At 70.4% G+C, this 57,671-nt stretch carries 35 protein-coding genes and 1 pseudogene (1 of these 36 running past the window's edge); 13 read left to right on the forward strand and 23 right to left on the reverse strand.

The window, feature by feature from the left end; all coding sequences use genetic code 11:
- Nucleotides 1–80 precede the first annotated feature (80 nt).
- On the forward strand, nucleotides 81–611 hold the full coding sequence (locus HNR73_RS36290; RefSeq protein ID WP_260337669.1) for an NUDIX hydrolase: 531 nt from the start codon (nucleotides 81–83) through the stop codon (nucleotides 609–611).
- Nucleotides 612–645: 34 nt separating this feature from the next.
- On the opposite strand, the gene HNR73_RS36295 is transcribed toward HNR73_RS36290, so the two are convergent.
- Entirely contained in the window at nucleotides 646–1,752 is a 1,107-nt protein-coding gene (locus tag HNR73_RS36295; protein WP_239122354.1) for a helix-turn-helix domain-containing protein, read from the reverse strand.
- Nucleotides 1,753–1,883: 131 nt separating this feature from the next.
- The gene (locus tag HNR73_RS36300; RefSeq protein ID WP_239122355.1) at nucleotides 1,884–2,306 is read right to left on the reverse strand and encodes an NUDIX hydrolase; all 423 of its coding nucleotides are present in this window, start codon (nucleotides 2,304–2,306) and stop codon (nucleotides 1,884–1,886) included.
- Between the two features lie 250 nt (nucleotides 2,307–2,556).
- Between HNR73_RS36300 and HNR73_RS36305 the strand changes: the two genes are divergently transcribed.
- From HNR73_RS36305 to HNR73_RS36320, 4 genes are all read left to right on the forward strand, one after another.
- Complete coding sequence (locus HNR73_RS36305; protein WP_184792603.1) at nucleotides 2,557–3,330, forward strand: TauD/TfdA family dioxygenase; 774 nt, start codon at nucleotides 2,557–2,559, stop codon at nucleotides 3,328–3,330.
- Nucleotides 3,331–3,428: 98 nt separating this feature from the next.
- Nucleotides 3,429–3,686 carry a hypothetical protein gene (locus tag HNR73_RS36310; protein WP_184792604.1) on the forward strand — a complete coding sequence of 86 codons (258 nt, stop codon included), beginning with the start codon at nucleotides 3,429–3,431 and terminating at the stop codon, nucleotides 3,684–3,686.
- 13 nt (nucleotides 3,687–3,699) lie between these two features.
- The gene (locus tag HNR73_RS36315) at nucleotides 3,700–3,966 is read left to right on the forward strand and encodes a hypothetical protein (RefSeq protein WP_184792605.1); all 267 of its coding nucleotides are present in this window, start codon (nucleotides 3,700–3,702) and stop codon (nucleotides 3,964–3,966) included.
- 42 nt (nucleotides 3,967–4,008) lie between these two features.
- Complete coding sequence (locus HNR73_RS36320; protein ID WP_184792606.1) at nucleotides 4,009–4,449, forward strand: hypothetical protein; 441 nt, start codon at nucleotides 4,009–4,011, stop codon at nucleotides 4,447–4,449.
- A gap of 168 nt (nucleotides 4,450–4,617) precedes the next feature.
- On the opposite strand, the gene HNR73_RS41300 is transcribed toward HNR73_RS36320, so the two are convergent.
- The gene (locus HNR73_RS41300) at nucleotides 4,618–4,986 is read right to left on the reverse strand and encodes an IS3 family transposase (RefSeq protein ID WP_373316648.1); all 369 of its coding nucleotides are present in this window, start codon (nucleotides 4,984–4,986) and stop codon (nucleotides 4,618–4,620) included.
- Nucleotides 4,987–5,497: 511 nt separating this feature from the next.
- Here HNR73_RS41300 and HNR73_RS39280 point away from each other — a divergent pair.
- The gene (locus HNR73_RS39280; protein WP_203686881.1) at nucleotides 5,498–6,352 is read left to right on the forward strand and encodes a DUF6892 domain-containing protein; all 855 of its coding nucleotides are present in this window, start codon (nucleotides 5,498–5,500) and stop codon (nucleotides 6,350–6,352) included.
- Nucleotides 6,353–6,608: 256 nt separating this feature from the next.
- On the opposite strand, the gene HNR73_RS36335 is transcribed toward HNR73_RS39280, so the two are convergent.
- The gene (locus HNR73_RS36335; RefSeq protein ID WP_184792608.1) at nucleotides 6,609–7,913 is read right to left on the reverse strand and encodes a DUF6973 domain-containing protein; all 1,305 of its coding nucleotides are present in this window, start codon (nucleotides 7,911–7,913) and stop codon (nucleotides 6,609–6,611) included.
- 141 nt (nucleotides 7,914–8,054) lie between these two features.
- Between HNR73_RS36335 and HNR73_RS36340 the strand changes: the two genes are divergently transcribed.
- Together HNR73_RS36340 and HNR73_RS41075 are read left to right on the forward strand one after the other, a co-directional pair.
- Nucleotides 8,055–9,086 carry a hypothetical protein gene (locus HNR73_RS36340; protein ID WP_184792609.1) on the forward strand — a complete coding sequence of 344 codons (1,032 nt, stop codon included), beginning with the start codon at nucleotides 8,055–8,057 and terminating at the stop codon, nucleotides 9,084–9,086.
- A 488-nt stretch (nucleotides 9,087–9,574) separates the two neighbouring features.
- Nucleotides 9,575–10,366 carry a type II toxin-antitoxin system PemK/MazF family toxin gene (locus HNR73_RS41075; RefSeq protein ID WP_239122356.1) on the forward strand — a complete coding sequence of 264 codons (792 nt, stop codon included), beginning with the start codon at nucleotides 9,575–9,577 and terminating at the stop codon, nucleotides 10,364–10,366.
- A 91-nt stretch (nucleotides 10,367–10,457) separates the two neighbouring features.
- Here HNR73_RS41075 and HNR73_RS36350 read toward each other — a convergent pair whose 3' ends face one another.
- A complete protein-coding gene (locus tag HNR73_RS36350; RefSeq protein ID WP_184792610.1) occupies nucleotides 10,458–10,646 on the reverse strand; it encodes a DUF397 domain-containing protein in 189 nt (62 codons plus the stop codon).
- Nucleotides 10,643–11,458 (reverse strand): helix-turn-helix domain-containing protein, encoded by an 816-nt coding sequence (locus HNR73_RS36355; RefSeq protein ID WP_184792611.1) that lies wholly within the window; start codon nucleotides 11,456–11,458, stop codon nucleotides 10,643–10,645. Before HNR73_RS36355 ends, HNR73_RS36350 begins: the two co-directional genes overlap by 4 nt.
- A 266-nt stretch (nucleotides 11,459–11,724) precedes the next feature.
- On the opposite strand from HNR73_RS36355, the gene HNR73_RS36360 reads away from it, so the two are divergent.
- From HNR73_RS36360 to HNR73_RS40445, 4 genes and pseudogenes are all read left to right on the forward strand, one after another.
- A complete protein-coding gene (locus HNR73_RS36360; protein ID WP_184792612.1) occupies nucleotides 11,725–12,000 on the forward strand; it encodes a hypothetical protein in 276 nt (91 codons plus the stop codon).
- Entirely contained in the window at nucleotides 11,997–12,302 is a 306-nt protein-coding gene (locus HNR73_RS36365; RefSeq protein ID WP_184792613.1) for a hypothetical protein, read from the forward strand. Before HNR73_RS36360 ends, HNR73_RS36365 begins: the two co-directional genes overlap by 4 nt.
- Nucleotides 12,286–12,540, forward strand: coding sequence for a hypothetical protein (locus HNR73_RS36370; RefSeq protein ID WP_184792614.1), 255 nt, complete (start codon nucleotides 12,286–12,288; stop codon nucleotides 12,538–12,540). Before HNR73_RS36365 ends, HNR73_RS36370 begins: the two co-directional genes overlap by 17 nt.
- 236 nt (nucleotides 12,541–12,776) lie before the next feature.
- Nucleotides 12,777–12,983: pseudogene (locus HNR73_RS40445) on the forward strand (response regulator transcription factor); the annotation flags it as partial.
- Nucleotides 12,984–13,113: 130 nt separating this feature from the next.
- Here the strand turns inward: HNR73_RS40445 and HNR73_RS36380 are convergent.
- The 17 genes from HNR73_RS36380 to fabD all read right to left on the reverse strand — a co-directional run bounded on the left by HNR73_RS36380 (nucleotide 13,114) and on the right by fabD (nucleotide 53,914).
- A complete protein-coding gene (locus HNR73_RS36380; protein ID WP_184792615.1) occupies nucleotides 13,114–14,376 on the reverse strand; it encodes a sialidase family protein in 1,263 nt (420 codons plus the stop codon).
- 224 nt (nucleotides 14,377–14,600) lie between these two features.
- Complete coding sequence (locus tag HNR73_RS36385) at nucleotides 14,601–15,374, reverse strand: maleylpyruvate isomerase family mycothiol-dependent enzyme (RefSeq protein ID WP_184792616.1); 774 nt, start codon at nucleotides 15,372–15,374, stop codon at nucleotides 14,601–14,603.
- A 59-nt stretch (nucleotides 15,375–15,433) separates the two neighbouring features.
- Nucleotides 15,434–16,411, reverse strand: coding sequence for a phosphotransferase family protein (locus HNR73_RS40450; RefSeq protein WP_184792617.1), 978 nt, complete (start codon nucleotides 16,409–16,411; stop codon nucleotides 15,434–15,436).
- A gap of 85 nt (nucleotides 16,412–16,496) precedes the next feature.
- Complete coding sequence (locus HNR73_RS36395; RefSeq protein ID WP_184792618.1) at nucleotides 16,497–16,661, reverse strand: hypothetical protein; 165 nt, start codon at nucleotides 16,659–16,661, stop codon at nucleotides 16,497–16,499.
- 140 nt (nucleotides 16,662–16,801) lie between these two features.
- Nucleotides 16,802–17,029 (reverse strand): hypothetical protein, encoded by a 228-nt coding sequence (locus HNR73_RS36400; protein ID WP_184792619.1) that lies wholly within the window; start codon nucleotides 17,027–17,029, stop codon nucleotides 16,802–16,804.
- Nucleotides 17,030–17,148: 119 nt separating this feature from the next.
- The gene (locus tag HNR73_RS36405) at nucleotides 17,149–28,809 is read right to left on the reverse strand and encodes a non-ribosomal peptide synthetase (RefSeq protein WP_184792620.1); all 11,661 of its coding nucleotides are present in this window, start codon (nucleotides 28,807–28,809) and stop codon (nucleotides 17,149–17,151) included.
- A gap of 22 nt (nucleotides 28,810–28,831) precedes the next feature.
- The gene (locus HNR73_RS36410; protein WP_184792621.1) at nucleotides 28,832–35,401 is read right to left on the reverse strand and encodes a non-ribosomal peptide synthetase; all 6,570 of its coding nucleotides are present in this window, start codon (nucleotides 35,399–35,401) and stop codon (nucleotides 28,832–28,834) included.
- Entirely contained in the window at nucleotides 35,398–36,234 is an 837-nt protein-coding gene (locus HNR73_RS36415; protein ID WP_184792622.1) for a CPBP family glutamic-type intramembrane protease, read from the reverse strand. The genes HNR73_RS36410 and HNR73_RS36415 overlap by 4 nt, the downstream gene beginning before the upstream one ends.
- 14 nt (nucleotides 36,235–36,248) lie before the next feature.
- Nucleotides 36,249–37,367, reverse strand: coding sequence for an ABC transporter permease (locus HNR73_RS36420; RefSeq protein WP_184792623.1), 1,119 nt, complete (start codon nucleotides 37,365–37,367; stop codon nucleotides 36,249–36,251).
- Complete coding sequence (locus HNR73_RS36425; protein WP_184792624.1) at nucleotides 37,364–38,494, reverse strand: ABC transporter permease; 1,131 nt, start codon at nucleotides 38,492–38,494, stop codon at nucleotides 37,364–37,366. Before HNR73_RS36425 ends, HNR73_RS36420 begins: the two co-directional genes overlap by 4 nt.
- Nucleotides 38,495–38,498: 4 nt before the next feature.
- Complete coding sequence (locus tag HNR73_RS36430) at nucleotides 38,499–39,440, reverse strand: ABC transporter ATP-binding protein (protein WP_184792625.1); 942 nt, start codon at nucleotides 39,438–39,440, stop codon at nucleotides 38,499–38,501.
- Complete coding sequence (locus tag HNR73_RS36435) at nucleotides 39,430–40,179, reverse strand: thioesterase II family protein (protein WP_184792626.1); 750 nt, start codon at nucleotides 40,177–40,179, stop codon at nucleotides 39,430–39,432. Before HNR73_RS36435 ends, HNR73_RS36430 begins: the two co-directional genes overlap by 11 nt.
- Nucleotides 40,176–42,134 carry a beta-ketoacyl synthase N-terminal-like domain-containing protein gene (locus HNR73_RS36440; RefSeq protein WP_184792627.1) on the reverse strand — a complete coding sequence of 653 codons (1,959 nt, stop codon included), beginning with the start codon at nucleotides 42,132–42,134 and terminating at the stop codon, nucleotides 40,176–40,178. Before HNR73_RS36440 ends, HNR73_RS36435 begins: the two co-directional genes overlap by 4 nt.
- On the reverse strand, nucleotides 42,124–43,152 hold the full coding sequence (locus tag HNR73_RS36445; protein WP_184792628.1) for a hypothetical protein: 1,029 nt from the start codon (nucleotides 43,150–43,152) through the stop codon (nucleotides 42,124–42,126). The genes HNR73_RS36440 and HNR73_RS36445 overlap by 11 nt, the downstream gene beginning before the upstream one ends.
- 25 nt (nucleotides 43,153–43,177) lie before the next feature.
- Nucleotides 43,178–48,028, reverse strand: coding sequence for an SDR family NAD(P)-dependent oxidoreductase (locus HNR73_RS36450; RefSeq protein WP_184792629.1), 4,851 nt, complete (start codon nucleotides 48,026–48,028; stop codon nucleotides 43,178–43,180).
- Nucleotides 48,029–48,084: 56 nt separating this feature from the next.
- Nucleotides 48,085–52,653, reverse strand: a complete 4,569-nt coding sequence (locus tag HNR73_RS36455) for an SDR family NAD(P)-dependent oxidoreductase (protein WP_184792630.1) — start codon at nucleotides 52,651–52,653, stop codon at nucleotides 48,085–48,087.
- A gap of 7 nt (nucleotides 52,654–52,660) precedes the next feature.
- Nucleotides 52,661–53,914, reverse strand: a complete 1,254-nt coding sequence (gene fabD, locus HNR73_RS36460; RefSeq protein ID WP_184792631.1) for an ACP S-malonyltransferase — start codon at nucleotides 53,912–53,914, stop codon at nucleotides 52,661–52,663.
- A 483-nt stretch (nucleotides 53,915–54,397) separates the two neighbouring features.
- Between fabD and HNR73_RS36465 the strand changes: the two genes are divergently transcribed.
- Nucleotides 54,398–57,671 carry the 5' end (the start) of a non-ribosomal peptide synthetase gene (locus HNR73_RS36465; RefSeq protein WP_184792632.1) on the forward strand. The gene runs 4,823 nt beyond the window's last position, so the window shows 3,274 of its 8,097 coding nt (coding positions 1–3,274); its start codon is at nucleotides 54,398–54,400; the stop codon falls past the right edge of the window.

Genomic DNA, 57,671 nt, shown 5'->3' on the forward strand with positions numbered 1-57,671 from the left:
CGAGGTTGCCGGGGATGCCACGCCTGATGGGATGCAGCGCTTGTTGAACCAGGCGGCGTGGGATGTCGATGGGGTGCGCGATGACCTGCGTGCCTGGCGAACGCGAGGTCGACGGTTCCCGTCGGGCGAAGTGGAGTATCGCGCACGCCCGGCTGCCGGATGGGGTCGAGTTTGAGCAATACGTGCTGCGCGCGCCGGCCTCGGCGATGGCCCTCCTGATCGACGCCGAGGAGCGGGTGCTGTTGATGCACAGGCACCGGTGGGTAATCGACCAGTGGGTGTGGGAACTGCCCGGCGGGTACTGCGATCCGGATGAGGATCCGGTGGCGTGCGCAGCGCGAGAGGTTGAGGACGAGACGGGGTGGCGACCGACCGCGTTGAAGCCGCTGCTGGCTTTCCAGCCGTGGGTAGCGACGGCTGATTCCGCTCAGCACTTGTTCGTCTCCTACGAAGCGACGTTCACCGGAGCGCCCGTAGACGTCAACGAGGCCGAAGAGGTCGCCTGGATCCCGTTGGCGGAAGTTCCGGCGCGGATTGCCTCGGGCGAGATCGTGGGTTCGGCGTCGGTGCTCGGTTTGCAGGCAGTACTACTCGATCGCCAACGTGGCTGACCATTCGCCGGTATCGGGCGATGCGATCGCCCAATCATCGAAGGCGTGCCAGCGCCCCAGCCGCGGCGTCGGCGAGTTGCTCGTGTGTCCCTTCCACCAGGCGAGCGATTCGTTGGATCTGTTGGGGCAGGCGATGGACCTCGGCCGAACTGAGCGCTGCTTTGAGCACATGGACGGCATGACTCGCATCTCCTGCTGCGAGCAACACTTCGCCCGTCGTGATGCGTTCGATGATCCGCCACTGCGGGGCTACCAGGTGCGCGCTGGCCGCCTCGGTGCTGACGAGGTTGATCGCCTCGATGGTGCGGTCGGTTCGCATCAGTCCACGCAGCTGAACCTCGGTCAGCACAGTGGGGTTGAACAACGGGGTTGGGGCCAGGACGTCGCAGAGCCGGTGGGCGTTGATGAGGGTGTCGACGAAGAGTTGGGCGTGTCCGACTTCGGCTGCGGCTCGGGCGAGTTGGACGAGTGCGGCTGGGCGTTCGTCGTCGGATGCGATGGCGGCGGCGTGTTGGAGTCGTGTGAGGGCTGCGGTCTCGTTGCCGGCTTTGCGGAGTTCGTTGCCGTGGACGCGGAGTGCGTAGGCGTGCAGGTTCTGGTCGTCGAGGCGGCTGGTGATGTGGAGGGCGCGGCCGGTCCAGCGGGTGGCGGTGGCGAGGCGTTCTTTGGGGAGGACGTCGCCGAGGAAGACTCCGAGTTGGGCGCGGGCTCGGGCGAGGAGATCTAGGACGGCGTGTTCGGCTTGGCCTTCGGCGAGGCGGGCTTCGAGGAGGACGATGAGTGGCCACAGTTCGTTGATGGCTTCGGCTGGTTTGCCTGCGCCGCGGGCGATGATCGCCAGGCGGAGGGTGGATTCGCCGAACTGAAGCATGGCTTGATAGTCGGCATCGTGGGGGTCGGTGATGCCGAGGATGTGGCGGGGTAGGCCGAGGTGATCGGCGATGCGGCGGAGATCGGAGACGCTGGTGATGTGGCGGCGTTCGTTTTCCAGGGCGGAGATGTATGTGACGTCGTAGCCGAGGGCGTCGGCAAGCGCCTTCTGGGTAACGCCGGACAGGGTGCGGTAGGTGCGCAGAATGGCGGCGAGATTGCCGGTGGCGATGGCAGCCTTCGCAGCCACTGATGTCCACAGCCACAGCACTGAGCGGGTCGGCGCGGTGGTGGTCGGGAGCGGATGACCGGAGGTTGCGGTGCAGGCGATGCAACGGGCGTGGCCGGGTTGGACTGTGGCTCCACATTGGTCACACCGCATGATGGCCGCCCCCTTGGTGGCTAACTCGCGTCGAGCCGGGTGTACCAGTCGAGGATGGAGCGCTTGTAGCCCTCGGGCATCCGCAAACCTGGGACCTCTGCCCTGGTGAACAGCCCGGCTTCCTTGTGTTCGTGGCTGACGACGGGTGCCGCATCAGTGTGGACGGTGCAGCCGTAGGTAACGATGAGGACGTCAATGCCGTCGCGGATGTGGTACTGCCAGGAGTCGAGGATGGCCTCGACGATGACCGGCCAGCCGGATTCTTCTTCGATCTCGCGGGCAACACATGCGGCGGGGTCTTCACCGAGTTCGAGTTTCCCGCCGGGCAGTTCCCACTCGTCGCGCTCGTTGTGGAGTAGGAGCACCCGCCCGTCCTGGATGCACACGCCCTTGATCGACACGGGGAACGAGTGCGGGCGATACGGCTGCGGGGCTGCGGACACGGCGGGAATCCTCCACTTTGTCGGTGGGACGGAACGTAACACGACACAACTGGTGAGAACAGACGCTGTGACGCCGCTGGGGTTGACGGTTTGTCAACCCTGGCACCGTTTACGCCTGCAGATCGGGTTCCGGAGCCGCTTTGGGGCGGGGTTGACGTGTTGTCAATGCGTTTGCCCTTGTCAGCGCCGTTCTCTGGAACGCAGGGTGTTGCTACGACGACCCGATCGGTCCGACAAGGCGGTGTCCAACATGGATCACTTCTTCACCCGGTACGCCGTGGACGTGCAGTCTCCCGACTGCCGGACACGGCTGGCCTCGGCACTCACCAACCACGGCATCGCCACCTTCACCGGGCTCGCGAAACGCGCGCAGGCGCTGCGAGTCGCCGACGAGGTGCTGACGCTGGTGTCGCATCGTGACGCCGAAGCCGATGGGGTGACGGTGATCCGGGACCTTGGTGGGATCGCCGCTCGGCCCGGCTGTGCTGGGTTCGGGCATCAGGAGCTGCACCCGCATACCGAAGGCACCACACTCGCCCGTCCCCCGGCGGCGATGATGCTGGTGTGCGCCCGCCCCGCAGTCAGCGGGGGCGAGTCGCTGCTCGTCGATGCCGCCGCCGTCCACAGTGCACTCTTTTCCGTGGACGCTGACCTTGCGGCGGCACTCGGCGAGCCGCGTTCGGCGCTGTTCGGTGGGGGCGCCGGGCATCTCGGCACGGTGTTCAGCCCTGGCAAGGCCGGTCGGGTCGTCGTCCGCTTCCGCAGTGATCACCTGGTGAAGTTTCATCCCCGGATCGCCTGCAAGCTCCATGTTCTTCGAGAGGTCATCGAGCAGCACACGGTCCGCCTGCGGCTGCGGCACGGGGACGGGTTCTTGATCTCCAACACGCGTTGGCTGCACGCCCGGAACGCGTTCACCGGCCCGCGAGTCATGTACCGGGTACTCGGAGACCCGCTGCCGGAGCTTGACATCCCCAGCGGGTTCACGCCCACGAGGTCGGTCGAGTACACGACCGCGAGCTGAACCCCGCTCTCTGAACGGAGGCGCGGTGGCGTGCTGCCACCGTGGCCGCGTCGCCGCGCCTCAACCAACGACACCCACGATCCCTGGAGAGGCCAACGATGATCACCTACGGCTCGTTCCCGTTGCGGCACCGCACCATCAGCGTCCAGGGCGCCGCTGGCGTATCCACCGTGCAGCTGGTCCGCACCGAGCCGTGGGGCCCGTACGAGCTCGGCGTGGTCAAGCACATGGACACCAACCCCGCCCTGCACCTGCGCCCCTTGATCGCCTTCACCGAAGAGGAAGAGCGCGACTGCCTCGCAGGCGCTGTCGAGGTGTACCGCTCATGGATCTCAGCTGCATCAAGCCGCTGCTAGGAAGGAGTACGTGATGAGTCTCGCCGAGTCTTTACAGCAGGTGGCAGCTTTCGCGCAGAACGGCTTGCCGTTCGACGGCGTGTCGCTGTTGCGGGAGAAGCTGACTCAATCTCAAGGCTTCGTGCAGGCCCACGCCGCGGGCGGGATGCAGGTCCAGGGTCTGAATGCGGCGCATCAGGCGTTGGTCCAGGCGCAGGAACACCTCAACACTTGCGAGCAGATGATGCAGGCCGCGAAGGAGGCTATGGAGGGAGCCGTGCGCATGGTGGGCGGCGGATGAAGCGGTCCGGACTCGACCACAGCTCGAAAGGCCGGGCAAGGAATGAAGGCGACGCACCGTGAGTACGTCAGGGCGATAGCCGTGGGCGACTCGGACAAGATCCGAGAGCTGGACGACCTGATTCCTGAAAGCGAGTGGGAAGAGTTCCACACGTACGTAGCAGCGTTCTTCTCCCTCATGCTTGAGCAGCGATTCGCGAACGACTCCTCCCGTGACGCCATCTCGGCCTTCGTCAACGAGATGCGCTCCGACTACCGCAACATGGAACCTCCGATGAAACCTCTCATGGTCGAGGCCGTGATCCGGGCTTCGGCCGGGGAGGAGCACTTGTTTAGTGAGGTCCCCCCACGGGACACCGTGGACGCTCACTTTCTCGTGATCGGGAAGATCGCCCGGCAGTCCGATGACGTCCAGACCCGCCTGGACCACTACCTGTCCGAGGCTGAAGGGCTGGCGGCCCAGTGGGCCGTTGAGGACACATAGACACTGACGCGTACGGCGAAGCTCCGGTATGTCGCGGGACCAGGTCGCAAACTCCAGTGCCCCGAGGACGAGGTCGGTGAGGTCTTCCAGCCGACGAGCCGGTTGGAGAACGCGTCCCGCGCGGTTGCGAGCTAGAGGACGCCTTCACCGGTGTTGACGCGGGTGGCATCAGCGACCCACAACCGGTTCGGGGCCGGATCGTGACACGGGTTCTGGCGCGTTGACCCGCCCTTTCCAGCCTCTGCGCAGGAACGCTCCTTGCATGTCGGGTTCGCGCATCAGGCGCTCGACACGCTTGCGAGACAGGTGGATCTCGCGTCGTTCGAGGATCTGATGGACGCGTGGGCTGCCATACGTGTTGCTGGAGTTGTCGCAGATCTCATGGAGAGTTCTCGAACCGACTGCTGCGGCCCAACGTGACGGGCACGTAGAAGACGGCACGAGAAAAGCGCCGGCCCAGAATCGGGCCAGCGCTTCGCCACGGCATAGGCGTACCCGGTTACACCGGGCAGCTTCCGATCCTGACCCACGACCCACACCGGGTAGTGCAGTCGTATTGGACCTGACATGTCATGCGGTACTGGGACGTCCCGATGCATTTGTACCTGTACAAGGTCTCGGCGGGACAGCGTGCCTCCGCCTGAGCCTTCGGCATGAAACGGAATAGCAGTGCGTCGCCTGCCCTACTGAGAGTCTTCATAGTGCGGCACCTTCTTCCCAAGACGGACCTAGCCGCCGGTTGGCGGCTGATGAGTGTTGCGGGGGTGTTCGCCAGCAGGTGAAGCCTGCGATTTCTTAGCGCGTGAGACATCTCCCGAAGGATCAGTCTTCCCAAACGGGGAGGGATGCACGAGGCGCGATACCGGCGGGACAGAGGCAGGATGATCTCGAAGAGTCACCACAGGAATCCAGGGACCGTCCACCCGGACGCGGCCTCCGTACCTCAGGACGAGCTGCCAGGGCTGCACCCTGTGGACCTGCATAGGATTCGGTACGACCAGGCTGGCGGATGAGGGCGGGTGGCGACGAGGTGCCGAGGATTCTGGACGTGGACATCCGGCTCGACGGGATCGAGATCGACGGACGGCTCCACGACTTCCCGATCCCGCTCGCCGATCTGGAGGCGCTGCTCGACGAGGAGCCCGACAAGATCGACGGAGCCGGTGGACGACGCGGGGGTTTCTGGTCCTGGCGTGAGACGGGCCTGACGGCGAAGCACACCGACGGGATCCACGTGCTCAACCTGCGGTTGAGGGTCGACGGTCCCGCCCACCGGGTGCGAATCGAGGGCCGCCCGTTCGACGAGGAGTTCGGCCCGACCGGCCCGACCTACCCGAGCCGCGATCTCGGTGCCGGGTACGTGGGGGTCCGGCGCACCGACCCGGGACCCGACCAGCACGTCGCGGACGTCATCGTGGAGCAGAAGGTCCGGCGCCCGAAGAAGAAGACCGCCCCGGCGAAGAAGAAGCCGACACCGGTACCCGACGCGGTCGAGTTCACCGACCTCAACTTCAAGCTCCTCGTCGTGCAGGACCTCATGTACGACAAGGGTCTGCTCGGCCCCTCCTTCGACCTTCGCGGGTTCGTCGACGGGTTCACCGGCCGCGACATCGACATCGACGCCGAGGGGCACGCCCCGATCCCGGAGGCCCTCGCGTACTTCGCCGAGCTTCCCGTGCCCCGCGCCTTGCTGAGCGAAGTCGTCGAACTCGAACAGGACGGCGGCAACGACGTCTACATGCAGATCGCCCCACTGTGGAACGGCGAGGACGACAGCTTCGACGTCACCGACTTCAGCGACGTCGAACTGCTCCCCAACCTCAGGTCGATGACACTGACCGGCGTCGGCGAGGAGACCCTGGAGTCCCTGCGGAAGAGGGGCATCGAGGCGAACCTGCTCTGAACCGGCGGCTTCGACCTGGCGGGGACACCCGCCGCGTTCAATGCGCCCTCTCACAGCGGGGTGCCATGGTGTTCGTGATCGCGGCCTGGAGTACAGACCACCCACACTGCATGGCCATCGGAGACGCGGACGCTCACGCCAACACTGAGCCAAGCCGCCGCCGTCCAGCTGGACGGCGGCGGCTCCTCATATGGGGAAGGCGCGATGCCGGCGACAGAAACGCCTACCCGGACATCGCACACCAGCCTCCGCGTCCTCAGTCGAGGTACCGGGTCGGGTCCCTCCGAAGAGGGGCCATACTCGTCCCACTGGCCCAGTACTCGCCAGAAGACGGGGGCGCCGCGGGGCGCGTTCCGGTCGTCGACGTGTTGTGCTGAGCCGTCCCAGCGGGTGAGGGCCGGTACCAGGCGATCGCCGCCTCACCCTCACCGGACGACGCGGTCGAACCGCACTCCGGCGCGACCATGCCGTTGGTGCCGGTGTGGACCCACGTGTCGGGAAGCCAGCCGCGGTCGGTGCGGTCCCACAGGTCGGAGTCGCCGTAGGGGCCGCCGGTCACGGTCTCGCCCCTGGTCTGGCACTGGATCTGCACGATCTCCTGGTAGGCGTATGCCGCGCCGACCTTCGCCGAGTCCATCCGTGTCTCGGCGCGCGCGTAGAGGCCGTTGTCGGAGATGATCGTTCCTGCGATGGTGCGGGGCGGCGCCGAAGAGTCCGAGGAGTCCTTTTCGGGTTCGCCGACCGCGTCGCCGCCCTTCTCCGACTCGCCGACCGGGTCGCCGCCCTTCTCCGGCTCGTCGACCGGGTCGTCGCTCTTCTCCGGCTCGTCGAGGACCTGCTGCTTGTTGTCCTTCCAGCCAGGTAGGTACACCAGCCGGTTCGACCAGGACGTGACCGCCGGGTCGATCGGCTTCATGTCGAGGATCTGCACCGCGTCGGCGAAGGGGTTCCCTGCTGCGTTGAAGGGGGCCCCGACGGTCTTCATCGGCACGGCGTCGGCCACCATCGTCGTGCAGGACTCCATGAGCCTCTCGCCGTACACCGCGTCCCGGTTCTTCTCCACCAGGGTCCGCATGACCGCGTTGTTGTGCAGGTCCATGGCGTGCGCCCACGGTTCGATCAGACCACTGGGCGCGCCTTCGGGCAGTTCGTGGGCCCAGCCGAGCTTGTTGGCGTAGGCGAGCGTGGTGTGCCCCGAGACCGCGCCCATCCACAGGCAGTGCCGGGCGGCGTCGGACCGTCCGTTGAAGACGCCCTCGGGGTCGTTGTAGACCTTGCGGTCGTTCTCCCGAGCCCAGTTGGTGATGCCGTCGGCCTGCAGGCACATGACCCAGTTGTCGTCGCACGCGTCACGCTCCTGGATGCTGCGCCCGCACCACTTTTCGGCAGTGAGGAGCAGCCCCGCCGGAACATCGGTCTTGTCATCGCACTTGCCCCACTCGGCCGACTTCGCAGCCGGAGTCGCCTGTGTCGGCTCTGGCACCGACTCGGCGAGGGCGAGCACACCGGCCGCCAGACCGAGCATCGCCGCTGCCGCGCCGATCGCCTTCCTTGAGAACATGTGGGATCCTTTCGTGTCCACTGTGGCCGCTCATCCGGCGGCACTGAGCCAAGGCTGTGCCGACACACCCCTTCCGACCAGCCCTTTCGGACACTCGGAAGCCGACTCGGACACTCGGAATCGAAAAGGACGAGGACCTCCGTGCCCACCGAACCCGATGAGCTGCACGCCCGCTTCGCCGCCGACATCGCCGCCCTCAAGGGCAAGCTCACCTGGACCCAGGTGCAACACCGGATCCGGAAGACCACCGGGTCGCCGCCACCGAGCGTCTCGATCCTCAGTGCGGCCGCCGCACCCGACCCGAACCGGCCGCCGACCTGGAACACCGTGCGTCTACTGGTGACCGCGCTGCTGCACGACAAGCTGTCCCAGGAAGAACTGGGTGCGGCTCTGGACGGGTGGCGGCGGCGATGGGAGGCGTTCCGCCAACCGGTCGCGCACGACATCGCATCGCTCCGGGAGAACCCGCCGCCGCCGGTGTCCGCCCCGCCCGCCCGTCCACGCCGCACGGCCGCGATCGTCATCGCCACCTCCGTGGTGGCGGCGGTGGTCGGTGGCGCGATCGTGTGGGCGATGCGGGAGGGAGGGGCCACGGCCGGCGACGAACCCTCGTCGCCGGGATCATCGTCCGGTGGGGACTCCTCGTCACTGGGATCACCGTTCGGTGAGCTGACCGGGTGGTCGCAGATCGTCGGTCCCGGTTGCGAGGACCATTACACCGGCCATTTCGCCAACACCATCGACGGCGACGGCTGGCAAGACACCACCGGCGGCTGGGCGCAGGATGGTTGCGACGGGGCCGCCAAGTGGACCGCCTCGCCCGGACAGTCCGGGCCGAGCATCGACTCCTACGTCTGGCAATGGATGCCACCGGCCGATGCGCCCGGGGCGCCTGCCGGTTCCGACCTCACCTGCCACGTCGAGGTGTACGTCCCGGCGGTCGAGCAGGCCGCCGGACGAGCCACCTACTCGGTGTCCACAAGGGATAACGCGGGATCGGCGGACACGCGGCTGCCCGGATCGACGGTCCAGGTGGTCGACCAGTCCGTCCGGCGCGGCTGGATCGACCTGGGTGCGTTCACCACGAGCGACCGCACCTTCGCCGTCACCGTCTTCGACGACGACCGGGGCACCGCACCGGTCGCCCTGTCCGCGGCCCGCCTGCGCTGCTGACCGGCACGCTACGGGACACGACATCGCTGCAGAACCCGGTTTCACTGGATAGACCGTTCGCAGATACCGCGCCAGCTACGGTATCCCTGGGCGTGTCAGCGGCGGCCAAGGCCACGTCGTGACCCACCTGCATCACCCGGATTTCCCCGACGACATTCGTCGCGCGGTCGAAGGGCAACGCACCGGCTGGCAACGCCAGGTCAGCGCCCCTGGCACCGACATTTCGTTTCAGAACCTACAAAGGACTACTGCGCACCCCCCTCCAAACCGCGCACGCATCCCGGGAGAAACGCCGAACTGCCGCACGCGCACGAGCCTGCATCGGCGACCCGAGAGGTCTCGGCTGGTACTTCGGCGAACGCGGCATCGCCTTCGGTCCCGACGTCGATGCGCCACCGGAACCAGCCGACCTCTGGGACTGGTCGTGGGACCTCGGCGGCCAGCGCACCGGTGTTCGAACATGGCGCATCCGGCTGCACCGTGACACCGTGCGCGCCTTCCTGGTGGCGTTCATGACCGGCGAGAACCTTGCGAGCGTCGCGTGGGGGCTGCGAGTCCATCGTGGACGGTCTGCACGGGTGGGTGAATCGCAGCCCGTGGAGGTTCCCAAAGCGCGCTCGGTCAGGCACCCTGTCGGCATGTCCGCGCAGGAATACGTCTTCGATCCCGGAGTCGCGTTCACGCTGGTGGTGGTGGCCGTGAGCGCGTTCGTCATCGGACTGTTCGTCGGCCGCAGCCAGCGCCCCACGCATCGGCCACTGCCGCCGCCGGACTTTCAGCTCTGGCGGCCTACGGCGCCCTTACCTCCGCACGAGGTCTGGGCTCCGCCCGTGTCCCCACCGGCCCGAGCGCCGCCCTCGCGCGAGGTCTGGGTTCCGCCCGTGTCGCCGACGCGGGCGTCGCCCCCGCGCCGGCCGGGCATGCCCACCCCGGGCGAGATCTGGTGGGCAACCGTCCCCTACCGCGACGGGACAGGGCAGAAGAGACGCCCATGTCTGGTCCTCCGCACCCATGCGACCAGCGTCGACGTACTGAGCATCACCAGCCAGGACAAAAGCCATCGTCACGATCACGTCGAGGTGCACCGAACAACGTCGTGGGATCCCAAAGCCACCCGCAACAGCTACGTCGACCTCGCCCGGACGATCAACCTGCCCGACACGGCGTTCGAAGCTCGGGCCGGGACCTGCTCCACGCGGACCTGGACATACGTCACCCAACACCATGACACCGGATGGGCCGGCGGAGCAGGGCTCGGGCCTGCCCCCAGGCAGTGGTGACTTCCCCCGGCGCGACCGGGCTTGTGGATGCGGAGCGCCCCCGGCTGCGAGAGGTGCGTGCCGGGGGCGAGGACGTACGGCCGGTGTGACGTTAGATGCGGTCGGCCTTCAGCTCGGCCAGGAAGCCCTGGAACGAACCGGCGTCGACAAGCAGCGTGGAACCGTTGCGGTCCTTGGTGTCGCGGATTTCCGGGGAGCCGTTGTTCAAGCGCAGCTCAACGCACTGATTCCCGGAGCCTGCGCCGCTGCGGGTGGACTTCTTCCATGGGGAGGTGGTCACAGCTCGAACTCCTTCATCGGAACAGCCAGCTTCAGCGTCTCCGTCCAGGAGCGCTCGTACAGTGCCAGCACAGCGAGCCGTTCGTGATATTGACACTCGCTCCGTGATTCTAGGTACACGACCTTCGGGTATTCATCCCTATTGAACTCCATGATCGTGTACTTGCCCTCCATCGACGGGTGCGGCCCGGCGCTGAAGGGAACGATGAAGATGCTGACCTGCGGTCCGGCATCGAGTTCGCGCAGATGGCCAACTTGGGCGGCCATCGCCTCCGGTCCACCGACGATGCGCCTGAGCGCACCCTCGCTCATCACGAGATCGACCACCGGCAGTGGCTTGCGCCCCCAGAAGCGGTTGATCCGTTGCGTTCGGAACCTCACGTGCGGATCGGCTTGTTCGCCGATGAGGCCGCCAGACTCCTGGACCGCCCGAATGTAGGGCTCAACTTGGAACAGACCATTGACGTACTCGTTCTCGTAGAACCGCAAGCGCGACGCCGCGCCCTCAAGGTCCAGGTAGGTCTGGAACTGCTGCGGCACGTCGAAGGGCACGTACCAGCCGGAGACGAGGCAGGCCTTGGCCATCCGGGCGAGTTCCTTCACCTCGTCGGCCGGTGCCCCGTACAGCTTCGCCAGTTCCTGGATCTCCGGCCACGACGGTTTGGGGGACTTGCCGCCTTCGAGCTTGTACATCTTCGGGATCGACATGATGTCGGCCACCTCGATGTCGTCAAGGGACAGACCGGAACGGTTGCGCCACTTCCGGAGTTTGACCCCGAGCTGGCGCCTGGTAAGGGTAGGTGTCTCCGCCATTTCGACAGGATGCACGAACAGTGCCCGCAATTGAGTCTTCTCGTTGACACGCCACGACTTCTCATTTTGATAAGTCGCGGCATGCGGTTTTGACAAGGCGTGTCGGTCAGATTGAAGTGTGGCTTGAACAGCCGAAACTCCGTAGCGTCCCCGACCAGAACGCCTCGTTCGATACGTCGGGCAACGTGACGGCAGTGCTTTCTGCCTCGCGGCCGAAACCGAAAGGTGGGGACTATGAAAGAGAAGCACGCGAGGGGACAGCGGCCATGAACTTCCCGAAACGCTGCTCCTTTCCGGGCGCCGCGACCGTCGCTGGCCGGGCTCGTCAGGCCGTCCGTTGCGAACAGCACCAAGGCCGTGAATGCCTGAGCGAGCGGACCGCGACGTGGCTGGCGTCGGCCTACGGCTTGCAGCGGTTGCGTTGCGCGGCAACGGGTTCGTGGCATGTCCGCAACGCCGAGGTACACCGCCGCGACCGCGTCGACGCCCGGATGCCGATGACGCTGCGGCTGGTGTCGATCCGAAAGGAGACGAGGCGGTGAGCGGGATGCGCGTCATCGAGTTCGTCGCCGGAAACGCCATGGCGAAGGTCTACCGGGCCGAAGGCGCCCGGCTGAGCGAACTCACGGTGTACCGGATCGGCAGCCTCGGGCATCCCGTGCTCGTCGGAACCCTCCACCACGCCGACGATCCCGACGCCTCCGACTGGACCATCAGCGGCGACTACCCGATCGACCGTGATGAACGGGAACGGGTGCGTGTCGTGGCGCTGCTGGCCTGGCGCTCGAAGTTCGGCCACGACGACACCCCCGGAGAGGAACCGAGCCATGTCCACGATCGATGAACTCACCGGGCTCATCCAGACCACCGAGGACCGCATCACCGACGCGATCAGCGCCGCCAACGCGGCCATCGAGGCGGGAGAGGGCCTGCTGTCGACATTCCAGGGAGCCGGTGACAGCGGTTCGTTCGGACGCGCCCGCACCGTCATGGACGGCATCGACGAGCTGACCGGCAAGCTCGTCGGCCTGCAAACTGACAGCGGGGACCTGCGAGCCGCGGCCGACTCCATCAGGGAGTAGCCGCCATGAATGACTTCACTCATTCCGGAGGAGCCGCCATGCGCACCCCAGCCCTGACCAGACCCATGTCCCGCCGGACCATCTACGATCGCGCCCTGCGTCAGGCCAGCGCCCTGCTCGGAGTCTGCGCTCACGACGGCCAAGCCGACCACGGACGACAGCTCCTCGACGGTCTCCTGACCGCGTTGCACGACCTCGGCATCAACCCCACACCGATGTCTCTGGGCGATGTCGCCGCGCCGCCGAAGGGGAACCTCACCGCCCGGCAGATGCAGATTCTGGTCGGCATGAGCCAGGGCAAGAGCAACGCCGAGATCGGGCGGGAACTCTCCGTCTCCGAGGACACCGTCAAGACCCACGCCCGGCACCTGTTCCGCAACATCGGGGCCAGGGATCGCGCCCACGCGGTGGCCCAGGCTTTCCGTACCGGATTGATCTCGTGACCCACCCAGATCACGTCACTGGTTGTTCCTACCCGCGCAGCCGTACGCATCGGCGGACCCCGGCGCGCCACATCGGCGAACGCCCCGGCCCGGCAGCGCCGGGCCGGGGCGCGTGGCGCTCGCCCGTAAGTCAGGCGGGCACGAGCCAGCTCGGCCGGAACCGGCGGAGCACCACGGCGCAGGGCGAGCGGTAGTTCAGGTCGTACTGCGAGGGGTGGTCCTTGAGGACCCTGCGGGCCTCGACCAGGGCGAGGATGATTCCGGTTCCGGTCGACGTCAGGGCCGCGTAGCCGCCTTCGCGCAGGTTTCCGGCGAGGTTTCCTTCGCTCGACAAGGGGTCCTCGCTCAGTGCTTCGCGGTACTCGGTCCAGGTTTCGCCGTCGTCGGGGCTGGCGCGCAGCGTCATCGCGTAGCGATTGTCGAGCGTCTGGCTCGCGGAGTTGAGGTGGATCAGGTAGGGGGCGCCGTTGATCGAGTGGGAGATCTGTGCGGCGTGGCAACCGGGGTCGATGATCTGGGCGCGCCAGTACTCGTCGCCGAACATCCGCCAGTCGCCCGGGTTGCCGATGGCGACGCGACGGGCGTGGGGGTAGGTCCCTGCGCCCTTGATCTCGCGGTTCAACGCCCGGTAGTTCAAGATCAGTTGCCCGTCCGACCGCTCCGCGACAGTTCCCTCGCCGTACGGCAGTCCGGCCAATCCGTTGGGGACGCGGTGACCGACCCAGTCGCCGCCGGGCTCCTTGATGATCAGGCGTCCCTTCGCCGGGATGACGAGGCTTCCGTCGGCGCGCTGGATCCCGTTGCCGGGCCCGATGAAGTCGTTGGTCGGACGGCCGTCGCCGGATCGCCGGTTCAGGTCGTTGCGCACGACCGGATCCGTCCACGTCGCCCCGTTGTCGTCGGAGGTGGTGAGGTAGACCTTGGGGTCCTCGTCCTGGAGCGACCCGGGTTGCCGGCGCAGCATGAAGCAGTAGAGACGCCCGGTGGTCCGGTCGTGGACCAGCGTGGAGTTCGCCCAGCTGTAGAGGGTCGCCCCGGCGAATCCCGTCACCGGGCTCCAGGTCAGCCCGGAGTCGGTCGACCGGCGCATCAGCAGGTTGTGGTTCCCGCTCTCGTCGGCGACTCCGTCCGGCCGGCCCTGGGCGATCGCCACGACGACGCTCGAACCCGGGATCGCGAAGATCGCGCCCATCCGGACCGAGTGGTAGAAGCCGCTGCCGCTCGGCTTGGGGATGGCCGCCCCGCCCGCGCGGGCGTCGCCGAAGAGCATCTTGCTCTCCATCCCGTCGGGATCGAGGGCGAACGCCTGTCGCGGGAACGCCGCCGCCACCCCGCTGAGCCCGAGTGCGGCGGCCCCGGCCGCTGCGAAAAGTGTGCGACGCGATAACGCCATGACTCGTCCCTCGCAGACCTCGTAGGAAGAAAGGCCGGGCGAAGCCGTCGGCTTCGCCCGGACCAGCTCAGCCTGCAGGGACGAAGCGGGCGTCACAAGGCGGTGTACCGGCGGGCGGGAGGCAGTCGGGTCACCTCGCGTCACCGTGCGATGGCGCGTTTCAGGCCACATATGACCGAGGACCGACCGCAAAGCGGTCGGTCCAAGTGGCTGAGCGAGCCGTTCTACGCGTTCGGGTCCCACTCCGCGAGCTGGTCCATCGGCGTGGTGTCGCCGGTGACCTCCAGGCTGTCGAACGGGACGCGGTCGTAGAGGTAGAGGACCATTTCGCCGGCCGTGCCACGCACCGTCAGGTCGCCGGGTTCGGCGTCGGGGTCGAGGTCGTCGCTGCGGACGCCGTCGGCGTTGAGGGTCAGGCGCCAGGAGCGGCCCTCGGTCGCGTGCATGTCGATGGTCGCCGGCTTGAACGGCCAGGGGACGTTCGTCGCCGCGACGGTCGTCAGGAACTCGTCGACGCCTTCGACCGCGACGTCGGTCGGCAGCGGCTGAGCGGCGCCCTGGGTGAGCTGCGCGTCGTAGGTGTGCACGGCGAGCTCCTGGACCTGGTGCCGGGCCAGGGCCCCGCAGTTCTCCGGGGCCTGCGAGCGGCCCCACCAGGTCCAGCAGCCACGGTCCGGGCCGGCCTCGCGCATCGCGGCGAGCATGAGCTCGGTCGACTCGGCGAGCCAGGTGTCCAGGGCCGCGTGGTCGCGGGGCGCGGTCGGGGCGCCCGTCGGGTCCGTCTTCGCCGGGGGCTGCGCGCCCGGGCCCGCCGCGACGATGGCGGCCTGACGGCGACGGCCGTCGCCGACGTGCTGCGCCAGTTCGCGCAGGTTCCAGTCCGGGCAGGACGGGACCCGGGCGTCGAGGTCGGGGGCGGACGCGATCGCGGCGCGGAACGCGGCCGAGCGGTCTTCGATCAGCCGCAGGACCTCGGGGAACTCCAAGATTTTTTGCACGCGTATGTCTATCACGGTGCCCCGGGCGCCGGTAGCGAGTATCTCGGGCGGGGCAGCGGTCAGGTGAGCAGGGGTGCGAGGTAGCCGCCCTCGGCGTCGAGCAGGCCGGTGAGCAGGCGGCACGGCCGCCAGTCCTCGACGCGTTCCTGTGGGTTGTCGATGGCCAGCCAGATGTCGAGGTCGCGGAGCTGGTCGAGTATCGCGGCGCCGTGGATGAGCGCACTGCCGTGGATCGGGTCCATGGCGCCAGCGGCGATCGCGACCGCGGCGGCACCCGCCTCGGAATCGACGCGCTGGCCTTCGTCGGATACGCGGGCCTCGCATACCAGGCGGCACAGGTCGATCTCGACCGGACCGAGCACGGCGAACTCGAAGTCCAGCAAGGCGACGACCTCGCCGTCCCACAGGGCGTTCATCAAGGCGAGGTCACCGTGGTTGACGACCTGCTCGGCCTCGGGTGCGGCCCGGAAGTAGCCCTCGATGACCTCGTGAAGCCGCGACCGCTGCGCGTTGGACAGTCCCAGTGCGGCCTCGGCGCGCCTGGCCGCCGCCGTGGCATCGTCGAGTGCCGCCGGTATGTACCCCCCGTGCGATGCGACGTGGGTCTGGAGAGACGGGCTCGCGTCGTGCACGGTCTGGGCCCGCGCCCACAGCTGACCGACCGCCTGTCGTTGCTGGGCAGGGGTCAGCGCCGGCCATGCCTCGTGCAGGTTCTGGCCGTGGACCTCCGCGGTCACGATCCAGCCGTGCCCTTCGGTTGTGCCCTCCGCGAGGATCTTCGGGTGCCCGACCGCCGGTGGCAGGGCACGTGCGAGCGCGACCTCGCGAGCCATGTCAACGGGGGTGTGCGCGATGCGCACGGCGATGCCGTCGCCGACCCACGTCGCGTTGGAGTACCCGTTCGCGCGCCGCATCCGCGCGAGGTCTCCGCCGTGGTGGGCGGCCACCTCGGCGGCCACACCCTGGACGACGGCCACTCGGGACGGGTCGCGATGCTGGTCGAGTGGGTGGGTTTCCGCGCTGGGCTCGTGGACCATGCGGGGATCTTGGCACAGGCGGTGCCGGTGATGATCCGGTGGCCGGGGTGGCGACGGGCTCCTCACCGGCGACTCGGCCCGCCCGTCAGGTCTTCTTCTTGGCCGAGCCTCGGGCGTGGGCGGCGCTCAGGTCGAGGGCGATGGCCAGGATGAGGAAGGCGGCCCAGGCGTTGACCGGGGCGAAGAGGAGCGGCTCCTGCTCACCGACGCTGTTGGCGATGAGCCAGATGACGAACCAGAGAAATGTCATGCCGATTCCCTTCACGGCGGTCCCGGCCGAGTACAGCCGGAGCCCCCTCGGCGAGGGGGCGTCCACTGTGATCGTGCGGTCCGTGCTCGGAGTGCGGCAAGATGCGAAAGTCCCTTGTGTACAGACGTTCGGTGCTCCGGTCAGGCCCTCTCGTCGGATTCCACCACTTCGCTCGCGCCCTTCCTCGAAAACGCCGCCCACAGGTTGAACGCGATGATCCCCACCCCGAAGGCCCCCCACAGCCAGATGAACGCCCCCGCGTCGGTCCCGAAGGTCACGAATCCGAAGACCAGCAGGGCGACTCCCGCGACGGCTCCGAAGACGGCGGCGGGCTTGGACGGGCGGATCCTTGAGACGAAACCGGGCATGTCTCCTCCTAGGGAAGTCGGTGTTGATCACATGCCCATGACGCGGCGAGCGGAAACCATCCCTTGTGGACGCACGGGTGGGACAGAGGCCGCGGAGCGCGCCTCCGCGGCCCCTGCGTCTATCCCCCGAACAGCGCGTTGAGGACGTCGAGGTCGCTGCCGCTGAGGTCGGTGGCGTCGGTGTCGGACAGCGTCCGCTGTCGGGTGCCGACGCTCGCGCAGTGGTCGGCGAGGTCGCCGAGCGCACGCGGGTAGAGCTCGGCGAAACTGTCGGCCTGCTCGGGGGTGAGTGTGTGCGTCTCGAAGGCGATGGACGCGGTGAGCCGGCCGTCTTCGAGGAAGACGTTGACGCGGACGCCTTCGAGCAGCCTGTTGTCGGGGTGGGAGGGGGTGGACTCGTGGGCGAAGGCGTGATCGCCGGTCTGGTCGCCGAGGTAGTTGAAGGTGACCGACGCGGGCAGTTTCGCGTAACCGCCGGGGCGAAGCCCGTAGCCGATGCCGCGATGCGGGACGGCGCGGAGGGCTTCCTTCGCCGCGACCAGCGACTTCCCGGGATCGTCGCCGCGGTCGAGGACGACGGGGTACATGGCGGTGAACCAGCCGACGCTGCGGTCGGCCGCCGGGAGCGCGTCGTGCCCCGAGCGGCCGTGGCCCTCCAGCCGGACGGCGATCCGCTCGCGGCCGGTGACCTCCCCGAGGCTCATGGCGAGTGCCGCGAGCAGGACGTCTTCGGTACTGGCGTGGTAGGCGGCGCCCGCGGCCAGGACGGCGGCGGTGCGGTCGTGGTCCAGTGTGGACAGTCGGATGTCGGAGACGGCCGGGCCGGGGTGCGTGGGCAGGGCGACGGCCCGGGCGCTGTCTTCGACGGCGTCCCAGTGGGCGCGTTCGGCGGGCACGAGCGTTTCGGCGAGGGTGTCGAGCGCGGTTGCCCAGTCCTTGGTGGACGCCGTCTTCGCGGGGAGGCCGGTCGCGCCGATTCCGGCGTGGACGTCTTCGACGAGGATCTGCCGGGAGACGGCGTCGACGACGAGGTGGTGCGCGGTCAGGAACAGCCGCGCGGTGCCCGGTGCGGTGACCAGCGCCGCCGACAGCAGTGGCCCGTCGGTGAGGTCGATCGCCGCGCGGGCACGCCCGGCCGCGGCCTCGATGGCGGCGGGCAGGAGCTCTGGGGTGCCAGCCTGTTCGTGGGTGAAGGCGTAGCGGGCTTCGCCGCTGGGGCGGATCAGCAGCCGCCGGTCGCGGACGACCGAGCGCAGGGTGTCGTGGTGCGCCCACACCCCGTCGAGCGCCGCGCGGACCTGCGCGGCGGTGGCGTCGCCGACGTCGATGAGCACGTCCTGGTCGAAGTGCCCGGGGACGGCGAGGTCCCAGTCGAAGAAGGCGTCGGTGATCGGTGTGCGGCCTTCGACCAGGCCGGTAACCTCACCCTGCTCGCCGGGGGCCGTGGCGCGATCGAGGCGGGCGGCGACGGCGCGCGCGGTCATACCGGCCATGACGGCGCCGACGGAGACCTCGTGTCCGGCCGCGCGGATGCGGGAGACGACGCGGATCGCCTTGATGGAGTCGCCGCCCAGTTCGAAGAAGGAGTCGGTCGCGCCGATCGCGTCGATGCCGAGGACGTCGGCGAAGGCGGCGCACACGACACGTTCGGCCTCGCTGGCCGCACTGACGCCTTCCCGCGCGTCGAGGGCGGGCGCGGGGAGGGCGGCACGGTCGAGTTTCCCGCTGCGGTTGAGCGGAACGGCCGCGATCACGGCGAGGTAGGCGGGGATCATGTACCCGGGCAGGCGCTCGGCGAGGAAGGTCCGCAGCCCGTCGTGACCGGCGCCGGCGGTGGGCACGACGTAGGCGGCCAGAGCGGTCGAGCCGTCGGGCTCGCGGTGGTCGATCACGACGGCGTCGCGGACGGCCGGGTGCTCGCGGATCGCGGTCTCGACCTCGGCGAGTTCGATCCGGTGGCCGCGGATTTTGACCTGTTGGTCGTCGATGCGTCCGAGGTATTCGATGGTGCCGTTGTTGAGGCGTCGGGCGCGGTCTCCGGTGCGGTAGAGGCGTCCTGGTCCGTGGGGGTTGGGGGTGAATTTCTCCGTGGTGAGTTCGGACAGTCCTATGTAGCCGGTGGAGAGGCCGTCGCCGGCGACGCTGAGTTCGCCTGCTTCGCCGATGCCGCAGAGGCGTTCGCCGTGGAGGATGTGCACTTGGGTGTTGGCGACCGGGACGCCGATGGGGATGCGTGCGGGGTCGACCAGGGCCTCACCGGTGTCGTGCCAGCCGGTGGCCAGGACGGTGGTTTCGGTGGGGCCGTAGGCGTTGACGTAGGGCACGTTCTCCCGTCGGGCCTTTTCCACGACGGCGAGGCTGGAGGCGCCTCCTCCGGTGGTGACGATCCGCAACGGCAGACCCTCACAGAGCAGGTAGTACTGGGGCGGCAACAGGCCGAGTGTCACACCTGAACGGTGGCATTCGCCGGCGAGGAGGGCGGTGTCGTGGACGGTGTCCTGGTCGACGATGACCAGCCCGGCACCGTTGAGCAGCGACAGCGCGATCTCCCACACCGAAGCATCAAAGGTCAGATTCGAAAACTGCAACACCCGGTCATCGGCCGTCACCGCGTACACCTCTCGCAGGTACGCGCGCAGGTTCACGACACCGCGATGCCGCAGCATCACGCCCTTGGGCACGCCCGTCGTCCCGGAGGTGTAGATGCAGTAGGCGAGGTCGTCGGACGACGGCGGCCGCAGCGCCAGCACCTCGGCGGCCTCGCGGGCTACCGCCAGATCGACGACCGCGACATCGCCCGGCAGACCCGCCGCCATCGCGGCGGCACGCGAACCGTAGGTGAGAACCGCGCGCATCCCACTGTCGGCGACGATCCGCGCGGCCCTCCCGGCGGGAGCCGTCACGTCGAGAGGGATGAAGTGGCAGCCGGCGAGCATCGCACCCAGGATCCCGACGATCACGTGCGTGCTGCGCTCACCGAGCACCCCTACCGCGGCACCGCGCGGCACTCCCCCGGTGATCAACTCCCCGGCGACCGCGCTCGCGGCCTCGGCCAACTCCGCGTAGGTCATCGACCGCTCGCCCCACACCAGCGCCGTCCGCTCGGGATGTGCGCGCACACCGTCCAGGAATAGGCTGACGGCGGTCGCCTCCTCGGCATACGGGATCACGGTGGCGTTGACGTCGTCGCGCACCGACGTGGCCTCACCGGGGAGCAGCGTGGGCACATCGGTGACGCGCACGTGCGCGTCCTCGGCGAAACGGTCGAGAACCTGGACGACCCGCGCCAGCAAACGCTCCACCGTGGACCGCGCCAGGAGGGCGGGGTCGTAGAGCACGCTGAAGGCGAGCTCATCGCCGTCCTGCTGGACGACGAGGTTGACGGGGTAGTTGGTCTGTTCGCGCCCTTTCTCGAACTCCAGGCCCGCGCCGTGGATCGTGCCGGTCTCGACGTGGAAGTTCTCGAAGGCGAAGAGGGTGGAGACGAGCGCGCCCCCACCGGCGAGGGACTGGACGCGGGCGAGGGATCCGTGGTCATGGCCGGCGGAGGCCAGTGCCTGGTCGCGGACGGCCTCGACCAGGTCCGCGACGGTCGTGCCGCCTTCCGTGCGCACGCGGACGGGGATGGTGTTGATGAACAGCCCGACGGTCTTGTCGATGCCGGGAATGGGAGCGTCGCGGCCGGAGACGACCTTGCCGAACACGACATCGTCGGATCCGGCCGCGCGGCCGAGCACCAGCGCCCACGCCGCCTCGGTGACGTGGCTCAGGGTCGCGCCCAGGGCCGCGTACCGCTCGGTCAACCGCCGGGCGAGGCCGCGCGTGCTCGACGCCTCGACACGGCCGGTCCCGCCGGGGTCGGCGTGGGCGGTGGTCGCGATCGCGGTGTTCGTCGCGTAGCCCGACAGCAGCCGCGACCAGTACGCCTCGAAGGCGTCCTCGTCGCGCGAGGCCAGGTGACGGACGTGGGCCGCGTACCCGGGGCCCGCGTCACCAGAGAGCACACCGCCCCGCAGGAGCCGCAGGAAGTCGCCGAAGAGTGTGGACAGTGACCAGCCGTCGAGGATGATGTGGTGGTAGGTCCATGCCAGGCGCAGGACGTCGCGACCGTTGTCGGCCGAGTGGATGGCGGTGACGCGCAGGAGTGGGTCGTGGGTGAGGTCGAATCCGCGCGTGACTTCTGCGGCGAGCACGTCGTCGACGGTGGTCGTGGCGTGTTGGCGTAGGTCGACGGTGCTGAAGCCGATCTCCCGGTCCCGCAGGACGACCTGGCGTGGACGGTCCAGGCCCTCGGCGACGAAGGCCGTCCGCAACATCGGATGCCGCTCACCAAGGCCCCGCAGGGCCGCCCGTACGGAGCCGAGATCGAAGGCGACCTCGTCGGTGACACGGAAGACCTGCTGAACCACGTAGGCGCCACTCGCCTCACCCTCCAGGCCGTGGAACAGCATCCCCTCCTGCATCGGCGTCAGATCGGCGACGTCCTCCAGACCCGGATGCGCGGCCCGCAACGCGGCCAGGTCCACACGGGACAGTGCCGTGGCGGCCGTGTGGTCCGACGGGGTCGTCTCCCGCGCCCGCGGGGTCCGGCAGTGCGCGATGAGGACCGCCAGTGCGGCCTCGTAGCGAGCGGCGAACTCGCCGCCGTCGTTGGCGACGGACACGGTCAACCGCTCGTCGCGGACGACGACGTTGACGGTGATGCCGGGCAGGGCGCGGTTGCCGGGGTGGGTCGGCGTGCCGGTGCCGGCGAAGGCCACGCCGGTGGAGTCCTGCCGTCCCAGGTAGTTGAAGGAGACGGCGGCGCTGATGTTGGTGTATCCGCCGGGGCGCAGGCCGTAGCCGATGCCGTCGTGGGGGACGGTTCGCAGGGTTTCTTTGGTGGTGATGAGGGCTTCGGCGGGGTCGGTGTGGTGGTGCAGGACGATGGGGAACATGGTGGTGAACCACCCGACCGTGCGATCCACCGGCGGCAGCGCGTCATGCCCGGTCCGGCCGTGCTTTTCGACGCGTACCGCCACCGAGGGCTGCGGAATGCTCATCACCAGCGCGGCGAGGAGCAGGTCCTCGACGTCGGCGTGATAGGCCGCGGCGAGCCCGCCGAGAAGCTCGGCGGTGGTCCCGGGATCCAGGGCGAACTCCCGCATCCCGACGCCGACGTCCGGGCCTCGGCTCGCGGTCATCGCGGTCTCGACGGCGTTCCAGTACGCCTGCTCGGCCGGGACGAGCGTCGCGGTGAGGTCGGCGAGTGCGTTGGTCCAGTCGTGGAGGGAGGCGGTCTTCTCCGCGAGCTTGATCGGGCGGCCTGTTCGGGTGTCACGGATGCCGGTGAGGACGTCGTCGGTGATGATCTGCCAGGAGACGGCGTCGACGACGAGGTGGTGGGCGGCCAGGAACAACCGCGAACCCACCAGAGCCGCCTGGAACAGCGGCCCACCGGCGAAGTCCATGGAGGCGTGCAGACGGTCGGCCACATCGGCGAGCACGGTGCCGACGTCACCGGCCTGGTGGTGCTCGAAACCGTAGGCGGCCTCGACGCCGCGCAGGTGAACAGCCCGGCCCTTGACAATCGCACGGAGGGCGTCGTGGTGGGCCCACACCGCGTCGAGCGCGGAGCGGACCTCTTCGACGGTCGCGTCGGCGATGTCGATGAGGATGTCCTGGTTGAAGTGGGAGGGAACCGTCAGCTCCCAGGCGAAGAACTCCTCGGCGATCGGCCACGATCCGACCGCTCCGGTCACGGCACCCTGCTCGAAGCTGCTCGCGGTGGCCCGTTCGACGCGTGCGGCCACGCCACGGGCGGTTCCGGCGGCCATCACGGCACCGACCGCCACCTCGAAACCGGCTTGGCGGACGCGGGAGACGACGCGGATGGCTTTGATGGAGTCGCCGCCGAGTTCGAAGAAGGAGTCGAGGACACCGACCACCGGCAGGCCGAGCACCTCGGCGAAGGCCGCACACACGACCGCCTCGACCTCATCGGCGGGCGCCTCACCCTCGGTCGCCGCGGGCGGCTCGGGATCGGGCAGGGCCCGCCGGTCGAGCTTTCCGTTGCGGGTCAAAGGAATCTCAGCGATGGGAACCAGATGCGCGGGCACCATGTAGGAGGGCAGCAGCTCATCGAGGAAGAAGCGCAGCTCGGCGGTGTCGACCTCGCCGGCTTCCGCTACGACATAGGCGATCAGAGCGGTGGCCTCGGCACGGCGCTCGGCGATGACCACGGCGTCACGGATGTGGGGGTGTCGGCGCAGTGTGGTTTCGATGTCGGGGAGTTCGATCCGGTAGCCGCGGATCTTGACTTGCTGGTCGTCTTGGCGGCCGAGGTATTCGATGGTGCCGTCGGCCAGGCGCCGGACGCGGTCGCCGGTGCGGTAGAGACGACCGTAGGGGCTGGAAACGAAGCGTTGGGCGGTGAGTTCGGGCAGACCGAGGTACCCCGTGGACAGTCCGTCGCCTCCGGCGCACAGTTCCCCGACCTCCCCGATCCCGCAGACGCGGTCGCCGTCGAGGACGACCACGCTCGTCCCACCGATCGCACGACCAATGGGGACGCGGTCGAATCCGCGCGGGATCGGGTGCGTGGTCGTGAAAGTCGTGTTCTCCGTGGGGCCGTAACCGTTGATCACCTGCACGTCGGCGTCGGCGTCGTACAGGCGGCGGACCTGGTCGGCGCCGACGGCCTCACCGCCGATGAACAGCCGTGTGAGTCCCGACAGCTGCTCCGGGGCGGTGACGGCGATGTGGTTGAAGAGGCTGACGGTCAGCCACATGACGGTGGCGCCGGTGCGGGTGATGAGGCCCCCGAGACGCTCGGGGGCAAGGAGGTCTTCGCGGTCGGGGATGACGAGGGTGCCGCCGTTGAGCCACATGCCCCAGATCTCGAAGGTGGAGGCGTCGAAGGCCACCGAACCGGTCTGCACCAGCACATCTTCGGGACCAAGAGGCAGGGAGGGGTTGCCGCACACCAGTCGCAGCACCGCCCGCTGCGGGATGACGCTGCCTTTAGGGCGACCGGTCGTCCCGGATGTGAACATCACATAGGCGGCATCACCACCACCAGGCGCCCCGGCGACCTCGGCACGCCGATAGCCGCCACCGACGGCCACCGCGACATCCACGCATCGCGCGTCCCGGGCCGCCGAGGCGGCGACCTCGGCTCCCCGCTGCCCCGCCGCGACGATCACGGTGATCCCGGCGTCGGCGATGATCGCGGCACTGCGCGAAGCGGGGGCCTCGACGTCGATCGGCACATACCCCGCCCCGGACAGCGTGACCCCGAGCAGCCCGACGAACAACTCGACCCCGGCCGCACCCACCAGGCCCACCAGGTCGCCCGTGGCGACACCCGCACCCGCGAGGGCTTCGGCGACGGCCCCGGCCCGCGCGGCCAGCTCCCGGTAGGTCAAACGCTCATCACCGGCGACCAACGCGACACGCTCACCATGCCCGGCGACGACACCGGCGAACACGCCACCAATCCACCCATCACGCACATAGCCCACACAGGACGCGTCGAAGACGTCGAGTACGCGCTCGCGCTCCCCCGCCACGAGGCCCGCGACTTTCGTCAGCGGGCGTACGGCGTCGGCGGCGAACTCCTCCAGCACCGCCAGCAACCGCCCAGACAACCGCCCGGCGTCACCGGTGCCAAGGACGGCCCGGTCGTGGAGAACGGTCACCTCCAGCTCGTCGCCGACGCGTTCCACGGTGACGGTCAAGGGGTAGTTCGTGGCCTCCCGGGCTCGCCGGAACACCAGCGCCGTGGCGTCCTCGGCGACGTGGTAGTTCTCCACGGCGAAGACGCAGCGCACGAGATCTTCGACTCCCGCCACAGACTGGATGCGCGCGAGGGACCCGTGGTCGTGTTCGCCGGTGGCGACGGCCTGGACGCGAACGGCGTCGACGAGCCCGGCGGCCGTGGTCGCGGGGTCGAGGCGGACGCGTACCGGAACCGTGTTGATGAACAGCCCGACCGTCTTGTCCACCCCGGGCAGGGCGACGTCACGGCCCGAGACGACCTTGCCGAACACCACGTCCGGCGTGCCCGTCTGCCGTGACAGCACCAGTCCCCAGGCCGCCTCGGCGACGTGGGCGAGGGTCGCGCCCCGTGCCGAGAAGGCGCTCTGGAGTCTGCTCGCCAAGCCGGTCGTGCTCGACGCGGCGAGGCGGCCGGTGCCGGTCCCGTCGGCTTCGACGCCGGTGATCTCGACACCGCCCTCGTGGCCGTCGAGCAGCCGCGACCAGTACGCGTCGAAAGCCTCGCTGCCGCGCTCAGCGAGCAGGCGTGTGTAGGCGCCGTGCGGGGGGATCGGGCCTCCGTCGGTCTCGCCGTCGGGCATGGCGGCGCCGGAGGTGAGGGCGTCGTGGATCGCGGTGAAGCGCCGGCAGAGTTCCGACAGGCTCCAGCCGTCGAGGACGGCGTGGTGGTGGGTGAACACCAGGACGTGGGAATCGTCGGCGTGGGTGAACGCGTCGCAGCGGAACAGCGGTCCTCGGCGCAGGTCGAAAGGCCGATCGTGCTGGCGCGCGCAGTGCTCTTCCAGCGCGGCGCGACGGTCCTGTTCGGACAGTGCCCGGTGGTCGACGTGAGCGAACTCCACGCCTGTGCCGGGCAGCACCAGCTGGTGTGGCGCGGTGTGTGCGTCCCAGGCGAAGACCGTGCGCAGGGCCGGGGTCCGTGCCGACAGCTCGGCGAAGGCGCGGGCGAGCCGGTCGGGGTCGGTCGTGGCGGGGAAGGCGTATTCGACCTGGACGACGTGGTCGCCGGTGCCGCGCATGTGCTCGTAGAGCATCCCTTCCTGCAAAGGGGACAGCGGATGTACCGCGTCGGGGCGGTTGTCGCCGAGCAGGGCGTCGAGCTGGGCGAGGGTCACGGTGTCGAGACCGTAGTCGGCGGGGACCGGTGCCAGCCCGGTGCGGGCGGTGCGAGCGGCGTAGCCGGTCAACGCGGCCCGCAAGGTCTCGGTGAAGGCGGCGGTGTCGTCTGCCGAGGCGGCGTCGTGGCGCACGGCGACGTCGATGAGGAGTTCACCGGCGACGACCGACGCGTCGACGCTCAGGCGGGCGCGGTCGACGTTCAGCGGCGAGGACGCCTCGCCGTAGGGGTTGAGGCCGGGTCCGGTGACCTCGCCGAGATAGTTGACGGTCCCGAGGGTCTCGCCGCCGTCGCCGCCGGGCTCGCCGCCGAGAGCCGCGCGGGCCTCGCGCAGCTGCTCACGCGGGTCGTGGCACACGGGCACGACGACCGGGTAGGTCTCGGTGAACCAGCCGACGGCGGCGGCGTCGGCAGCACCGGTGCGGCCGTGCGACTCCAGGGTCAGCGGCACCCGGTCCAGGCCCCAGATCCGGTGCGCGGCGGTGGTGACCGCGGCGACCAGTAGATCCTGGGCGTCGGGGTCGCGTGCGGTGGCGCGGTCGGCGACCAGGGCCGCCGTCGTCGTGGAGTCGAGGACGATGCGCTCGCGCCTGCGGCGGCCGTCGGCGGGCCCTTGGGCCGGTGGGAGGGCGGGGATGTCACGGTTCGGGCGTGGCGCGCCTCGCCCGAGGGTCTCGGCGAAGGCGCGGAAGGACGTCGCGTCCGGGGGCGCGGGCAGGTCCCGTCCCGCGGCCAGGGCGGCGGTCAGGTTCGCGATGTCGCGGGCGATGACGTGCCAGGAGACGCCGTCGACGACGAGGTGGTGGATCGCGAGGAACAGGGCGGTGCCGTCCGGTGTGCGCACCACGGCGGCGCGCATGAGCGGGCCCGTGGCCAGGTCGGTGGCGGCGCACAAGGCCGTGGCGCGGCGGGCGCGTTCGGCCGCGGCATCGTCGGGGCTGTGCTCGGTGAGGTCCCAGTCCTCCAGCACCGGCGGGGCGGCGGCGGTCAGCGGGGGGACGACGAGCCGGTCGCCGGAGACGACGGCGCTCAAGATCCGGTGCCGGTGCGTCAGCTCGCGCAAGGCACTCCGCAGGTGCGGGATCGCCGCGGGGTCCAGCGGGAGCTCGGCCGTTTGGTGATGGTGGTGCGGTGCGGGGTAGCCGCGGCCGAAGAAGTCGGCGGTGATCGGGGTCGGTGCCACGACGCCTTCGGGTGAGACGGCCGCTACGGCGGCCGGGCGCGGCTCGATCCGACGCGCCATCTCGGCGGGTGTCAGCGAGGACATGACGTCGCGGACGCTGAGGCGGTGCCCGGCGTCGGCGAGCGCGGAGACGAGCAGGATCGCCTTGATGGAGTCACCGCCGAGCATGAAGAAGTTGGCGTCCATGCTGATCGTGTCGAGTTTCAGGACGGCGCGGATCGCTGCGGCGACGGCCGTCTCTTCTACGGTCGCGGGTTCGACGTGTGCGCCTTTTCGCGGGCGCGGGGCTTGGCGGCGGCGAAGTTCGGCGAGGTCGAGTTTGCCGTTGGCGGTCAGCGGCATCCGGTCGAGGCGGACGGTGTGGGCCGGCACCATGTGCTCGGGCAGGGCGAGCCGCAGGCCGCTGATCACGTCGGTGTCGGTGTCGGCGGTGTAGTAGCCGATGAGCAGGCCCTCGCCGGTGACCACGGCGGCGGCCGATCCGATTCCGGGCAGGGATTCCATGGCCCGTGCGATCTCGGCGGGTTCGATGCGGAAGCCGCGGACCTTGACCTGCTCGTCGAGGCGGCCGAGGTATTCCAGGTTCCCGTCGGGGAGGGTGCGGCCGCGGTCGCCGGTGCGGTAGAAGCGGCCCGAGCCGGGCCCGAAGGGGTCCTCGGTGAACTTCTCGGCGGTGAGTTCGGGGGCGTCGAGGTAGCCGCGGGCGACGCCGGCGCCGCCGATCCAGATCTCGCCGGGCAGTCCCCGGCCGAGGGCGCGTCCGTTGCGGACGACGCGGACATCGGCGCCGGGGATCGCCCGCCCGATCGTCATGCGGGTGCCCGGTTCGTGGCGGTGGCAGGTGGCGTCGACGGTGGCTTCGGTGGGGCCGTAGACGTTGTAGACGGTGGCGCCGGTGAGGGCGGCGGCGCGGTCGGCGAGTGCGGTGTCGAGGGCTTCGCCGCCGACGAGGAGGGCGGTGAGGTGGGCGGCCGGGCCTCGTTGCCAGGTGTCGCAGAGGACGCCGAGATAGGTGGGGGTGCAGTCGAGGGCGTCGACGTTCCAGGCGGCGAGCCGGGCGGCGAGGCCGGTGACGTCGTCGCGTTCGCCGGCGGTGAGCACGCGCAGGTGCCTGCCGGTGGTGAGGGCACCGTAGATCATCTTGATGGAGGCGTCGAAGGCGAAAGGCGCGATGAGGCCGACGGTGCCGACGCCTTCGGCGGTGAGGAGCGGATCGATGAACTCGGCGTGGAGGTTGGTCAGTCCGCGGTCTTCGACGATCACGCCTTTGGGGGTGCCGGAGGTTCCGGAGGTGTAGAGGCAGTAGACGGCCGTCTCCGGTGTGGTCTCGGCCGGCGGCTGGGCAGCCGTCGACGTCGGGAGTTCGCGCAGGTCGAGCGTCGGCAGCCCGGTGTCGACGGGTTCGTCGCAGGTGATGACGCAGGCGGGCCGGGAGTCGGCGAGCAGTGCCCGCAGCCGTGCCTCGGGGTTGGCGCGGTCGATGGGGACGAAGGCCGCGCCGATCCACAGCACGGCGAGTTCGGCGATGATCATGCGCTCGTTGCGGCCGGCGACGATCGCGACCCGGTCCCCCGCCCGTGCGCCCAATGCGGTCAGCGACGCCGCGACGCCGCCGACGGCATCGGCCAGTTCCCGGTAGGTCAGGGTCCGGTCGCCGCAGGAGAGGGCGGGGCGGTCGGCGTGGTCGGTGGCGCGGCGGGCGAAGGTCGCGGCGGTGCTCATCGTGTCTCCGGGTTCGGGCGGGTCAGGTGAGGCCGAGCTCGGCGATGGACGCGTCGGCCGCGCCCGGGAAGGCCGTGAGGATCTCGACGAGGTGGTCGGTCATGAGTTCGGCCGCGTCGGCGTCGAGGGCGCCGGTGGAGTATTCGAGGCCGAGGACGTCGCCGCCGGGTGCGGCGGTGACGGTGAGTTCGAGATCGAACTTGGGTTCCAGGCTGATCGGCCCTATCACGGCGGTCCCGGCGTGCTCGCGTGGTGCGTCGCGGTAGGCGAGCATGACGCGAAGGAGGTCGCGTGGGGCGGGGTGCCCGTCGGCGGTCACGGCGGTGAGCAGCTCGTCGAAGGGCAGCACCTGGTGTTCGAAGGCGGCCAGGACGGTGTCGCGCACCTCGCGCAGGAGCTCGCGGACGGTCGCGGTGTCGGCCGGGCGCACCCGCAGGGCCACGGTGTTGACGCCCATGCCGACGACTCCGTCGAACTCGCCGACGGCGCGGTTGTCGACGGGCGTGCCGATGACGAGGTCCTCCAGCATCGTGTACTTCTGCAGCAGCACGGCCAACGCCGCGGTGTAGAGCGCGAAGGGCGTCGCGCTCTCGCCGGCGGCGAGGACGGCGAGCGCGTCGCGGACCTCGGCGGGCAGGTGGCGGACGGCGACCCCCAGACGGGTGGGGCCGCCGTCCGCGCTCATGGCGAGCACCACCGGTGCCGGCGGGTGGGTGAGTTCTTTGCGCCAATAGGCCAGGTCGGCGGTGGTGTCGTGGGCGGCCAGGGCGCGGGCGAACGCCGAGTACGGGGTGGCCTTCGGTAGGGGTGTGCCGTCGAGGTGGGCGGCGAGTTCGGTGTGGAAGATGTCGAGGGCGGCGCCGTCGAAGGCGATGTGGTGGGCGTCGACGAGCAGGACGTCGTGCTCGGGGCCGTGGGAGAGCGCGGCTCGGATCAGGGGCGGGCGGTCCAGCGGGAAGGGGCGGGCGAAGGCGCGCAGGAGCGCGGTGGGCTCGCCGGTGGCGTCGGTGGTCTCCAGTTCGCAGCGGGCGCCGGGGACCGGGGACTGTTCGAAGCGTCCGTCGCGGACCTCGTAGCGGCTGTGGAGGGCCTCGTGGCGGGCGGTGAAGGCGGTGAGGAATCGCGCGAGGGAGGCCTTGTCGGCGCGGCCTTTGAAGGCGACGGCGAAAGGCACGTTGTAGGCGAGGCTGCCGGGGTGGCGTTGCTGGGCGGTGTAGACGCGCACGGTCGCCGCCGACATCGGCGACGCGGTGGTGCCGCCGGTATCGGCGGGTGCGCCGGGTGGCGGCAGGGGCGCGCGGGCGGACAGGATCGCGTGCAGGGCCGCCGGGGTGGCCGCGGTGAGCACGTCGCGGATGGTGGCGTCGAGGCCCGCCCTGCGCAGTTCGCCGACCAGCCGCATCGCCTTGAGTGAGTCGCCGCCGTGCTCGAAGAAGTTGTCCTCGGCGCCCATGGCCGGGCTGCCGCAGGCGTGGGCGAAGGCCGCGCGGACGGCGTCGAGTCCTTCGCCTGCTTGCGGGGGTGGGGCGGGTTGTGTTCGGGGTGCGAGCCTTTCCAGGGCGCGGCGGTCCACTTTGCCCGACGGGGTCAGTGGCAGGTTGTCGAGCCGGCGCACCTCGGCGGGGACGGCGTAGGCGGGCAGCAGGGCGCCGAGGGCCGTGCGTGCCGCCGCCGGGTCGAGGTCGGCGGCGCCGACGACGAAGGCGACCAGTTCCCTGGCTCCGGCCGTGGAGTCGCGGGCGATCACGGCCGCCCGGTCGACGCCGGGCAGTGTCCGCAGCGCGGCGGACACCTCTTCGGGTTCGACGCGGAATCCGCGAACCTTCACCTGGTCGTCGGCGCGGCCGAGGTAGCCGAGGGTGCCGTCGCCGTTCCAGGCGACCAGGTCACCGGTGCGGTAGGCGCGGCCGGTGCCGTGGAGGTCGACGAAGCGCTCGGCGGTCAGGTCGGGGTCGTTGACGTAGCCGAGGGCCAGGCCGTCGCCGGTGATCCACAGTTCGCCGGGCAGTCCGACACCGCGCGGCCCGTCGTCGCCGATGACGTGCACTCCGGCGCGCGGAAGCGGGCGGCCGATGGGGATGTCGGTGACGTCGCGTTCGATGCGGTGGGTGGTGGCGAAGGTGGTGGTCTCGGTGGGGCCGTACCCGTTGATCAGCACCGTTGCGTGGTTGGCGGCGTAGAAGCGCCGGACGTGCTCGGGTGAGAGCCGCTCGCCGCCGATGAGCAGCTCCGCGAGGGGCTCGAACACCGTGGGGTCGGCCTCGACGTGGAGGTTGAACAGGGAACTGGTGAGCCACATGTGGGTGACGCCGTGGCGGCGGATCGCGGTGCCGAGCGCCGCGGTGTCCAGTTTGGTCTCCAGGTCGTCGAGGACGAGTGTGCCGCCGTTGAGCCAGGCGCCCCAGATCTCGAAGGTGGCGGCGTCGAAGTCGAGGGCACCGGTCTGGAGGATGACGCTGTCGCCGGACAGGCCGACGTAGTCGACGTCCTCGACCAGCCCTGTCACCGCCCGGTGCGCGACGGCGACGCCCTTGGGGCGACCGGTGGTGCCGGAGGTGTACATGACGTAGACGGGGTCCTCGGGGGAACCGGGCACGGGCTCGCAGACCCCCGGCGCGCCTTCGGGATCGACGACGAGCCCGGCGAACGGCTCGGTGAGCGCGGTGTCGGCGGCCGTCGCGACGACCGCGCTCGCGCCGCTGCTCGACACCAGGTAGGCCAGGCGCTCACGCGGAAGCGCGGGATCGAGGGGTACATAGACGCAGCCCGCCTTCACCACACCGAGCAGGGCCACCAGGGACGTGACGCTCTTGGTGGCGGGGACACCGACGCTCGCGCCGGGCGCGACTCCCGCGTCGCGGAGGGCGCCGACCACGCGGTCGGAGGCCTCGTCGAGCTGCGCGTAGGTCACGACCTGCTCGCCTTTGACGAGCGCGGGCCGATCGGCGCGGGCCGCGGCGACCTTCCGGAAGGACACGTCGACCCGAGTGCGCGTACCGGTCGCGTCGCCGGGCGGGCGGACCTCGCCGGGGAGCAGGGCCGGGATCGCGTGCAGGGCCACGCCCGGATCGGCCGTCATCGCATCGAGGGTCTGGGCCATCCGGCGCAGCAGCAGGGTCATGTCGGCGCGGGTGAGGCGGCGCCCGTCGTAGAGGACGGTCAAGGCCTCCTCCCCCGCCACCAGGGTCACCTCGGCGTCGGTGCGTTCGGTGGAGGCTTGACGCAGGCGCAGACCCGCCGCCCGGGTCCGGGACCGCGCCTGCGACTCACCTTCATGGACGTAGAGGGCGTTGAGTTCACCGCGACGGCGGCCACCGGCCCGCAAGGCACCCGTCAAAGGGCCACGCGCACGCGCGAAAGTGTCCAGGGACTGCCGGTACAACCCGCCGATCAGCTCGGCGGCGGTCGTCGCGGCGGTGGCCCGGGCCCGCACCGCGACGGTGTTGATCACCAGGGCGGCGGTCTCGGCTATCCCCGGGACCGGCAGGTCGCGTGCGGTGACGACCTTGCCGTAGACGACGTCACGGGCACCGGCGTACTGCTGGAGCGTGACCGCGAAAGCGGCTTCGACGACCGCGCTCGCCGTCACCGACAACCGCTCGGCGAGACTCGCCACCGACACCGGCACATCCGGGGCGAGCGGGACGCTGACCGATCCGATCGCGGTCTCATCCGAGCCGCGCGAGCGCCACCGGGCCGGCGGCGGCGCGTCCTCATCGGACAGCAGCGCCGACCAGTACGCCTCGTCGACCTCCAGTGCGGCCCAGGCCTGGGCGCGGATCGCGTCGCCATAGCGCCGCACCACCGCTTCGACGTCGACGTCGGCGGGGACGCGCCCGGCCCGGTGCGCGTCGTGGCGGTCGACGAGCTCGCCGACGATGAGGTCCTGCGACCAGCCGTCGAGGACGAGATGGTGGTAGGTGACGATCAGCACGGCGGCGGTGCCGCAGGTCGCCCAGGTCAGGCGGACCAGGGAGTCGTCGTCGGTGCCGAAAGGACGGAGCCGCTCGGCGCGAACGGCCTCGTCGAGTGCCTTCGGGTCGTCGACGGTGAGCACCGTCAGCGGCGGCTCGGTCCCGGCGGTGACGACGTGCAGTTGCCGCCCGTCGTCGGGCGCGGTGAGCACCCGCGACCGCAGCGCCGGGTGCGCGGCGGCGAGGTCGGCCAGAGCGGCTCGCAGCGCCTCGGGCGACAGGCGGTCGGGCGTGGTGTCGTAGATCTGCTGGACGACGTAGGCCGTGCCGTCGTCGTCGCGGGCACGGCTGTAGGCGATGCTCTGCTGCATCGGGGTCAGTGGAAGGACGGCCTCGACGGGCCCGGTCCGGGCGAGGACGTGGCGCCACTCCGCCGGCGCCCGGTGCGGGTCCGGTCGCCAGGCGAACGGTTCCCAGCCGTCCTGGCGCCACGGGTCGGCAGCGGCGCATGTTGTCGTGGTCAGGTCACGGGCGGCCTCGGCGATGGTGCCCCCGCCGAGCAGGCTCGCCGGTGGGAGTGCGGCTCCCTCCCCGCGCAGTGCGGCGGTGACGAGGACGGCGTTGAGGGAGTCGCCACCCAGGTCGAGGAAGGTGTCGTCGGCGAAGACGGGGTCGGTGCCCAGGACACCGCCGACGGCGGCGGCGAGCAATTCCTCCCGCTCCCCGGTGGGTGCCAGGCCGCCGTGGCGGGGGCGGCGTTCGACGAGTCGCGCGAGGGCCTTGCGGTCGAGTTTGCCGTTGGCGTTGCGGGCCAGCGCGTCGACACGGGTGAAGGTGGCGGGCACCATGTGCGCGGGCACGGCCTCGGTCAGGTGCGCCCGCGCGCGGGTGACCGTCGCCGGCTCACCGGTCACGAGCAGTGCGTGCAGGGACGTGGCGCCTCCGGTGGTGATCGCGCAGCAGGCGGCCCGGTCGACCCCCGGCAGGCCCGCCAGGGCCGTCTCGATCTCGCCGAGTTCGATGCGGTGGCCGCGGACCTTGACCTGGTCGTCGGCACGGCCGAGGTAGTCGAGCTCGCCCGAGGGGAGCCACCGTCCGATGTCGCCGGTGCGGTACATGACGCCGTCGCCGAAAGGGTCGGCGACGAACTTCTCGGCGTGGAGTTCGGGGCGGTTGAGGTAGCCCAGGCCGACGCCGGTTCCCGCGACGCAGATCTCGCCTGGTGCGCCGATACCGGCCGGGCGGTCGCCGGGGCCGAGGACGCGGACGGTCACGCCGGTCAAAGGCCGCCCGACGGTGATGCGCCCGACGTCGCGCGGCACGGGCGTGGCGGTGGCGAAGACGCTGGTCTCGGTCGGTCCGTAGAGGTTCTCCAGCACGGCCGCCGAGCCGTGGGCGGCGGCGGTGCGGTGGAACTTCTCGGCGACCTCGGCCGGGAGGGCCTCACCGACGGAGAAGACCGTCCGGAGCGGCGCGAGGGTGGTGCGCTCCCCGGCGAGTTCGCAGAACAGGTCGATGACGCCCGGGACCATGCTGGCGAGCGTGACGCGGTGGCCTTCGACGAGGTCGACGAGGGCGCCGACGTCGCCGCCGGCGGGGGCGATGACGATGGCCGTCCCGGCGGCGACGGGGAGGAGAAGCTCGGAGACCGAGGCGTCGAAGGAGAAGCGGGTGTGCCACAAGACGCGGTCGGCGGGGGTCAGGCCGAAGCGTTCGGCGAGGCCGAGGACGAGGTTGGTGACACCGGCATGGGTGAGGACCGTCCCTTTAGGACGGCCGGTCGTGCCGGAGGTGTACATGACGTAGACCGGATCCGACGGCCGCGGTTGATGGGCGGGCACCGGTCCGGGCGCGCCGGTCCCGAGCTCGGCCAGCGCGAGGACCGGGGCGTCGGCGGTGAGGTCGTCGAGGTCGGTGACGACGACGGCCGGGGCGACATCGCCGAGGATGAACGTGCGCCGGGCGGGCGGCTCCTTCGGGTCGACGGGCACGTAGGCGGCGCCGGTGCGCAGGATCGCGTACAGGGCGCAGACGGTGCGGGCGCCCGGAGACGCGCAGATCGCGACGCGGTCGCCGCGACCGGCTCCGGCGGCGGTCAGGCCGCGGCTCATCGCGTCGATGAGCGTGTCGGCCTCGGCGTAGGTGAGGCGGGTGTCGCCGTCGATGAGGAAGGTCGCCGACGGGTCGCGTCCAAGGGCGCGGTCCCACAGCTCGGTGAAGGTGGTCGGCGGGTGCGCGGGGGCGCCGCGGCCGAAGGTGTCCAAGACGAGGTGCCGCTCGCTCGCCGGGACGGGATCGACCTCGGCGCAGCGGGTATCGGGCGCCAGGGCGGCCACGCGGGTGATGCGCGCGGCGAGGACGGCGGCGAGGTCGACGGGGTCGCCGGGGCGTCCGGCGTGGACGGTGACGCCGGCCTCTCCCCGGGCGTGGCGGAAATCCACGCCGACGGGCCCCGGGGTCACGGGTTCGGCGTCGAGGTCCCAGGTGGTCACCAGGTCGCCCGGCGGAGCGTGGACGGCGGTGGCCAGGTCGGCGAGGGTATCGGCGTCGGCGACGCGCAGACTGACCGGCGGGCCGTCGGCGATCCGCACCGTCACCGTGTCCGATGTGGACAGTTCGGCCAGCACGAGGGCGGTGGCGGCGAGCAGCGCCTCCGGTGACGGGGGCGCCTGTCTCACGGCGTGCCGCCGGGTGGGAGCGCCACGCGGGCGCGGCGATCGGCGAGCAGCGCTGAGAATCCCGCGAGGGCGACACCGGCGAGGGCGGCGGCGAGCAGGGCGGTGTCGGTGGCGATGAGCCCGGTGCCGGCCCAGACCACGGCTCCGGCGAAGACGAAGGCGTAGTGGGCGGTCACGGCGGCGGCCACCGAGGCGGTCCGGTGGCGCAGGACGCCTGCGGCGAGGCCGAAGACGGCGCCGACGATCGCCAGCGGGACGGTCGGCTGGACGATGGCGAACAGCAGCGCCGACACCGCGACCACGGCCGGTGCCGACAGCCCGCCCGTGCCGAGCCGGTCGGTGATCACACCCCGGAAGAGCAGTTCGACGGCGACGGGGTGCAGCACGGCGAGCAGCACGAGCGCCGTCGGGGTGGCGGTCAGGGAGTCGAGTCCGGTGTCCTGGGCGCGGGCGGGGACGACGAGCCATCCGCCGCCGGTGTCGAGGAGGCGGGTGAGGGCGAAGTAGGCGAGTTGGAGGCCGGTGACCACCGCGAGGACCCAGACCATCAGGTTCCGGTCCAGTGCTGCCGCTCCTGCCGTGGGTGCGCCGAAGGCCCGCCAGCACAGCAGCAGGACGATCGCGTCGACGGCGATCCAGGCCCAGGGGGAGGCGGTCGGGGCGGTGGCGCCGATCGCCTGCGAGATCGCCGGTCCGGTGATCTCCCCGGCCGTGCGCCACTGGTCGACGGCGGTGCGCACGGCGGCGATCACGTATCCGGTGACGGCGACGGCGGCGAGGTAGCCCAGGGCGGTCAGTGCCGAGATCAGGACCGCCGAGACGCCAGGACGCATCGGTCCTCTTCCTTTCATCGGAATCGCCGGGCGCGGATGGTGAACCCCAGGACGAGGACCGCCGAGGCGCCGAGCAGGAGGGCCAGCGGTGTGGCGAGGGTCTGGACGCTCGCGCCGTTGACGGCGAGTTCACCGGCGTTGAGGTACCAGTGGGTCGGGAGGTAGTCGCCGACGCGTTGCAGCGCGTCGGGCATGATGTCGCGCGGCCACAGCGCGCCGCCGATCATGAGCATCGGCAGGTCGATGAGGGAGTTGACGGTGGCCGCGACGATCGTCGAGGGCGCGAAGCGGTAGACGAGCATGCTCTTGGCGACGCAGAAGGCGGCGAAGCACAAGGTCGCGGCGATGACGCCGCCGACCTGGCCGGGTGTCGAGCCGTAGGTGATGCCGGTGGCGAAGGGGATGATCGCCAGAACCGCGACGAGCTGCACGGCGGCGATGACGCCCATGCTGGCGAAGTACTGCAGGAAGTACGACGACTGCCGTAGCGGGGTGGTGCGCACGCGGTCGAAGACGCCGCGTTTGCGGTCCTCCAGCAGCAGGCCGGCCGCCGAGCCCATCATCATCATGAGCCCGAAGGCGAGGTACCCCAGTGTGGACACCGCGCGGGAGACGTCTTCGGCGCTGCCGTCGGCGAAGTTGGTGTACTCCGCGTCGTACTTCTGCGTCAGGTATTCGCGCAGTCCGGTGTCGAAGCGGGCGGCGTCGCCGTCGGCGGCGGTGCCGACGGCGTTGACGCCGTTGAGGAAGGCGCCCACCCGGGCCTGGAGGGAGTCGGTGCGGTTGTTGTCGCCGCGGACATGGACCTCGGTGGCGGGCGCGTCACCGGCGATGACGGCGGCGGTGTGCCCGGCGGGGAAGACCACGAGCATGTCGTAGTCGGCCGCGAGCAGGTCGTCCTGCCAGGTGCCGGGGTCGGCGACGGGCACGATGTCGCTGTCGCGGCCGAAGGTGTCGGTGAAGGCGGCGGTCAGGGCGGTGCCGTCCTCGTCGTGGACGCCGATGACCCAGGTGGCCTGCTGGGAGCTGATGGCCACGATGCCGATGTTCAAGGCGATCGGGATGAGCAGCAGGTACACCCAGCTGGACTTCTTGCCGAGCATGCGGCGCAGGTTGTTTTTCAGGATCGTCATGCCGTCTTCCTCCGGCTCATGAGGACGCCGACGACGCCGAGGACGGCCACGACGGCCCACAGGACGCCGACGTTGCGCCAGGTCGTGGCGAGCTGGTCGCCGAAGATGGCGCCGAACAGCGCGTCGCGGGCATAGGTGTTCGGCGAGATCTGTTCGGCGCCGCCGAAGCCGGTGGCGATGAATCCGCCGCCGAGGAAGGTGAACCCGATCAGGCACACCTGGATCAGGCCGGTGGTCTTCTTCATGTCGCCGGTGGCGAGCATCAGGGTCATGCCCAGCGCGATCGCCAGCGCGCCGAAGCTGAACACGACGAGCATCACCACGGGTATGTCACCCCAGCGCACGTCGAGCAACACCCCGGTGATCAGGACGTAGAGGCCGCCCTGGGCGAGGGTGACCAGGCTGAAGGCGGCGAGTTTGCCGGTGAACATCTGCCAGGTCCGCTGGGGCGCCAGCCTGGTCCGGGACGCCAGCGCCCCCAGGTGCTCCTCGCTGACACCGAAGGACCCGAACTCCGCGCCGAACAGCAGCAGGAACAGCAGCATGCCGACCGCGTAGTAGGTCAGGGCGGTCATCTCCCGGGTCTGCCCGACGGTCTCGACGTCGAGCGCGGTGCCGGTCAGTGCCCCGTCGGGGAGGGTCTCGCCGAGGGCGTCGACGGCGCGGGCGGTGTTGGCGCCGTAGTTGAAGCCGTCGACGACGGCGCGGACGATGATGGCGTCGACACCGGAGTACTTCTCGCCGTAGACGTGGACGGTGGCGTGCCCGCCGCCAGCGGCCAGGTCGGCGCTGTAGTCGGCGGTGACGTGGAGCAGCGCGGCGAGTTCGCCGTCGGCGACGCGGCGGCGGCCCTCGTCGAAGGACGCGACGTCCTCGAAAGTGGCGACCCCGGCGAAGGCGGGGGTGGCGGTGAGCTGCTGGAAATAGGCGTCGCCGCCGGTGCCGGCGTCCTCGGAGAGGTAGCCGACGGCGGCCTTGCCGAAGTCCTCCTGCTGAAAGGAGGAGCTGAACGCGGTGCCGAGCACGAAGGTGATGCCGACGAAAAGGCCCAGCCGCATCAGCGGGGTGCGCTTCTCCGCCCATGCCTTGAGCAGGGCGAAACGGAAGTGGGTGAGGAGGATGCGCATCGTCTCAGTCCCGCAGCTTCTTGCCGGTGAGGGTCAAAAACACCGTCTCCAGGGACGGGCGGCGCTCGCCGATGCTCTCCAGGGTCAGGCCGAGGGCGAGGACGCGGGCGGCGAGGTCGTTGAAGTCGGCGTCGGGCGGCAGGCGCAGGACGACGGTGGAGCCTTCCACGTCGGTCTCGGCCGCGGCGAGCAGGCCGTGGCGCAGGATCTGGTCGGTGGCGTCGCGGGCGGCTTCGGGGCTGGGTGTCTCCAGGAGTACGACGCGTTCGTCGGTGTTGTCGCGGATGACCTTCTCCAGGGCACCGTCGGCGACGACCTTCCCGCCGTCCATGATGACGACGCGGTCGCAGAGAGCCTGGATCTCCTCCATGTAGTGGGAGGTGTAGACGATCGTGGCGCCGCCCGCGCTCAGCGTGCGCACCGAGTCGAGGATGTGGTTGCGGGACTGGGGGTCGACACCGACGGTCGGCTCGTCCATGATCAGCAGCTTCGGGTTGTGCACGATGCCGCAGGAGATGTTCAGGCGCCGCTGCATGCCTCCGGAGTAGGTCTTGGCGGCGTCCTTGCGGCGGTCCCACAGGCCGGTGAACTCCAGCGCGTCGCGGACGGCGGTGTCCAGCGCGCGGCGGCGCAGGCCGTAGAGGCGGGCCCAGTAGGTGACGTTGGCCAGGCCCGACAGTTCGGGGAAGAACGCGTACTCCTGCGGGACGAAGCCGATGGCACGGCGGGCCTCATCCGACAGGCGCCGGGTGTCCTCGCCGAGGATCCGGACCTGTCCGGTGTCGGCGGTGACCAGCCCGAGCAGGAGGTTGAGGGTGGTGGACTTGCCGGCGCCGTTGGGGCCGAGGAGGCCGACGGTCTCGCCTTCGCCGATCGCGAGGCTGACACCGGCGACGGCCTTGGTCGCCTTGAAGGACTTGCGCAGGTCCTCGGCCTCAATGATCACGGACGGTCCTTTCGGTTGCGGCGGTCGCGAGGCGTGCGTGCACGTCCGCGGCGACGGAGTTCACCAGCGGCTGGTCGGTGTAGAGGAAGAAGTGGTCGCCGTCGGCGGTGCGGTAGTCCACGCCCGCCGTGGTCAGCTCGTCCCACGCCGACAGGCGGGTGTGGTCGACGGTGGCGTCGCGGCGGCCGTTGACGATCGTCATCGGGCAGTGCACGTCGGCGGCCCGGGGCGTCCACGCATAGGTCTCCGACAGTGCGAAGTCGGCGCGCAGGACGGGCAGGAACAACTCGCGCAGGCCCGGGTCGGCCAGGGCTTCGCGGGTTCCGCCGCCGTAGACCTCCAGGGCGGCGATGAACGCGTCGTCGTCGGCGATCTTGTGCAGTTCGGTGGTCTCACGGTCGGCATGGGGTGCCTGGCGGCCGCTGAAGACCAGGTGACCGGGCAGGTCGTCGGTGCGTTCCCGCAGCGCGTAGTAGGCCTCGTAGGTGATCAGGGTGCCCATGCTGTGTCCCCAGATCGCGTAGGGGACCCCCGGGCGGCGCAGACCGAGGATGTGTTCGGCGACGTCGGCGCCGGCCGCGACCGCGTCGGTCGTCAAGGGCTCACCGAGGCGGGGACCGCGACCGGGCAGCTCGATGGGCTGGACGTCGATGCCCGCCGGGAGCAGCCGCCGCCACTTGTAGAAGGCGGTGGCCGACCCGCCCGCGTGGGGAACGCAGAACAGCTGTGTGGCGGTCACGAGGCCCTCCCCTTACTGCGGCTGGCGGCGATCATCCCGAGGATCATGCGGGCGCGCTGGTGGAGCTTGAGGGGCACGGGGTCGACCCAGCAGCGCACCCGGTTCATCCGGTAGCGCGGAAGGCGGATCATCCGGCGCGCTCCGGGCGGGAACAGGGCGGTCATCTCCGGTGTCGCGCCCTGCGCGAAGGCCGCGGCGAGCTCGCGGACGCCGCGTTTCCCGGCCGGGACGGACGCGCGGCGGCCCCGGGTCGTGAGGTCCCTGCCCTCCCAGAGGTTGTCGGGGTGGGGAGCGTCGGACAGGTAGGCGCGCAGCGCGTCGACGAGTCCTTCGCGATCACGTGCGGCCACGGCCAGGCGGAAGCGGCCGTGCTGGTACTGACGGCAGCTGCTGGTGTGGCAGAGCGCGGCGAAGTCGCCGTCCTTGGCCTGTTCGGCGAAGGCGAGATCGGCGGTGATCTTGGCGTGGAAGGAGTCGGCGTCGGTCGCCGAGACGCAGTAGGGCAGCTCGCCGTGCTCGTCCTCGCCGTCGCCCACCGGGGCCTCGACGGGGTCGGGTGCCGGGCCGACGGCCAGGAGGGTGTTGCTGCCGCCGAAGCCGTAGCAGTAGACGACGCCGAGCCGTTTCCCGTTCGCCGAGGGCTCCCAGTCGCGGGTCTCGGTGGGCACGTAGAAGGGGGTGTCGATGAGGTTCATCAGGTCGGTGGGGGTGTCGAAGTGCGGCACGGCCGGGATCTTGCGGTCGCGCAGGGCCTGGAGCAGCACGGTCAGGTTCGCCACGCCGATGGCCGAGTGGAGGTAGCCGAGGTTGCCGGTGAGGGCCGTCAAGGCGCAGAACTGGCTCTTCTGCGTGAACTCCCGCAGCCCGTTGGACAACCCGAGGGTCTCCAGGGCCTCCTCCATGGCGTGGGTGTAGCCCTCGGCGATGAGCAGGCCGACGTCTTCGGCCTCGACGCCGCTGGAGCGGATCAGGTCCTCCATCGCGCGGGCGACACCGCTGGGGGCGGCCTGGTCGAACTTGCCCTCGCTGCCGTTGTTGTTGTGCGACCAGCCGTGGATGACGCCGTGGACGGCGTCACCGTCCTCGATGGCCCGGTCGAGGCGTTTGACGACGACGAAACCGGCGTACTCCCCGTGGAAGGAGCCAACGTTGCGGCGGTCGAAGAGCTTGGTGACGCTGCCCTCGGTGGGCGCGACGAACAGGCCGGGACTGTTGTAGACCCGCACCGGCGTCAGATCGAGGTAGAGCCCCCCGGCCAGGGCGGTGTCGCAGGACCCGCGCCGGACGGCCTCACACGCCGAGATCATCGCCGCCATCGACGAGGGGCAACTGGCGTCGATGGTGTAGGCCGGGCCGCGCAGATCGAAGGCCAACGCGACCCTGGTGGCCATGCCACTGGTCCAGTTGCCGAGCATCTCGCTGACCGGTTCGGCGTAGTGCGTGGCCTTCATGGCCAAGCCGAGATAGGACTGGAGCTGGTCCTTGGTGTAGTTGAAACCGACGTAGACGCCCGTGCGGTGCCCACGGGAGTACTCCCCCATCAGCCCGGCGTCCTCCAGCGCCCGAAACGCCGTCTCCAGCGCGATGCGCCCCTGCGGGAACAGATGCGCCCCGGCGTCGGCGTCGAAGCCGAACAGGTCATGGTCGAAGCGCTGGATGTCGTCGATGTAGGAGCCCTTGGCGAACTGCCGGGGCCGGGCGCACATGCCCGGCGGCGCCACCGGCGCGACCTGCCGCCCGCGAACGACGGGCGCACGGCGGATCGTGCTGCGCTCCTCCCGGACGGTCCGCCAGACCTCCTGGTAGTCGTCGGTGTCGAAGGCCCGCGCGCCCATCCCGATCACGGCGACGGGAACACGCTCGTTGAGCTTGCGCAGGATCTTCACGGCCGTCTCGCGTGAGACCGATCCGTCGCGCAGACCGTTGAGGACCAGATCGGCGATGTCAGGCTGCACGGCGGAGTTCTCCCGTCTGGCGGAAAGCGGCGTAGGCATGGACGTCGGCGCCGCCGATGCGCCGCACGGGCAACAGCAGCTCGCCCTCCAGCGCACGCAGCGAGGCGTCGATCTCGTCGGGGCTGTGTCCCTTGTGGAGGCCGTTGTCCATCCAGCAGCGGGTCAGCGTGCGGATCACCGCGGCGTCGGCGCGGGAGACCACCGGCGCCGGGTCCTCGCTCAGCCCGGCCTCGGCGATCAGGCGCTTGACCCGGCGGGCCAGCTCGTTGACCGCGGCCCGGCTCTCGGGCGTGCCACGCCGGTCGCGCGTCCCGGCGATCTCACCGAGGACGCGCTCGGCGAGGAAACGGGCATTGAAGTACTTGCCGATGTTGAGGTTGTCCAAGACGACATGGGCGTTGCGCGGCACGTCGAAGGCACCGAGCACGACGTCCTCGGGCAGCAGCGGCCGCACCGCGTCGGCCAGCACGGCACCCGGCCCGATCTCCAGGACCGTGTCGGCACCGGCCGCACCGATCCGCTCGACGAGGGCCGCGGCGTCGATCGGAGCGCCACACGTCAAACCGGCGGCGGTGCGCAACATCCCCGGACGGTCCCGGGTCGGCGCCGGACCGCTCGCCTCGAACACATCGCGGGCGATGCGCCGAAACCACTTCCCGCGCACCCGCTCACCGCGCACGACACGCAGCGCGTTGTCCAGTTCGAGACCACCGGCCACGACCAGCGCGGCGAGATAACCGACGCCCTTGCCGACGAAGACGTGCCCGGGAACGCCGTAACGCTCCCGGAAGGCACCGTAGAAGCCCACACCCAGCGCGAGCACGGCCGTGGCCCGCTCGGTCTCACCGAGCTCGCGGGCGTCGGGGCCGCCGTACCAGATCGCGTCCTCCAGCACCGTCGTCAGCCGCCGGTCGTGTTCGCGGACGGCCTCCCACACCGCGTCGTTCTGCTCGAAGAGTTCGAGGCCCATCCCGACGTGGAAGGAGTCCACGTCGGGGAACAGCACCGCCAGTCGCACGTCGTCGTCTCCCGGTTTCCGTCGCTCAGCGCTTCTCGTCGGCCAGGAACGTGATCAGCGAGTCGGCGTCGATGTCGCCGCTCTCCAGCTTGGTGAGCATGTCCTCATAGGACTCCCGCGGCGCTTCGGCGGCCGCGGGCTCGGCCTCGGTGGCGGCGCCGGTGAGTTCGGTCAGACGCGCGGCCATCTCGTCGGGTGTGGCGTAGGTGAACATGTCGGAGATGTTGAGGACGTCGTCGAAGCGCGCGTTGAGGGCCTTCATCACCGCCGTCGCCGAGATCGAATCGCCGCCAAGGGCGGTGAAGCTGTCGAAGATGTCGATCTCCTCCAGCCCCAGGACCGAGGCGTAGATGTAGGCCACCGCGCGTTCGGTCTCGGTGAACTCCTCGGCGGGCTTGCCCAGCAGCGCGATGTTCTCCACGTCGACCGGCGCGCGACCACCCTCGCCGGTGGCCGGGTCGGGCCGGTTCGCGGCGTGCCGGCGCACGACCCGGTCGATCGGGCCGGAGTAGGCGAAGGGGAACCAGTCCTCGCCCACCGCGGAGAACAGCCCGGCGTTCAACGCACCGGGGACGATGCCGGTGACGTCGTGGACGAGCACGGCGTTGAAAGCGGCGATGCCCGACTGGGTGGTGAGGCTGTCGAAGAAGGCCTCGGTGTCACCGAGCCCGTTGTCCTTGGCCATGCCCGTCTCGCGCCACCCCGGCCAGTTGATCGACTTGGCGTTGAGGCCGCTCTTGCGCAGCTGAAGGACCGTGGCGTCCATGAACGCGTTCGCCGCGGCGTAGTCGGACTGGCCGGGACCACCCAGGATCGCCGTCATCGACGAGAAGGTGATCACGAAGTCCGGGCGATCGCCGTCGAGGGCGGCCAGCAGATTGCGCAGCCCGGTGACCTTCGGCGCGAGGACACGGTCGAACTCCTCGGGCGACTTCGAGTACAAGAACCCGTCCCCGGCGACACCGGCGGCGTGCACGATGCCGCGCACCGGCCCGTACTTCGCACGCATCCGCTCGACGAGCTCACGCGTCGCGGCGATGTCGGCGATGTCGGCGCAGGCGAGTTCGGCCACACCGTCGTGGTCTTCGACATCGAGGATGTTCTCGATGACCTGGGCGGTCTTACCGCCCGGCTCGGCGGCGAGGATCCCCTCCCACTCGGCGCGATCGGGCAGCGGACGGCGGCTGACCAGGACGAAGTTCGCCTTGTCGATGTAGGACAGCAGCGCCGCCGCGGCCGAACCGAGCGAACCGGCGCCACCGGTGACGAGGTAGAAACCCTCATCGGTGACATCCACCGGCCGCAGCACGTCACGGTCGAGGGTGCGCTCCTCCAGCTGCGGAACATGCCGCTCGCCCTTGCGCAGCGCGACCGACACCCGCCCGGGAACAGTGGCCAGAACCTCGGCGGCGACGACGTCGGCGGGGGTCTCGGCGTCGATGTCGACGGCGGTGAACACGAGGTTGGGCGCCTCGTGACGCAGGGAACGGATCATCGCCAGCTGAGCGGCGTGGGCGGCGTCGACGAACGGTTCGTCGCCGGTGACCTGGTCGGCGTGGTCGGCGACCACGGCGACCTCGACACGGCCCTTGCAGTGCGTCATCAGGCCCTTGACCAATGCGGTGAACCCCCGCAGGCCCAGCTCAAGGCCCCGGGTCACCTCCACCTCGGTGAGCTCGCGTCTCCCGGGCCGCGCCGAGGTCAGGTCGACGACCCGCGCCAAGGCACCCACACCGAGTTCGGCCAGTGCCCAGGCCACGCCCTCGGCGGTCGGCTCGGTGGTCACCAGGTGCGCCGAGGGGACCGAACGCCGCCCGGCGAACACGATCCGGTGCACCTCGGCATCGGACAACCTGGCCAGGACGGCGTCCATGTGCGGCCCGGCGTCCCCGACGACCAGCACCGGCCCGCTCGCCGCCTCACTGGCGGGAAGCGCACCCTCGGGGCGCCATCCGACCCCGTAGTAGGAACTGGCGACGAAGTCGTCCATCTGCGCGATGCGCTTCATCGCGTACTGGTCGATCGAGGCGATGGTGTTGCCGTCCTCGTCGATCAACGTGGTCTTGAAGCTCATCAACTCGGTGCGCCGGCCCGAGGTCCGCTCGCTCTTGCAGTAGAACCGCGCCGGCAGCGGCCGGTGCATCGTCAACCCGGTGTAGAGCATCGGCAGGTACACGATCGGCGACATGAACACCAGGAACGGCACGATCGACACCGCGTTGTCCAGCAGCGCCGGGTGCATCGGGAAGCGCCCGATCTGGTCGTGGTACTCCTCGGGGAGTTCCATGACGCCGTAGCAGACCTCGGGGTCACGGGTCGACCGCAGCGCGGCGGTGAGGTTGCGCCAGGTGGGACCGAACTGGGTCAGCGGCGGGAAACTGCGCCTCTCCAAATCGGGGTCGGCGAGCAGTTCGGCGAGCGTCGGGTGCTCCCCCGCCGGCTCCTCGGTGTGCGCGCGGCCGTGCCCGTGGGCGTGGACGGTCCACGTCCCGTCGCCGGGTTCGACACGGCTGACGACCTCGACGGCGGCGCGGCCGTCCTCGTCGCGGACGATGATCTGCGCGGTGGCGTCGGTGTTCTCGTCGAGGATCAGCGGTGCCTGGAACACCAGCTCGTCGATGGCGATCCGCTCGACACCGAAGTGGGCGCGCAGCGTCTCGGTGATCAGCTCGACGAACACCGACCCGGCGATGAGGTTCTTGCTCATCACGATGTGGTCGCGCACCGCCCAGTGCTCACGCATCGACAGGTCGGCCTCATAGACGCTCACCGACTGCGTGTCGACGACCTGGCGGGTCACCAGCGGCTGCGCCACCGGCGCACCGGTCGCGGCGCGCTCGCCGGTGGTGGAGTCGGCGGCGGTCAGGCGCGTGGTGCGCGGCTCACCCCAGTGGCGGGTGCGCTCGAAGGGGTAGCCGGGCAGGGGGACGCGGTTGGCCTCGGGGCCGGCGAGTTCGTCGAAGGGGATCTGGGCGCCGCGCACGTAGTCGCGGGCCAGTTCGGTGGTGGTCATGGTCCGTGACAGGCCCTCGGCGGCCAGGACGGACTTGACGCGGGCGGCGCTGTCGGCGTTGAGGTCGCCCAGGGCGCTCTCCTTGATGTCGCCGCGGGCGAGGTCGCTCTTGCGGTCGGAGACCACGCGGTGGGCGCCGACGAACACGCCACGCGAGGGGTTCTCGGCCCAGCCGGCGTCGCGGCAGGCGTTGAACTTCGCGACGAGTTCGTCCATGGTGGACGCCACGATCGCCAGGCGGTGGGTGAAGTGGTCCCGGCCGCAGGTGGCGGTGAAGCAGACGTCTTCGAAACGCGCGGGTTCAGCGTTGAGGTAACGGTCGTAGGAGTCGAGGTAGGCGGCGAAGGCCTCGGCGGTCTTGGCCGAGACGGTGAAGACGCGCGGGCGGCGCTCGGTGTCGTCGGGCCGTGCGGAGGGCCGGTGGTCTTTGAGGATCACGTGGGCGTTGGTGCCGCTGAACCCGAAGCCGCTCACCCCGGCGTAGCGGGGGGTGTCGCGCTGCGGCCAGGGGGTGTTGCGGTCGACGACGTAGACCGGCGAGTTGACGAAGTCGATGTGCGGGTTGGGTTCTTCGAAGTTCAGGCTGGCCGGGATGACCTCGTTCTTCATCGACAGCAGAACCTTGATGACGTTGGCGATGCCGGCGGCGCCGACGGTGTGGCCGATGTTGCTCTTGACCGAGCCGATACCGCAGATCTGCTTGCGGTCGGTGACCCGCGCGAAGGCGTTGGTCAGCCCGAGTACCTCGATCGGGTCGCCCAGCGGGGTCCCGGTGCCGTGCGTCTCGACGTACTCGACCTCGCCACCGTCGATGCCGGCGCGCCGCCAGGCGTCGAGGACGAGCTCCTCCTGGGCGCGCGGGTTGGGCGCGGTGACACCGTTGGAGGCGCCATCGTTGTTGGTGGCGGTGGCGGCGATGACGCCGTAGATGTGGTCGCCGTCGCGTTCGGCGGCCTTGAGCGGCTTGAGGATCAGCGCACCGGCGCCTTCACCGAACACCGAGCCCGAGGCCTTGGCGTCGAAGGCGCGGACCCGGTTGTCGGGGGCGACGACCGCGCCGGGTGTGGCCGTGCGGACCATGATGTCGTCGATGTCGACGTGGTCGGTGTCGGCGCCCTTGTAGCTCAAGGTGATGCCGCCGGCGATGGCCATGTCGCACTCGCCGTTGTGCAGTGCCTGGATGGCCATGTGCATCGCCACGAGGCTGGAGGAGCAGGCGGTGTCGACGACGTAGGCGGGGCCGCGCAGGTCGAGGTGGTAGTTGATCCGGCTGGCGAGGATGCCCTCCCAGACGCCGCTGAGCTGGTTGCGGTCGAACTGGATCATGTACCGGTAGTAGTTGGAGTTCGTGCCGTCGCGGCCGACGAAGCAGCCGGTGCGGCTGCCGCGCATCTTCTCACCGGGGTAACCGGCGTCCTCCAGCGCGCTCCACGCCTGTTCGAGGAAGACCCGGTGCTGCGGGTCCATGCCCGCCGCCTCGTGCGGGGTGATCCCGAAGAAGCGGGCGTCGAACTTGTCGATGTCGTGGAGGTAGGCGCCCACGAAGCGTTCGAGGTCCTCGGAGGCCTCGGTGTGGTGGACGTGGTCGTAGAACTCGGCGTAGTGCGGGTTGGCGAAGACCTGCTCCTCAAGGAGCTTGTCGGCCGGTTTCGACACGTAGCAGTTGCGGTTGCCGAGCAGGTTGTCCCAGTAGTGGCCGACGTCGGGCGACATCGGCAGGCGGCAGGACATCCCGATCACGGCGATCTCCGCCGCGGCCGGGCCCTGCCCGTCCGAGAGCGCTTCGAGGGCCTCCACCGCGTCCTGCTTGGACAGCGCGCCCTCGGCGAGCTTCTCAAGGATCACGTGCCTCACGGCCTTCATGCTGTCGGCTCCTTCTAGGCGGTTCTGCGGGCGTTGGTCGGACGGGAGCGGTGAGGTCACGAGTCGACGACCTCCTGGATGCTGACCTTGCCCGCGAGGAAGTCGTCGAGCAGATCGGACAGCGAGGAGGCGGCCGGCGCGGGCCGCCGGGCGGCGACCGGCGCGGGCGGCGCGGTCTTGGCGGTGACGTGGTCGCTGAGCTGCACGACCGTCGGGTAGGCGAAGATGTCGGCGATGTTGACCACGCCGGGGAAGCGCCGGTCGAGTTCGAGTTGCAGGCGCGAGGCGAGCAGCGAGTTGCCGCCCGACTCGAAGAAGAGGTCGTGGACGTCGACCTCGCGGGTGTCGAGGGTGGTGCACCAGGCGACGGTCACGGCCCGCTGGACGCCGGTGAGTTGCCGGGCGGGGAGTCCGCGGACGGTCAGGTCGTCGAAGTCGACGGTCTCGGTTGCCGGCGGGGCGGTGCCCGTGGCCGCCTCGGCGGCTCCGGGAAGGTCGATGAGTTCGCCGATCTCGGCGCGACGGCGGCGGACCTCCTCGCCGACGAAGGCACCGGCGAGGACGTGTGCGCCGGCGGCGGTGAGCGCCTCGTCGAGCAGGGCGCAGCCTTCGGTGTCGCCGACGAAGGCGGTGAGCTGCCCGGTGCCGGTGATGCCGTGCCGCCAGGCCATGCCGGAGTCGCGCCAGCCGGTCCAGCCCACGGCCAGCGCCGGGCGGCCTTCGGCGCGCATCCGGGCGGCGTAGGCGTCGAGGTAGGCGTTGGCGGCGGCGTAGTCGCTCTGCCCGGGTGCGCCCAGGACGGCCGTCATCGACGAGCACAGCGCGAAGAAGCGCAGCGGGTCGGCGCGGGTGGCGCGGTCGAGGAGCCGCACACCGGCGGTCTTGGGTGCCAGCACGCGGGCGAACTCCTCCCAGGTCTTGGTGATGGCGAAGCCGTCGCCGGGCAGACCGGCGGCGTGCACGACGCCGGTGATGGGGCCGTGGGCCGCTCTGATCTCGTCGAGGCGGGCTTCGAGGTCCGGGCCGTCGGTGACGTCGGCGCGCCACAGGCCGACGCGGCCGCGCGCGTCGCCGAGCGCGTCGAGGACCGAGGCGATCTCGGCCGGGAGCGTGCTGGTGTCGCGGTCGTCGTGGCGGCGGTTGAGCAGCGCCACCCGCACGCCGGGGTTGGCGGCGGTGAGGTGGGCGGCCAAAGCCAGGCCCATGCCGCCGGTGCCGCCGGTGACCACGACGGTCCCGTCGAGGACGGCGAAGACCGAGGGGGCGGTGGTCGCCGGAAGCGCGGTGACCGCCGGCTGGAAGACGCGGCCGTCGCGGACGGCGACGACGGTGCGGCGGCGTGGACCGAGCAGCGCGGCGGCGACGTCGGCTGGCGCCGCGTCGTCGGTGTCGATGACCCGCAGGCGGATGTTGGCGTACTCGGCGTCGAGACAGGTCGCCGCGGCGGCGACCGCGCGGGCGGCGGGGTCGGGGACGTCCTCGCCGAGAACGCACTGCCCGTCGCGGGTGACGATCGCGTAGTCCACCGGTTCGGGTAGCGAGCGCAGGGCGAGCGCCCGGATGAGGTCGAAGACGGGCCGCAGGGCCTCGTCGGGCAGTGCGGCCGGGTCCGCCGTCGGTTCGGCGGCGGCGACGATGTGGACGATCCGGCGTACGCCGGTGCGGGCGATCTGTTCGGCCCAGTTCTCGTCGGCGGCGGCCTCGGTGAGGCTGCGCACGGCCGCGCCCCGGGCGGCGAGGTGCTCGGCGAGGGGGTGTCGACCGTCGGTGAGGACGACGGTGGCGTCGGCATCGGACACGGGGGTGCCGGTGTCGGTCGCGGGCTTCCAGGTGATCTCGTGGAGGCGCGCGGGTGACCCGGCGAGGAAGGTGGCGGGGTCGGGGACGCGTCCGACCGAGTAGCCGGTGACGGTCCCGGTGACCGCGCCATCGACGTCGGTGAAGGTCGCGTCAAAGGTGCGCACACCCGACTGCTCGCGCCGGTCTGTGGGGACGATCAGGCAGTACCCGGCGTCGGGCATGCCCCGGCCGAAGACCGCGCGTTCGAAGGCCAGCGGGAGGAAGGGTTCCTTCTCGCGGAGCAGGCCGAGGTTGACGCCGGAGTCGAGGATCGGCGGGAAGAGGGTGTAGGCGCCTTTGGCGGCACTGGTGGCGGGGTCGGCCTCGTAGCGCAGCAGGGTCTCGCCGCCGTCGCCGAAGTACAGCTCGCGCGAGGAGCGCCACAGGCGGCCTTCGGTCTGCACCATCTCGCGGTGGTAGGACACCGCTTCGAGGACCGGTTCGCAGCGCGACAGGAGCGCGGCGAGGTCGATGTCGGCCGGTGCCGGGCCGCCGGGCGCGGGGGTGGCGTCGACGCGGCAGTGCTCGGTCCATTCGGGGGCGTCGGCCAGGCGGCTGCGGAACTCCAGGGTCAGGCTCTCGCTCGTCCCGGTGGCGACGCACTGGAGGCGGCGCGTCTGTTCGCCGTCGGTGACCAGCGGATCGCGGTAGTGCAGGTTCGTCAGGACCGGTGGGCGGCCCAGCACCCGGGCGGCGATGAACTGCGCCATCTCGACCAGGGCGGTGCCGACCAGGACGTGGCGGCCGTTGATGACGTGCTCGCCGAGCTCGAAGCAGGTGGGCGCCGACAGTTCCGATTCGAAGACGTCGAGGCCGCGTCCTTCGACGGTGTGGCGGTGGACGAGGGGGTGCAGTTTCGGCGCGGGTGGGGCCGCGACGGCGGTGGGGGCGGGGCGCCAGATGCGGCGGGGGCTGCCGTCGTAGGCGGGCAGCGGTACCCGGCGCAGGTCGCGGCCTTCGTACAGGCGGGCCCAGGGGACACGCGCGCCGGTGGTGTACAGCCTGGCCAGGTCGTGCACGGCGGTCCGGCGTTTCGTGCGGGGTGCGGCGTCGCGGCAGGTCTTTGCGGCTTCGTCCGACAGGCGTTGGCAGGTGTCGGCGTCGATGTAGCCCTCGCCGAGGCCGGTGGCGTCGGCGACGACGCGCACCGATCCGGTGTGGACGTCGTCGTGGGCCTTCCCGGTGAGGTGGGCGTCGATGCGTTCGGTGAGTTCGGTGCGGGTGGCGGCGGTGAAGCAGACGCGGTGTTCGTAGGTGCCGCGGCCGGTGCCGGCGGTGAAGCAGACGTCGGCGAGGTCGAGGTCGGGGTGGGCGGCCAGGTGCCGGTGCAGGTCACCGATGGACGCGTGGAGTTCGGTGGCCGTGCGGGCCGACAGGACCAGGATCTCCTCGCGCGGGTGGGTGTGGCGTTCTGCGGGGGCTGGGGCCTCTTCGACGAGGACGTGGCAGTTGGTGCCGCTGATGCCGAAGGAGCTGACCCCGGCGCGCAGCGGGAACGGGCCGGTCCAGTCCTGGAGACGGTCGCTCGGGTGGACGGGGCTGTCGGCGAAGTCGATGCGCGGGTTGGGGGTGGAGAAGTGCAGCGAGGGCGGGATGCTGCGGTGTTTGAGCATCAGCAGGGTCTTGAGCAGTCCGGTGATCCCGGCGGCGGCGTCGAGGTGCCCGACGTTGGTCTTCACCGAGCCCAGGGCGCAGAACTGGCGCCGGTCGGTGTAGGCGGCGAAGGCCTCGGTGAGGCCGGTGATCTCCACCGGGTCGCCGAGGGCGGTGGCGGTGCCGTGCGCCTCGATGTAGCTCACCGACAGCGGGTCGACGTTCGCGTCGCGCCAGGCGTCGCGGATGACCTCGGCCTGGGCGGCGGCGTTGGGGGCGGTGATGCCGGCCGAGGCACCGTCCTGGTTCATCGCCCAGCCGCGGATCACGCCGTGCACGTGGTCGCCGTCGGCGATGGCCGCGGCGAGGGGCTTCAAGACCAGGGCGATGACGCCTTCTCCCCCGCCGGTGCCTTCGGCCTCACCGGAGAAGGCGCGGGTGCGCCCGGAGGGGGCTTCGATGCCGAAGCGGTGTTCGGCGTGCTCGGGCGGGATCAGCGTGACACGCACGCCGCCGGCCACGGCGGTGTCGACGACGCCGTCGCGCAGATCGCGGCAGGCCGTGATCACCGCCGCGAGCGAGGAGGAGCAGGCGGTGTCGACGAGCAGGGCGGGGCCGCGCAGGTCGAGGAAGTGGCTGATGCGGGAGGCGGCCACGGCGTGGGCGGTGCCCGCGGCGGCCATACCGGCCGCGGCCGGGTCGGTGGGCCGGTGTCCGGCGAGGTACAGGCCCGGGGACGCGCCCGAGGCGAGGTACACGCCGGTCCGGGTGCCGCGCAGCGCGTCGCCGCCGTATCCGGCGTCTTCGATGGAGGTCATCGCCGCGGCGAGGAACAGGCGCTGGTGGGGGTCCATCAGGGCCGCTTCACCGGGGGCGATGGCGAAGCGTTCGGGGTCGAAGAGGTCGATGTGGTCGAGGTAGCCGTACGGGAGGGCCTGCCCGAGTGGTTCGCCCGCCGCTGCGGCCTTGAGTTCCCCCGCGTCGGCGCGGCGCCGCTCGGGGAACCCGCCGATGAGGTCGGCTCCGCCTTTCAGCGCGTTCCAGAACTCCTCGGGGCTCGCCGTGGGGCCTACGCGCGCCGACATCCCGATGACGGCCACGCCCTGCTCGCGCGGATCGGGTTCGGCCTCGGGGAGGTCGAAGCCGTCGCCGGCCATCTCGGCGAGCAGCCGGTCGAGGTTCACACCGTCCACCGGGGCCTCAGGGTCCGCTCGGGTCGAGCGCGGCGAAGACGTCGGCGGTGCGGGTGTCGCGCAGGAGTTCCTCGACGCGCACCCGGCGCTCCTCGGGCCGCACGCCCTTGGTCCGCAGGATGGTCAGCAGCAGGTCCATCGCCTCGCGCATCTCCTCGGTGGTGGCGGCGCGTTCTTCGCGGCCGAGGGCGGTGTTCATGCGCCGCAGCCGGTGGTAGGGCTTGACCACACCGGTGTCGTAGGCCTCGGCGTCGAAGTTGGTGTTGCGGGTGGCCGCCGCGACGCCCAGGGCGCGGGAGACGAAGGGGAAGGTGGTGCGCTCGATCATGCGGTGGAGATCGGTGCGGCCCTGCTCCCGGTCGTAGGGGAAGGTGCGGATCTCGGAGTAGGTGTGCCGGCTGAACTTGGCCAGGGTGTCGCCGGGGCCGAGCTCGACGGCGTAGTTGAAGCCGTTCATGCGCAGGTAGGTCAGGTCGTCGACCCAGCGCACGGGTTCGACGACCTGCCGGGCGAGCAGGTCGGGGACCTCGGCGGCCGAACCGTAGGGACGGCCGGTCACGTTCGACAGGACCGGGATGCGCGGTTCGGCGATGGCGATGCCGGCCAGATCCTCCCGCAGCGCGGCGGCGACGGGTTCCATGAGCGCGCAGTGGAAGGGGACGCTGACGTTGAGGATCACCGCGCGCAGCCCGCGCTCCTCGGCGATCTCGTGCACGCGCAGGACGGCCGCGCGATGTCCGGCGACGACGATCTGCGTGTTGGAGTTGAGGTTGGAGACGCTGACGACCTCGTGGGTCTCTTCGGCGACGGTGGCGCACAGGGCGGCGATCTCGGCGTGGTCGCGGGTGCGGATCGCCAGCATCAGGCCGCGTCCCTCGGGGACGGCCTGCTGCATGTACTGGCCCCGGCGGCGGGCCAGGCGCACGGCGTCGGGGAAGGCGATCGCACCGGCGATGGTCAGCGCGGTGATCTCGCCGAGGCTGTGACCGGCGACGAGGTCGACGTCGAGATCCTCGCGTTCCATGAGGACGCGGAACTGGGCCATGCTGTGTGTGAGAATCGCCGGCTGGGTGTTCTCGGTGCGGGCGAGTTCGGCATTCGTCGACGCGAAACACAGTTGGCGCATATCGAGACCGAGAGCATCGCTGGCCTCTTGGAATGTGTCGTCGGCGACTTTTTCAGAAGCGCACAGGTCGCGTCCCATACCGACGTACTGCGCGCCCTGCCCCGAGCACAGCAAGGCTTTCTTGATCAATGACATGCGGGCTCGCGCCATCCCTTTCGGAGTCGAATGACCAGCGAGCAACACGACGGTTGCGACCTTTGGGCAAGGATCGCCAGGGCGCGTCCCACCAGTCGAGCGCGGCCTGCCTAGCTGGTGCGCTCATGATGTCCGATGCCGACAGTACGGGCATCGGTCGTTCAACCGATGTCCCGTGAACGCAAATCGGGCGTCCGGCGCCAACCACGCGAAGTACGAATTAGCCGTCGGGATCGCTAAATACGCCACCCTACAGTGGACAGTGCCTTTGGTGAATAGAATGCTGTGGCTAAACTCGTCTCGCACCGACCTTTTCGCGACCCGCCACGAGCGGTTTTCGGCGAACCCGCGGTGAACAATTCGCCAACGGTCGCGAGGAATTGACCGAGGCACCCGATCGCGATCATCATGGCCACCTCGGCCTTTACCCGCCGCGCCCTCTCCCCCGGCCCGCCCCTTCTTTGACGACCTTCGGAGCACACGATGTCGCAGCAGTTGGTCACCGCCCGCATCGACAACGTCGGCGACCTCTCGCCCCTGCAGGAGGGGATGCTGTTCCACGCACTGGCCGATCCCGGCGGAGGCGCCTACGTGGTGCAGCAGGTGTTCACCGCCGGCGACGCCGAGGGCCCTTTCGCGGTGGCCGATGTCGAGGCGGCCTTGGGCGGTCTGCCGGTGAAGCACGCGATCCTGCGCACGGCCTTCGTCGCCGAAGGACTGGACCGTCCGCGCCAGGTGGTGCTGCGCGAGCGCGGAATCGGCTTCGCGGTGGTGGATCTGCGCACCGCCGGGCCCGCCGCCGCGCCGGCCGTCGACAGGTTCTTGACCGAGGACGTCGCCCGCGGCTTCGACCTCGCGCGCGATCCGCTGCTGCGGGTCACCGCGATCCGCACCGTCGACGACGAACGGGAACACGTGCGTCTGGTGTGGACCTACCACCACATCGTCCTCGACGGCTGGTCGCTGTCGACGTTGTTCGGTGACTTCCTGCGCTACCACCGCCTCGCCGCCGACGGCGCGAACGCCTCCACGATCATCGCCCTCGCCGAACGGGAGCGCGGCGAGGCACCCGACTACGCCTCCTACGTCCGGCATCTGGCCGAACGGCCCACCCGCGCCTTCGAGAAGTACTGGCGGGAACTGCTCGCCGACTGCGGCGGCTCACCCGCGCCGCTGCCCGCGACCGCCGCGACGCTCCATGGCGGTGCCGGGAGGTTCACCGCGTCGAGCCGAAGCGGGCTGGCGCGGCGTTTGACCGAGGGGTTCTCCGCGCGGGGCGCGACCCTCGCCCACGTCGCCGAGGCGGCCTGGGGACTGGTGCTGTCACGGCAGACGGGAACACCCGATGTCGTGTTCGGCAAGGTCGTCTCCGGCCGCGACGTCGCCCTGCCCGGGGTGGAGCAGACCGTCGGGTTGTTCATCAACACCATCCCCGTGCGGGTCACCGTCGACGACACCGCGAGCGTGCACGGCCTCGTCGGCGAGGTCCGCGACCAGGCGATCGCCTCCGCCGAGCACGACCACGGGTCCCTCGCCCGGGTGCAGACGCTGGCCGGGGTGGAAGGCCTGGTGTCGAGCCTGTTCGCGTTCGAGAACTTCCAGGTCGACGAGGGCGTCATCGACGGCGGCGGCCTGTCCTTCGAGCGGGGCCGGGAGCAGACCGACTATCCGCTGACGATGACCGTGCAGCGCACCGGCGACGAGCTGGACCTCATCGTGCTGCACGACGAAGGCGTACTGGCGCGAGAGGACGCGCGGCGGTTGTCCGGGCGGTTGCTGGCGGTGCTGGAGGAGTTCGCCGCCGACGCCGAGCGGCCGCTGGTTGAGGTGTCGAGTCTTCTGCCGGGTGAGGCCGAGACGGTCGCGGGCGTCTGCGACGCGTCCTGTGTGGGCTATGCGCGTGATGGGTGGATCGGTGGCGTGTTCACCGGTGTCGTCGCCGAGCACGGTGAGCGTGTCGCGCTGGTCGCCGGTGATGAGCGTTTGACCTACCGGGAGCTGGCCGCGCGGGCAGGGCGGGTCGCCGAAAGCCTTGCGGGTGCGGGGATCGGGACCGGCGACGTCGTCGGGGTCACCGGACAGGCCGGGGTCGAGTTGTTCGTCGGGCTGCTCGGGGTCACGCTGTCCGGGGCGGGGTATGTGCCGATCGACGTCGACACCCCGGTGTCGCGTGCCGCGGCCGTCGCCGCCGACGCCGGTGTCGCGGCGGTCGTTGCCGCCGGTGGACGCGCGGTCGCTTTCGCGCGCGAACTCGCCGCGGATGCGCCGGTGTTCGATGTCGCGGTGGCGGTCGGTGGCGGGTACCGGCGTGCCGCAGTCGCCGGGGCGCCTGGTGGTGGTGATGTCGCCTATGTGATGTTCACATCGGGTACGACCGGTCGCCCTAAAGGCAGTGTCATCCCGCAGCGGGCGGTGCTGCGACTGGTGTGCGGCAACCCCTCCCTGCCTTTGTCGTGCGATGACGTATTGATCCAGACCGGTTCGGTGGCCTTCGACGCCTCCACCTTCGAGATCTGGGGCATGTGGCTCAACGGCGGCACCCTCGTCATCCCCGACCGCGAAGACCTCCTCCACCCGCAGCGCTTCGCCGCAATGGTCGCCGAGCATCGCGCGACGACGATGTGGCTGACGGTCTCGCTGTTCAACCAGATCGCCGTCGGCGACCCGGCCGCGTTCACCGGTCTCGACCACCTGCTCATCGGCGGTGAGGCCGTCAGCGCCGAGCACGTTCACCGCGTCTACGACGCCGTACCCTCGATCACGATCGTCAACGGCTACGGCCCCACCGAGAACACCACCTTCACCACGACTCACCCGATCCCCAGGGCCCGCACCCGCACCGTCCCGATTGGTCGGGCGATCGGTGGGACGAGCGTGGTCGTCCTCGACGGTGACCGCGTCTGCGGGATCGGGGAGGTCGGGGAACTGTGCGCCGGTGGCGACGGCCTGTCTACGGGCTATCTCGGGCTGCCCGAACTCACCGCCCAACGCTTCACCGACACCCCCTACGGTCGTCTCTACCGCACCGGGGACCGCGTCCGGCGCCTGGCCGACGGCACCATCGAATACCTCGGCCGCATCGATGACCAGCAGGTCAAGATCCGCGGCTACCGGATCGAACTCCCCGACATCGAAACCACACTGCGCCGACACCCCCACATCCGTGACGCGGTCGTCCTGCCCCACCGGGAGGCAGGGCGCGTGTCGGCCCTGGCCGCCTACATCGTCGCCGAGGGCGCCCTGGTCCCGGCCGACGTGCGGGCGTTTTTGTCGGCGAGCCTGCCCTCCTACATGGTCCCCGCCCACGTCATCGCGATCCCGTCGATCCCGTTGACCCGCAACGGGAAGATCGACCGCGCCGCCCTCCCCGCGCCGGTGCCCGTCGCGGCCGGTGCGGGCCCCGCGCCCGCCGATGAGGTCGAGGCGGTCGTGTGTGCGGCCTTCGCCGAGGTGCTCGGCCTGCCGGTGGTCGGTGTCCTCGACTCCTTCTTCGAACTCGGCGGCGACTCCATCAAAGCCATCCGCGTCGTCTCCCGCGTCCGCCAGGCCGGATACGACGTCGCCGTCGGCGCCGTCATGGCGGGGATGACACCGCGCGCGGTGGCCACACGCGTCGAACGGAAAGCCGTCAGCGCCTTCGAGCAGGGCGCCGTGACCGGAACGGTCGGCACGTGGCCGATCATCGAGGAGTTCTTCGCCTGGGACCTCACCGTTCCCGCCCACTTCAACCAAGACATCCTCATCGACGTCGGCTACA

Source organism: Phytomonospora endophytica (genome assembly GCF_014202425.1).
In the GTDB taxonomy this organism is placed as follows: Bacteria; Actinomycetota; Actinomycetes; order Mycobacteriales; family Micromonosporaceae; genus Phytomonospora; species Phytomonospora endophytica.

Excerpts from the sequence above, each read along its gene's own strand:
- HNR73_RS36315 (WP_184792605.1), top strand. The coding sequence starts at position 3,700 with ATGAGTCTCGCCGAGTCTTTACAGCAGGTGGCAGCTTTCGCGCAGAAC.
- HNR73_RS36370 (WP_184792614.1), top strand. The coding sequence starts at position 12,286 with ATGTCCACGATCGATGAACTCACCGGGCTCATCCAGACCACCGAGGAC.
- HNR73_RS36450 (WP_184792629.1), bottom strand. The coding sequence starts at position 48,028 with ATGAAGGCCGTGAGGCACGTGATCCTTGAGAAGCTCGCCGAGGGCGCG.
- HNR73_RS36380 (WP_184792615.1), bottom strand. The coding sequence starts at position 14,376 with ATGGCGTTATCGCGTCGCACACTTTTCGCAGCGGCCGGGGCCGCCGCA.
- HNR73_RS36400 (WP_184792619.1), bottom strand. The coding sequence starts at position 17,029 with ATGCCCGGTTTCGTCTCAAGGATCCGCCCGTCCAAGCCCGCCGCCGTC.
- HNR73_RS36415 (WP_184792622.1), bottom strand. The coding sequence starts at position 36,234 with ATGCGTCCTGGCGTCTCGGCGGTCCTGATCTCGGCACTGACCGCCCTG.
- HNR73_RS36305 (WP_184792603.1), top strand. The coding sequence starts at position 2,557 with ATGGATCACTTCTTCACCCGGTACGCCGTGGACGTGCAGTCTCCCGAC.
- HNR73_RS36290 (WP_260337669.1), top strand. The coding sequence starts at position 81 with ATGACCTGCGTGCCTGGCGAACGCGAGGTCGACGGTTCCCGTCGGGCG.
- HNR73_RS36355 (WP_184792611.1), bottom strand. The coding sequence starts at position 11,458 with ATGGCGGAGACACCTACCCTTACCAGGCGCCAGCTCGGGGTCAAACTC.
- HNR73_RS36310 (WP_184792604.1), top strand. The coding sequence starts at position 3,429 with ATGATCACCTACGGCTCGTTCCCGTTGCGGCACCGCACCATCAGCGTC.
- HNR73_RS36320 (WP_184792606.1), top strand. The coding sequence starts at position 4,009 with ATGAAGGCGACGCACCGTGAGTACGTCAGGGCGATAGCCGTGGGCGAC.
- HNR73_RS36405 (WP_184792620.1), bottom strand. The coding sequence starts at position 28,809 with ATGAGCACCGCCGCGACCTTCGCCCGCCGCGCCACCGACCACGCCGAC.
- HNR73_RS36335 (WP_184792608.1), bottom strand. The coding sequence starts at position 7,913 with ATGTTCTCAAGGAAGGCGATCGGCGCGGCAGCGGCGATGCTCGGTCTG.
- HNR73_RS36360 (WP_184792612.1), top strand. The coding sequence starts at position 11,725 with ATGAACTTCCCGAAACGCTGCTCCTTTCCGGGCGCCGCGACCGTCGCT.
- HNR73_RS36395 (WP_184792618.1), bottom strand. The coding sequence starts at position 16,661 with ATGACATTTCTCTGGTTCGTCATCTGGCTCATCGCCAACAGCGTCGGT.
- HNR73_RS36420 (WP_184792623.1), bottom strand. The coding sequence starts at position 37,367 with ATGACGATCCTGAAAAACAACCTGCGCCGCATGCTCGGCAAGAAGTCC.
- HNR73_RS40450 (WP_184792617.1), bottom strand. The coding sequence starts at position 16,411 with ATGGTCCACGAGCCCAGCGCGGAAACCCACCCACTCGACCAGCATCGC.
- HNR73_RS36425 (WP_184792624.1), bottom strand. The coding sequence starts at position 38,494 with ATGCGCATCCTCCTCACCCACTTCCGTTTCGCCCTGCTCAAGGCATGG.
- fabD (WP_184792631.1), bottom strand. The coding sequence starts at position 53,914 with ATGTCATTGATCAAGAAAGCCTTGCTGTGCTCGGGGCAGGGCGCGCAG.